Raw genomic sequence first — 57,671 nt, 5'->3', positions numbered from 1 at the left:
AAACAGAGACAGAATTAACAATAAACCTGATGTAGTGCCAATATCAGTTTTAGGCGGGAAACCGATTCCATATAAAGCGATGGCTAATAAACCACATCCTATTAACCTACATAAGAAGGGAAATACGTCAAAAAATAGGATTTTCTTCAAGGTGTCCACAATACTTCCCTAGTAGTTCTAACAGTTTATTAATAGGAAAATTTCCTTGTTTAAACACGGAATTTTTCCTCTTATCATACATTTGATAAAACCAAGGCTATCACCTTTCCTACGCTACATCAGCCACCTAGCTCGAAAAATAACAAAAACATCAGCATGAAAGTATGCAATCACATGTAGAAAGTAGGAATCAAAGGTTCCTGTATATCATTACAGTGTTTTTTGCCCAGCCAAAGATAGAAAAATCATGGGCAGATAGGTGGGTTAGTTCAGCTTTTTAATACGTAAAGGGTTAGAAACGTGGAAGTGAGTCTATTGTCTGCCATGTGTTAGACGATAAACAAAAGCCGCAGTATGTGGCTGCGGCTTGTTAGTTTTAGCGTCGAGCTTTAAAGCGCTAAGCGGAGCCTTTGGCAATTAGCATGTCGCCATGCAAGGCAACAAACTTATCATATAGCTGCTCTTCGCTTTCTTTATATGCTGGGTCTACGGCAATGCAGTCAATTGGGCAAACATCTATGCAAGTTGGGCGGTCGTAATGGCCTTTGCATTCGGTGCAACGCTCTGGGTCAATTACCGTGATAATGCCGTCGTAAGAGATAGCCTGATTAGGGCACTCTGGCTCGCACATATCACAGTTGATGCATTTTTTGCTAATGAGCAAGGCCATGTTTAAGCCTTAACTTCTGCAGCTTGATGCGGGTTGCGGGTATCTTGGCCAGATTGAAGATTGCGCATTATAAGTGCGTGCTCTAAATCTACGTTTTCTGGCACTGGCAAAAATACAGTGTGGCCGCTGCCTTTAGCATCGTCAATGAGCTCACCTTTTTTGTTCTCTAGATGCTCTAATTTGAAGTTAAGGTTACCTTGAGGTGTCATAAGCTCCAGCGTATCACCCAGTACAAATTTGTTTTTAACGGTGATTTCGGCAAGGCCTGCTTGGTTGCGGCCTGCCACTTCACCTACAAATTGTTGAGTATCGCTTACCGAATAACCATAGTCGTAGTTTTGGTACTCATCGTGAGTATGGCGGCGTAAGAAGCCTTCGGTATACCCGCGGTGCGCTAGGTTTTCCAGCGTGCCCATTAGGCTTGGGTCGAAGGGTTTTCCAGCTACAGCATCGTTAATCGCTTGGCGATACACTTGGGCTGTACGCGCACAGTAGTAGAAAGACTTAGTACGGCCTTCAATTTTAAGTGAGTGCACACCCATTTTAGTTAAGCGCTCTACGTGCTGAATAGCACGTAAGTCTTTTGAGTTCATGATGTAAGTGCCGTGCTCATCTTCAAAGGCTGGCATATACTCGTTAGGGCGGCCTTGCTCTTGCAATAAGAATACTTGGTCGCTCGGCGCGCCTGCACCCAGGGTAGGTTCAACTACTTGCGGTTGGGCAGCAATAATATCGCCTACTTCGTTTTCTTTGGCTTCGTGCGCGTTGTACTTCCAGCGGCACGAGTTCGTGCAAGTTCCTTGGTTTGGATCGCGCTTATTAATGTAGCCCGACAGCAAACAGCGGCCAGAGTAGGCCATGCATAATGCGCCGTGCACAAATACTTCAAGCTCCATTTCTGGCACTTGCATACGAATTTCTTCGATTTCGTCTAGCGATAGTTCGCGTGACAAAATCACTCGCTCTACACCTTGTTGCTGCCAAAATTTAACCGTGGCCCAGTTAATTGCGTTGGCTTGAACCGATAAATGAATAGTTTGATCGGGGAAGGCTTCGCGCACCATCATAATCATGCCTGGATCAGACATAATCAAGGCGTCTGGCTTCATGGCGATCACTGGCTCAATATCGCGCAGGTAAGTTTTTAACTTAGCGTTATGCGGGGCAATATTGCTTACCACGTAGAGTTTTTTGTCTTGCGCATGCGCTTCGTTAATCGCTAGGGCAAGATTCTCGTGGTTAAACTCGTTATTACGTACACGTAACGAGTAACGAGGTTGGCCCGCGTATACCGCATCGGCGCCATAAGCAAAGGCATAACGCATGTTTTTAAGGGTGCCAGCAGGTGACAGTAGTTCAGGTGTAAACATCAAAGCTCCGGGTCTTAGTCGAATCATTGAGGAAGGCTGCGAGCAGCACAATAAGGGCGCGCATTTTACGCGTAGCGAGCGGGGCTTGCAATGGTTTTGCTTAAAAAATCACCAACCTTTAGCAAGTATCTGAAACTATGTTAATGGTTGGTGAAATAGGTAAGTAACTGTGAGGACTTAGCTGGTTAATTCGCCGCCTAAGGCTGCGATTAAATCGGGGATCATCTTAGTGAGCTCGCCACTGGCTAGGGCAAAGTCAGCATCAAAGCGTGCAGCTACATCACTTTTATCGATGTCTTCATTTTGTTCGGTGATGGTATCGGTGAACTTAACCCCTTTAATGCTCATGTCTTCGCTAATTAAAAAGCGAATTGAGTCAGCCCAGGTAAGCTCTAGCTTGGTCACAAACTTATCGGCATCTAAGTGCACCTTGATTTCGTCGCTGAATAAGTCTTGTTCTTTACAACGAATAATACCGCCACCTTCTAAGGCGCTGCGTAGCTCGGCTTCTTCACCTAACTCAAAGTTGGCTGGAATGGCTTTTTCGTTTAACCAGTCGGTCATGGTTACGTCAGCCTGATTAGCCAATTTAATGGGTGTAACAGGCAGGCTGCCTAAGGATTTACGTAATAAGGAAATCACTTCTTCGGCTTTTTTAGCGCTGCCAGCATCAACTGCAATTAAGTTGTTGTCTGGGCTTACCCAAGCGTAGGTTAGGCTGGTGCGTGAGAATGCGCGAGGTAGAAGAGTCATCACGATTTCTTCTTTAAGAGCGTCTTTCTCGGCTTTCTTTAACGGGCGTTGTTGCTCTTGTTCGATAAGCTCAATTTTGTCGGCTAAGGTGTCGCGAATAACCGATGCAGGTAGCATCTTCTCTTCTTTTTTAGCGCAGACTAGATATTCGTTACCGATAACGTGAGTTAAGCTTTGGCCAAATTTTCCCATGGGGGTCACCCAGCCAAATTTGCTTAAGTCTTGGCTTCCGCAAGGGGTAAAGCTTAGCTCGCCTAAAGTAGCGTCTAGCTTCTCTGGCTCGAGCTCTAGCTCTTTGGTAATGCGAAACAACATTAGATTTTTAAACCACATAACGGAATAGCTCTTTAATAAATTTGGGGCGCTATTCTACCAAAACTGCTTATCTTGTCAGTGGGGATTTCGGTTTTTTTTGAGGGCTTTGATGCTAACCACATAGTTAAAGAATGATTGAGTGTGTTTGTGTTGAATGAAGTTCGCGAACAAATTTGTTATTTAATGAGCTTGCTGTGAAGCCATTAGCAAAATCGCAGTTAATGCTTAGCTTTTATGGGCTGACGAGGCGTAAACTAAGGTTCAACAAGATTATTCAAGCCCCTTACTGTGAGAGAGTGAAATGATAAAAAAGATTATGGTGGTTGCCTCACTATTATGGGCATCGCTAGCGCAGGCTGAGCTGGCTAATTTGCCCTCTCAAATGCGAATAGCTGGTGTAGAAGAAGTAAAGCAAGGTTTGCTGGTGGCGGTATTACCGGCCCCAAGCATTAATAGTTGCCCTGCAAGTCAAGGTGGTCTTTATCTATTGAGTGAACACCCTAAATATAATGAGTATGCTGCGTTGCTAGAACAGTTAGCGGGTAGTGATGATAAGGTGAAAATAAAAGCACAAACTCGCCAATATGAAAGCTTTTGCGATATCACTTCAATAACCGTCTTACCTTAAGTTTTAATCGCAAACTTATTAGCTGGTTGCTTCTTTAAAGCAAGTTTTCCATGTCGATACCTCGTGATTAGGCGAGGTATCGACTGTATCCAATCCATTTGAGGCTTTGGTTCTACACCAACAAACAAGCTGTTACTTTGGATTGTATTAGTTACTTACAGATTAAGTTGTTTCTCTATTCATATTCTACCTTTAGTTTTTATCCCTTTGTGTAGTAATCATTTCGCGGCTAAGCTTATGAACACAATGCACTACCGTGGCAGGAAACATGAACAATAGAGCTCGACGAGATACAAGGTTTTCATCAGCAACTCTACTCACTACGCTGCTTTTAATATCATCCTTCGCCTTTGCTAAAGACACTAGCAACTACAAAGGTTCGGGTAGCATTACTCAAGGCTTTGCAAAAACAGTAGAAGCTAATATTTTTGAGTGCAAAAACGGTCGCAGTCGAGTTGCCGGTATAGGTGAAGTGACTGACTCGACGGGCAAATCTTGGACGGTCCCGGCGGATGTTAACTATGCTACTGCCGCTAAGGCTGTCGACCTTTATGAAGAGTGTGCCAACATTACTCCTAAAAGCATCGCTGAAGTAGCTCAAGACTCTGTTCCAGTGGTAGTGGTTGATCCCGAAGGAGAAGAAGTAACCGGTTATATCTTTGCTGACAACTACTTTGAACTCTACATTAATGGCACGCTGATCGCCGTTGATACAGTGCCTTTCACACCATTTAACTCCAGTATCGTGAAATTTAAGGTCAGTAAACCCTACACCATTGCCGTTAAAGTAATTGATTGGGAAGAGAACCTAGGGCTAGGCTCCGAGAATAATCGAGGTAAAGCGTTCCACCCTGGCGATGGTGGCTTTATTGCTAGCTTTAGCGATGGAACTGTCACCAATGCAGATTGGCAAGCTCAAACCTATTACACATCGCCAATATATGATCTTAGCTGCTTAAATGAAGTTGCAGGCAAACGCTTGTCGGATAGCTGCACAACGCAAGGCACTGATGATGGGCAAGATGCTTTTGCCGTGCATTGGGAAACGCCAAGCAATTGGATGGCTAAAGAGTTTGACGCTAGTGCGTGGCCACAGGCGAGCTTGTATTCAGAAGATGAAATTGGAGTAAACAACAAAAAAGCGTATATGAACTTTATCGACAAGTTCAGTGGCGCGGGAGCGAGCTTTATTTGGTCAACAAACGTGGTTCTCGATAATCAAGTGTTATTGAGATACCAAGTTAACTAGCCCTTATTCATTAATAGAGTTTAAACTTGCCAGCGTGCTTAGCGCTGGCCGGTTTAGCTGTTAATAGTGGTTTGAAACACTATCGGTTTTCATCATATTCTTTTCTGGCGCGATTAATCTCGTCTTGATGCTCGTCAGCCCAAGATACCAACTTGTATAAGGGCTTAACCAGATCCTTACCCATTGTTGTCAGCGCATATTCAACTTTTACTGGTACTTCAGGGTATACCGTTCTATTCACGTAACCTTCTCGCTCTAGATCTCGCAGAGTTTGGGTTAACATTCGTTGAGAAATACCTTCTACTCTTGATTTAAGCGCATTGAATCGATCAGCTCCATCTACTAAGGCAAAGAGAATAAGCAAAGACCATTTATCACCGATTTGTGCCACAACATTACGCACCGGGCAGCTCGCATCATTGTAAAAAATGCGTCTTGTTGATTTTGCTTTTTCTACCACTTTAATCACTCCTTCCATTTACACAACCTAAGTACTGGTTACCAAAAGCTGCCTAACTAAGCATTTAGTGCCTTCTTGTTTTGTAGGTTACTAATAATTACCATGGTTATCAATGTATACTTATTTAGCGCAACAACTATTGGAGTCAACCATGTTTAAAGTACTTAGTTCGTTTATTCTTTTGTTCGTGAGCACAATGGCACTTGCCCAGTCAAAAGACACTTTGATCATTGATTTACCCTCACTTAAGAAAGCCAGTTGGACAGAGCAAGAGTTAGCCAATGCAGAGTTAATAAGCGATTTTGTGCAAAACCTTATGAATAACCATAATTTTGACTACGTTATGCAAAACTACAATGACAGCGCCTACGTGCAGCACAACAGAAACTTACCTGACAAAGTAACCGGTCTGGTTGGTTTCCTTGAAGAGTTTGTCGAAGATTACCCAGACTATACATACGATGTTAAACATATCTACGTTGATGGTGATTATGTGATTTTTCACTCTCATGCCACCTTAGAGAAGGAAGACAGGGGAAACGACCAAAAAGGGATGAATATCATCGATACTTGGCGTATTGAAGAAGGGCGAATAGTTGAACATTGGGATTCAATACAAGCACTCGATTTTTCCATGCGAGTATATTCCCTTATTAGCGGCGGTGATATCGCTAACTCAAATGGTGTTTTTTAATTAGATATTAGAGGCATTGAGACCTTTATTCTTTGTTGTTAGCGGCCAACTGTATTTGGCCGCTATATCCCCGCAAAAACTGAATATTTGGTTCTATAGTAGAGTCATCACGAACTTCTTCCTGGCGCGTATTTTAAGTATTTTAGCTACCATGGAAGATTGTAAGTGTTTGATTTTTTTTGTTGGTTGAATTAGTGCTTATCAGATTTACTTTGCTAGATTTATAGTCTGCAGTAATTGTCTTGCTAAGAATTTTTGATTAGTTAATGCATCATTTTTGTTAGTAGGCTGTGATCTTCATCGTTTTAAAGCGTACAAAATTCGATCTAATTCACACCGAGATCTTTTGTTAGTTACCATACTGTTGGTCTGGATGAACAGTAATGGTTTTACTCATTGAACTCTTTTACTAATGCTGCAGGTTTAACCCTGCGAACAGCAGAGCAGAACGATTACGAAGATATAGGCGAGATTTGGCTGTCTGCCAGTTTACGTGCCCACGATTTTCTACCTAGCAAGTATTGGTGGGAGCGCCAAGATGCTTTGCAGCGCTTGTATCAATATAAAGCGGAAGTGTGGGTGGCTGAAGTAGAAGGCCAAGTATGTGGATTTTTAGCCTTGGTAGAAAGCAAACTTATTGCTCTGTTTGTTGCGCCGTGCTGGCAGCGCAGGGGAATTGGCTCGCAGTTATTAGAGTTGGCCAAGAGCTTACGTTCGCGATTAGAGCTACATTTATTTGCCGATAATGCCGAAGCCTTTAGCTTTTATTTAAGGCATCGTTTTGAAGTATTGTGGAAGCGACCTGAGCGTTACACAGGTTACCCCTTAGTACATATGGGTTTTAACCCACAGCCGATGTTTGTAGAAAATACTGCGCCAGTCGCTTAACTGACGCAGTGAGTTACTTACTTGCCGTAAAGGTTCTCGAAGCAGTAGTTGGTAGCTTCAACAAAACCTTCAACACTACCGCAGTCAAATCGTTTACCTTTAAATTTGTAGGCCATTACGCAGCCGTTTTGGGCCTGAGTAAGGAGTGCGTCGGTAAGTTGAATTTCGCCATTTTTCCCCGGCTTGGTATCGCGAATAAGGCTGAAAATATCTGGCGTTAAGATGTAACGGCCAATTACTGCAAGGTTTGATGGTTCTTCACCTTTGGCTGGTTTTTCTACCATTGAGGTGACTCGGAATAAGTCATCACGCAGCGCTTCGCCTTCAATAACCCCGTATTTGTGCGCTTCTTCTCGCGGTACTTCCATTACTGCAATAATCGAGCAGCGGAATTGCTCGTAAAGTTTGGTCATTTGCGCCAGTACGCCGCCATCATCACCAAAACACAAGTCATCGGCTAGCACAACGCCAAAGGGTTCTTGACCAATTAAAGTTTCACCACACAATACTGCGTGGCCTAGGCCCATCATTTTCTTTTGGCGAGTAAAGGTACAATCTACGTGGTCGACCAAGTGACGAATTTCTTTTAAGTATTCTTCTTTGCTGGTGCCAGCAATTTCGTTTTCCAGTTCATAACTAATATCAAAGTGGTCGGCAATTGCGCGCTTACCCCGGCCAGTAATAAAGGCCATGTCGCTCATGTCTGCAGCTACCGCTTCTTCTACACCGTATTGAACCAAAGGCTTGTTTACTATGGGCAACATTTCTTTAGGCATAGACTTGGTAGCGGGTAAAAAGCGGGTGCCATAGCCTGCAACGGGAAATAAACATTTCTTAATCATGGTCATTGGAACTCCTTGTAACCGTACAATCTTGTTGAATGTTGGTTGGTTAGTATCTGTAATTACTAGAGCAAGAGCGATGCCGTGAATAGATACAAAGTAGCTAAATTATTGTTTTGTTTATAAATAATCGGTTTATTTTTGATTTAACTGGGTTTGAGTATGATTGGCTATGCACCTTTATGGTGCAAATCAAGAGGGCCAAGCTAAATGCTGCGTTAAAATGGCACATTGCTATTGCGCTATTTAGGCTGTCTATTCCTAGCTATAAAAAGTAGGTGGTATTTATTTCACAATTTATTCATATAAAACAATTGCTTAATTTTAAATGTGCTCGAGCGACCCAGTTAGCTAGCCTTGGCATAGTTATTGGAAATACTTTATTAATAGAACGCTAAGCAAGCCATGGTGGGAGCCTTTATGGAAGAACTCGAGTTATTACTTAAGCAAGTATATGGAACATCCTTAGACCCCAATTTAAGCCAAGACATCATCCAAAAGATTGAACAAAGCAAAGCCGGCTTTCCTCGCTATCAAGCTTGGTCTGAACAAGACGTGATATTAATAACCTATGGTGACAGTGTATTAAGCAATGAGTTAATGCCTATACAAAGTTTGCATCAGTTTTTACGCGAGTACTTATCGGGCTTAGTGAGTTCGGTGCATATTCTACCTTTTTTCCCCTTTAGCTCCGATGATGGCTTTTCGGTGATCGACTACTATCAAGTTAACTACAGCCTTGGTGATTGGACCGATGTAGCCAAGTTAAATCAAGATTTTGAGTTGATGTTTGATTTGGTAATGAACCACTGCTCCCGCCAAAGCTTATGGTTTAATGATTTTGTAAATGGCTCAGGTGAAGGGCAGGACTACTTTGTTGAATCGGATCCTACGCTTGATTACAGTGCTGTAACCCGCCCACGAACTAGCCCGCTAATTGTTGATGTTTATACCCGCCAAGGCTTAAAACATGTTTGGGCCACCTTTAGTGATGATCAAATAGATTTAAATTTTGCTAACCCTAAAGTGCTGTTAGCCTTTGTGGATATTTTCTTGTTCTATCTAAAGCATGGTGCCCGTTTTATTCGTTTAGATGCTGTGGCCTTTGTATGGAAGATTCTCGGCACTAACTGTATTCACCTGCCACAAACCCACGCCATTGTTAAATTGCTGCGCTGGGTGATGGAGCAGCTGGACCCTAATATGGTGTTAATCACCGAAACGAACGTGCCTCACCAAGAAAATATTAGCTATTTTGGTGAAGGTGACGAAGCCCACATGGTCTACCAGTTTGCGCTACCGCCTTTATTATTACACGCTCTAAACCGAGGCAACGGCCATTACCTAACTGCGTGGGCGAGGGATTTAGTGGCTTTGCCAAAAGGCTGTAACTACTTCAACTTTGTTGCGTCACACGATGGTATAGGGGTGAGGGCGGTTGAACAGATTATTCCCAAACACGAAATTGCAGACTTAGCTGAGTCGGTACACAATTTTGGTGGCTTTGTAAGCATGAAGTCTAACGGAGATGGTACTCAAAACCCTTACGAGCTAAACATCTCCTTATTTGACGCTTTACAAGGAACACGTACCGGATCAGACCAATGGCAAGTCGAGCGCTTTTTATGTAGCCAAAAATTGCTATTGAGCTTGCAAGGCATTCCCGGCATTTACATTCATAGCTTAACCGCCACTGAAAATGACCAATCGTTGGTTGAGCAAACAGGCCGCACTCGTTCAATTAACCGTCATCGCTGGGATCGTCAAGATTTTGAGAAGCTATTGGCACAAGAGCATAGCTCGCAAGCGCTGGTTTTTCAGCGCTATCGCGATTTACTGGCCTTACGCAAAACCATCGCAGCTTTTCATCCTGAAGCTGCCCAGCGGGTTTATGACTGTGGTGACGCTCTGTTTGTATTACAGCGAGGCGATGCCCCAAGAACTGCAGACGACGGCGCCAAGCGCAATGGCTTGTTGGCCGTGTTTAACTTGACCAAATACCCACAACAAGTAGAGCACTACGCCCAGCTGCCGCAGGCTTATCAAGCTGAATGTGAAGACTTACTGAGTGATGAAAAAGTGATACTGGCTGAGTATAAGCTCAAGCCTTATCAGGTGCTGTGGTTAGTGCCAGATTAGTAAATTGGTATACCAATAGTTGTTTCTTTACTATTGTGTTGCTTAACTTTTCTATTCCTTTTATTTGTTTTGTATGGTTTTTATACTTTATTGAATCTTTTGTCAAAGATGAGATATTTGTCTACAAAAAGATAAATATCACTCTTGATTGGTTCACCAATTTGCTGTTTAATCCGCGGTTGTTCTTTTGCCTTATTTTACTTTTAAAGTATTAAAGGCCTAAGACTTCGCAAAACGATTTCTGCAATTTATGTATAAGGATATGCAATGAAAAAAGCAGCATTAATTGGCCTAAGTTTGTTGGCATTTGGCGCCAATGCATCTGATGCTCCTCGAGATTTTTACGTAGGTCTAAACTTACTTCCTACCGGTACAATTGACATTGACGCTCTGAGTCAAGATCTTGATTTAGGGGCGTCGTTCGCTTTTGGTAAGCGCTTCGATTTGGATGGCGGTTGGCTTATCGACGGCGAAATCGAATACCTATATATGGGAAGCAACACGATGAGTAATAATGGTCTTAGCATGGAAACAACTGGTTCAGGCTTGTCGTTAAATGTAAAACCTACTTACAAGTTTTCAGATAGTGGCTTGTACCTAGCTGGATTGGTCGGTGTAGGCTCATATAGCGTAGAACTTGAAGTTAGAGACGACCAAGGCTCTATTAAAGCTGAAGATGATGGATTAGGTTTTACCTACGGTCTTGAAGCGGGTTACGATGCAAACAGATTCGGTTTAGCGCTAGGCTATAAAAATGTTGCTGCAGATATAGATAGTCTATCAGTTGATTACTCTAGCTTTTATTTTGGCGCTAAATACAAGTTCTAGGCTTGGGCTTAGTTTAAAATATTTAGCTAAATAAAAAAAACCAGCGCCAAGCGCTGGTTTTTTAGTTTAGGGATGATGGTTGCTTATGCGGCTTTTGTCACTTCAAAGCGTTCGACTAGTTGATGCAGGCGAATAATTGAGTTTTTCACTAGCGTGGTTCGGCGAGTTAGTTGCTGAGATGATAGCTCTAAGGAAGAGGTCGTCACTTGAGCCTGCTCGGCAGTTTCGCTATGACGTTCACTGTTGCCGGCAATCATATTAATGGTAGTGAACATACTTTCGACCGCTTGTTGTAGTTCGTCGCTACGGCTGCCAGAGTCCAGCAGGGCAGAGCTTTGGTCAACATTTTTAACGCCTTGCTCCATGTAATCGACAGCCGTTTCGGTTTTAACACGCAGTTTACCCATGGTGTTGCCAATGTGCTTGGCTGCGTCTGAAGTTCGCGTGGCAAGATTTCTCACTTCGTCGGCCACGACCGAAAAGCCACGACCATGTTCACCGGCGCGTGCTGCTTCAATGGCGGCATTTAGCGCCAGTAAGTTGGTTTGCTCGGTGATCTCGGTAATTAGCTTCACAATGTCTTCGATTTGCTTCATTTCATCGTTAACTTGGTTAACGCTTTTGGCTGAAGCTTCTACAATGCGTTTGATTTCTTGAGTATTTTCTACGGCGTGCTGGTATTCGGTTTCGGCATTTTCAACCATGTCGGTCATTACTTGCTGTAGGTTCTCGGCAGACCGAGTGGCTTTAACAATGTCGGTTTGTTGGTGTTGCGCTAAGTTAAGCAGTGAGTCGATGGAATTGGAGGTTTGTTGAGTACAGTTATCAACCACTCCACAGCGACGCAACATAGAGCTGCTCACCTGTTTAACCTCGTTAGAGGCATAAATAATACCGCCGACAACGCCTTCAAGGTTATCAATAAAGCTGTTAATCCAACGGCCTAAATCACCGGTTTCGTCGGGCTTAAACTTATTAGCATCTAAGCGACGTTTTAAGTCGCCATCACCTTCGGCAATGGTTTGAATCACCCCACTCATGTTTTCTAAACGTTTAGCCAATGGCTTAGCGACGATTTGCTTAAAACCAAAGAAGCTAAGGGCTGAAAATAACACCAGTAGCCCAGCTAGTTGATTAATGCTAAGGGCGAATTGTTGAGCAATTAATAGAGGAGGTACAAGGCTAAACAGTGAGCTTATTAAGTATTTGTTGCTTAACTTATGGCTTAGTGAACGGTGGCGATATACTTCTTCAAGGTCGGCTTCACACATCATTCCCCAGCGATCAAGTGAACCGCGTAGCTGAAAGGTAATGCCTTTACCAATCACCGGAATGTGTCGGTAATCCGAATAACCGGGGTAATCGATAAACAGGTTACTGCCATTTTTGATGGTTTCTCTCACGCCTGGGTGTAGCTCATTAGTGGCTGGATCAGTAAATCTGATTTCAAACTCGGTATGTTTGGCTACTTTTACTGTGCCCCAATCGGTGCTCACTCCAGATTTTAAGTTTTCCCCATGAGAAAAGGTGTTGTCTTCAAAGCGTGAACGAGACAATGCGGTACCTGGCTTAATGCTCGGGTCAAAATTGGCATCCACCATGAAAATGTAATTGTCACCCGACTCACTATATATGTGACCAGCTTCGCGCTGAATTAAATCACCCAATACATCGTTAGGCACTCGGCCACATAAGCAGCCCACCACGTCACCGTTAACCTCCAAAGGCTGGTAGAACATTAAGGTAACTTGGTCATGAAATTTTGAGCTAGACGGACCAGGGGCTAGGGTGCGTGGATCTTGATAAGGGCCGTGCAAAAATTGCTGGCTAAGGCCTTGCTCTAGGGCTTGTTTGCTAGCAGCTATTTGTCCTGTATGTGGCTTATAGCTACTGGCGCTAACCTTGCCTTGAGAATCAACAATAAATAGTTCAGAGAAGTCACTATTGCGGCTTAGCAACTGAGACAGAACTTCCGGTTGTTGTTCTAAGGGTTTGGTGGCGAGATAAAACATAGCATCTTGAAGAAAATCCCATTGGGTATTGGCCCAGCCTTGTAATAGTTTTACTCGTGTACTCGAGATGCTTTCAAAGGTTTGTTTTAGTTGTGGCTTTCGTTTTCGGTTTAACCAGCTCGCTTTACGCATAGCTAGCTTTCCGCTGTTACCAAAAATAGGTAACCAGTGTTTTTCTTGTTGTGTTAATTGCATAGAGTCTAAGTCCATTTATATTATTTTTTGCCTTTTTTAAGCAAAATTAATGCCTTGCATTAAAATGGGGCTTATTTTTGATGCTTTTGTTTATTTGTTGTTCGCTTTGGTTGTTTTGTGTACTTGCTTTGTGGTCTTTAGTGGTGCTCATGTCTCAATGTGGTGCGCCTTTGCCTTGTTAAAGCGCGTTTTTATGGCTTGGCCTTATGAAGAAATGAGCGACTAATAGCTATAAATACCTGATTCGAAACCTGTATCTTGGCAATTTGGGCTACTCAGCAAAATAAGTGCTAGATGATCTATTAAGAACTCTTGAACACAATGGTTATTGGGATCAGGGAGGCTTAGGAAACCATTGGCTGATAATTCGGCTTTTTCACCTTCTATATTGCTAACAAATGTTTGGCTTAACTCTAGGCTTTCACCGGAAATGTGAAACAGCATTTGTGGCGAGTCAGAGAACATTTGAGTGCTAGTTTTAGGGCTCGGTGACAGTGCTTTTCGGTAGAACCTTGCATCTCCGCAAGAACTTGAAAATAGTAAGTTGTTGTCTTCTTGGCTAAAACTATAGTGATGATCTGATAAGCTGCCGTTATAAGCTAGCATGCAGGATTTGTTTTCTAGGTAAGCTGTTTCAAGACTCACCACTCGTTGTACTAACGCTCGTTGTTCAAGTTCACGGTCTTGGGAGTAGTCATCCCAAAACAACACTCTGCCATTTTGGTCGATGGTGGCTACATGGTCATTCGCGTGGTCACGATAGATTCCAGCAGTGGTTAACGTGGCTCCCTTTGGTGGAGTGGGAATGTGGCCGTTATTGCCGTTTCTATCGCAATTGCTGCTGCATTTACTGCGCAAATCTACGGCTCCTTTAGGTTCACAGGCGCTAAGCAATAGTAATGCACTTACTGCAAATAGTAGTTTAATGATTAGTGAAGCTTTTAGTTCTGGATGAAAAGCGAATAAATAACCTTGTTTGAATCCACACTTTGTTGGTCCACTCATTTTGTTATCCTCATATTTGATAGCATTACTGCACTTTGGTTTTGTAGCTTGGTGTTAGCTTAACAAAGGGACTTTCTATATATTGGAAGGCTGAGAGAACTAAATTACGGATTTTGGAATGCCAGATTTAGACAGCGAAGGGTATGAGTTTTTTGGGCTTAAGGATGCGCAAATACGTGGGATGCAAATAGAGCGTTTAGAGTTTTTAATGGCCAACTTGGCTTGGTCTAAAAAAACCTTAGCAAATAAAGCGAATTTACCTACCAGCTCGGTTTACGCAAAATTAGATCGCGAAGGCACCAGCCAACTAACCATGTTAGACATGTGTGCTATTGCAAAAGCCATGGATATTAGTGTGGTGCAACTATTGCCGCTTACTGCGGCAGAGAGAGAGGCTGGCGTTAAGCCTCCGGCAAAAGCTTCTATGTTAAAAATGTGGGATGCTCTATTGTCGAGAAATGCAGAACAATTAGAAGTTATCTATCAAATAGATAAATTGCTTCACGACAAAAAAGGCTAAGTTAGCAGCGCTGTTCATTGCTGCTTTTTAGGCCGCCAAGCTAGGGTGGTTAAACATATTAAGCTTGTTGAATACTGCTTTGAGCTGTTTGTTGGCATCAAATTGAATGCCCACTCTCAATTTGTCGCTGGTTTGCTGCTGGCTTTTAATGGTGCCGTTTAACACTATTGGCTTTTCTGGGTTGAGTGGGAAACGTAAGATTATTTGTACAAACACCATACTTAAGCTTTGAGATGGCGCTGCTAATTCTATTCGGCAGCCACCCTCCGACAAATCTAGTACTACGCCTTCCAACATATTGCTGGATGCTTGCTCAGCCGAAACGCTGGCTGCTTGCTGCTCACTAATTACTACTGGTAGGTGAGTATTAATGCGGCTTTTATGGCGAAGCTGAATAAACTCGATCTGCTCTGGGTATTCAACAAATAGCATAATTTGTGGCTTTTTGTTTATGGTGATGAGCTTGGTTTTAAAGGCGACACACAGGCCTGCATCACCCTCAACGATCATTCTTATCACACAACTTTTACCTTCAAACATATGGTCTTGCTGCTGGGCATAAATGTGTTGAGGCAAAGAAAAGGCAAAGTAAGCACCTTCTTGATAACCCACCAGTTTGGCTTTAATACGTTGTAGCTTGTTTGCCGACAATTGAATGTCGACCATTGCGCCAGGGCTTAATTTAGTTAGGGTATTTACAATGGTTGTTCTATCAGTGGTGATTTGATGTTTGCTCAAGTTGCTAACCCTCTTGTTATTGCCCTGCGGCGTTATACTTTACTGATCAAATTGCGAGCTTTGGCTACTGCGCGAGTCTAATAATTCTTCAGCCATAATCTCAAAATCTAGCGCTAATACGGTGGCTAAAAAAACGATCATTGCTGCCATTCGTTTACGATTCATATTCATTACTTCCGTTGTGCTTATCTGTAGCGATTGTAAGAAGGGATAGGATGTTAAATTGACTTTTTACGAATGCGGGGCAATAAAAAAGCTTGTTCAAAGAACAAGCTTTTTAGTGAGAGTTAATCTGAAAATCTAGCAGTTATCAGCTTCAACAGCTTCGTACAAACGCTCTAAAAAGTCTGGCGCTGCACTTTGTACTCGGTTCCAACTTGGTATGAATGGTGTGGCAGAAGGATTTTCTAAGAAGGTTTCACCTGCTTGCATTACCGCTTTAGAAAACAGTTCTACTGCATCTTCTTCAGAGTGGCGATCTAGGGTTAAACCATTGATTAATGCGTCTGCATGGTAGTTTTCAATGAAATCTAAGGCCATACGGTAGTAAGTAGCTTTTAGTGTACGTAGTTTGCCGGGGCTGAATGTATGTCCTTGGGTTGCTAACTTACGAATGACCGCCTTACTAATATCGGTGGCCATTTTAGCTAAGCCAGCGTCTAAGTTGTCTAGGCTTAAGTCTTGGTGTTTATGGTCGTAAACATCTGCAATGTCTACCTGACAAATTCGGTTGGTGGAGTGATTGCGGTAAATTTCAGATAATACGCCTATCTCTAAACCCCAGTCTGATGGAATGCGCAAGTCATTTAATACGTCTGACTGCATTGAAAACTCACCCGCTAAAGAGTAACGGAAGCTATCTAGGTATTCTAAGTAATCGTCATAACCTTCAATTTTCTTCAAGGCTTTTAATAGTGGCGTTACTAGTAAGCGAGCCACACGGCCATTTAGTTTGCCATCGGCATGGCGGGCGTAAAAACCTTTACAGAACTCGTAGTTAAATAGAGGGTTGGCTACCGGGTACATTAGGCGAGCTAACATGCTTCGGTCGTAGGTGATAATGTCACAGTCGTGCAGACCCACTGCTTTGCTTTTTCCAGACGCAAGCGCGTAACCAAAACAATACCAAACGTTTCTGCCTTTACCGGGTTCTTTAGGGGCTAAGTTGTGCTCGGCGAGTTGGGCGTCTAAGGCGCGCAGGCGAGGACCGTCGTTCCACAATATGCGCACGTGCTGCGGTAAGCCCGAGAAGTATTCTTTTGCGTAAGCAAATTGCTCTTCGGTGGCACAGTCTAAACCAATGATGATTTCGCTTAGGTAAGGCACCTTAGCTAACTCTTCAACAATGGTTGCCAATGCCGGGCGCTCTAGCTCCGAAAATAGCGAAGGTAGAACCAAACTCATAGGTCTAACTTTTGAAAACGCTATGAGCTCCTGTTCTAACTCTTCGAGTGGACGATCAGTTAAGTTATGTAAGGTAGTCACAATACCGTTTTGATAAAAATCAGCCATGGTTATGCTCCATTAAGTAAGGAATGTAAAATTTGTTGCATCGATTGATGCCAGCCATGCGGCCCGGGGTGGGGTGCTTGGCAAGAATTTGGGTGGTTAATTACCAGTGCTTGAGAGTGTTTGCGAGGAATCACTACTGGAATGTCAGCTTGTTCCAGCATACTTAGGTCGTTATCGCTATCACCTAGGGCTATGTTGGTAAAGTTGCGCTGAAAATGGTCTTTATATATTTTGTTAAACCAGTGCATGGCGTCGGCTTTATCAAACTTGGCTTTTACATGATAAAAGCGACCCCCTTTTATTACCGCTAAATTGTGTTCGGCAAGCTTCTCGGTAAACACCTTTAGTTGCGCATCGCTGTCATTCCAAAGTAGTGGCTCTGAGGCCATTCTTTGCTTGGCCAATTGCGCATCGTATTTTGCTAAACCGGTATTAAGCTGTACTTCGCTTAGGTTCATGTCGTTAAACCCTTGGAAGCGAAAATGGTGCTGTTGGCGCAAAACACTAAGGTATTGGCAAATGTCGGGGTAGCTAGGGCCAAAGGTCTTTATTTTCCAATGCTGTTTGCCAACATTAATAGGGCTGAGCTGCTCATGTTGAATAGGGCTGTCGGCTGGAATACAAACGGCTGAGCCGTTTTCGATGGCAAAAGGCTGTTGTAAGGCCATCTTTTTCTGCAGCTCTAATACTTCCATAAAGGTTTTACTGGTATTAAAGATAACCGGCACTTTTAGAAGCTTTAACTGGTTTAAACTGGGTACGGCAGCCTCAAAACTATAACTATCATGATCTAACAAGGTGCCATCTAAATCCGTAAATACCAGTAAGCTACTGGCGGTGGTGTATAGCTCTGTTGATGATAGTTGCTTAGCGAAATACTGCATGCTGCCCCTAAATTTAACTGAATGAGTTTCTACAAGACGAAGCACGAGCAATGCCACAAAGGCAAAAAACTTTTATAAAGACTTAGTAAATCTCATATTTATCAATAGTTTGTTAAGGGTTTAATATTCATTGGTTTAGCTTCTAGAGATGGAAGCTTTGAACCTAAGTGGTGCAGGCTGAACAATATACTCTTGCTTTGCACCAAAATGGCAAGTGCTATATTTACTTAAGCCTTTGATTTACACTGAGGCTTGTCATAAATCTGTCATTAATACGTCGCATAATTGCCACAGTTTCTTAGATTGAGATGAATGAGATGCCCAGGAAGATACTTGTTGTAGAAGATGAAGCTCCAATCCGCGAAATGCTATGTTTTGTATTAGAGCAGCATGGTTATGAGCCGATTGAAGCCGCCGACTATGACCAAGCTTTAGCTAAACTAACAGAACCTTACCCAGAGTTAGCTCTGTTAGATTGGATGTTGCCTGGTGGCAGTGGGATTTCAATTATTAAGCACATGCGTCGCCACGATCTTACTCGTCAAATTCCGGTTATTATGTTGACCGCAAAAGGCGAAGAAGAAGACAAGGTTCAAGGTTTAGAAGCCGGTGCAGATGATTACTTAACTAAGCCTTTCTCGCCTAAAGAGTTAATGGCACGTGTTAAAGCGGTAATTCGCCGTATATCACCTACTTCTTTAGAAGAAACCATTGAAGTACAAGGCTTACGCCTTGATCCGGTTTCTCACCGCGTTAGCGTTGAAAATGAACCCTTGGATATGGGGCCAACAGAGTTTAAGCTACTGCACTTCTTTATGACTCACCCTGAGCGTGTTTATAGTCGTGAGCAGTTGCTCAACAACGTTTGGGGTACTAACGTGTATGTGGAAGACCGAACAGTGGATGTGCATATTCGTCGCTTACGTAAAGCGATTGGCCTTCAAGGATATGACCGTTTAATTCAAACTGTACGAGGTTCCGGTTACCGTTTTTCAACTAGGGTGAAGTAAATACGGATGTTTGTGCCTTTCTCTTGGCAACGAGTATTGTGGCGAGTGGCCTTGGTGTACTCGCCTTTATTTGTTCTGGGTATGTTTACCGGTTATACCCTAGAAATGTGTTTGTTGGCAGCGGTTATACATATTGTATGGATGTACACCCAACAACATAAATTGCTTGATTGGTTATATAACCAACGAAAGTTGTCCCCTCCGCATGGTTCTGGCAGCTGGGAGCCGGTGTTCCACGGCATTTATAACATGCTTAAACGCCGTTTAGGCCGTGAGCGAGAGCTAGCCCAATTGATGAAGTACTTTCGTTTGGGCGCCGAAGCTTTACCCGATGCCATTGTAGTGATTAACCAAGATGGCGCCATTTTGTGGTGTAATCAGTTAGCCCAAGGCATGCTTGGTTTAAAGTGGCCAGCCGATGCTGGGCAGCACCTAACCAACCTTGTTCGTACCCCCAAGTTTGTAAATTACCTGCGTAAAGCCCGTTTCGATCAACCTCTTGAAATAGTTAGCCCTGTGCAAAGTAACGTGTGGTTAGAATTTCGTGCCATGCCTTATAGCCAACAACAGTTGCTATTAGTGATTCGTGATGTGAGCCAGCTACGTAAACTGGAAAAGATGCGCAAACGCTTTGTATCTAACGTTAGCCATGAACTGCGCACACCTTTAACGGTAATGCGCGGTTATTTAGAAATGCTCGACCAAGATGAAGTTGACCCAATGATTTGGGGCAAAGCGCGCAATACCATGTTGGATCAAAGTAGCCGCATGGAGAACTTGGTTAATCAGCTGCTTACTCTGGCCAAAATTGAATCAGCCTCAGTGGAAGATAATCAAGAGACTATTAACTTCTCGAGCATGGTGGGTAATCTAGAGGCCGAAGTAGCCGGTTTAGCAAAAGGTAAACAGTTAAGTTTTAGTTTTGACATCGCCCCAGATATAGAAATTAAAGGTGATCGTGAACAGCTACGTAGTGCTTGTGGCAACCTAGTGAGTAATGCCATTAAGTATTGCGGGCAACCCGGCGAGATCCATGTGAGTTTATCGCTGATTCCGCAGGGCGCGTTGTTTTTGGTTAAAGACTCAGGCCCGGGTATTGAACGTAAACACCTACAACGTCTTACCGAGCGTTTCTATCGCGTAGATAAAGCGCGTTCTCGCGATACTGGTGGTGCTGGCCTTGGCTTATCTATTGTTAAACATGCGCTGCAACATCATGATAGCCAGCTTAAAATTAAGAGCAGCGTGAGCAAGGGAAGTACCTTTAGTTTTATCATTCCTCGTAAGCTGTTTATCCAGCAATAATCCTCTTGGTGAAGCCAGCAAAGCGTCTGGCTTCACAGCTTTCAATTCTACTGATACTTTTTGAACAATTGAGCTTATACTGAAGTATAAGTTTGATTTGTAATGGTATTCCTTTGAAATTACAGGGTCTTTTACGCAATTTTATCTTAATGCTGAGCATGGCTTGGCTCGTCTTATTCGCCTTGCCTAGTGCAGCGGTGGAAGATGAGGTGGAGCTTCCAGAGAGTAGCGATTTACTGCAATTTCCCTTTTATATCCGCGAACCTTTTGTTGGTGACCTACCCGAAATTAAAGAGCGCAAAATTATTCGTGCCTTGGTGACTTACGGTAAGTCAGATTTTCATTTGGCAGATGGGCGGCCGCTTGGCATTCAAATCGAGTTGCTGCATTTGTACGAGAAGTTTCTCAATCAAGGTATTAGGCGTGATGTAGAAAAAACCAAAGTGAAAATCGTGCCAGTGCATTTTGATCAGCTTATTCCTGCTTTAGAGGCGGGTCGGGGAGATGTGGTAGCCGCCTTTTTAACCGCAACCCCGGAGCGTAAGAAACAACTGCGTTTCGCCTTAGGTAATGCAGAAGGGGTGAATGAAGTATTAGTGAGTAATAAAGATGCGCCAAAGGTAAACAGCTGGGAAGAGCTGTCGGGTAAAAAGGTCTACGTGATGGATGGCAGCAGTTATGCCGAGCACTTAAAAGCCCTCAATTTCACCTTAAAAATGCGCGGCGTTAAACCGATTAAAGTAATAGAAGCCGATGGTAACTTGTTGTCTGAAGATATTTTGGAGCTGGTGAACGCGGGAGTGATGCCTTATACCATTATTGATGATTACAAAGCACACTTGTGGGAAAAGGTGTTTAAAGATATTCGGATCAATGAACAACTTACTACCAGTCGCAATCAAAGCTTAGGCTGGGCTGTACGTAAAACTAATCCTAAGCTACAAGAAAACTTACAAGAGTTTGTAAATAAGCAAGTTAAACAAGGAAGTCTACTAGGCAATACTTTGCTTAATCGCTATTTCGACCATACTGCGTGGATTAATCGCTTAGCCAATTCTGAAGATCGAATGCGTTTTAACCGTTATGTGCCTTTCTTTAAAAAGTATGCCAATGAATACGACTTTGATTACCTAGCGATTGTTGCCCAGGGTTATCAGGAGTCGGGCTTAGACAATACCAAAGTTAGCCATCGCGGGGCGCGCGGTATTATGCAGTTATTGCCTTCAACTGCTAAACAAATGGGCTACAGCGATTTAAGCGATCCTGAACAAAATATCGCGGCTGGAATTAAATACTTGGCCTGGTTGCGTACACATTATATTAATGAAGAAGGCATTGAAGACAGTGAGCGGATGGCCCTCATTTGGGCGGCCTACAATGCTGGGCCCACTAAAATGAACAAAATGCGCCGACTCACTAAAGAAATGAATTTAGATCCCAATCTATGGTTTGGTAATGTGGAAATAGCAGCAGGGCGTATTATTGGCAGAGAAACAGTGCGTTATGTCTCCAACGTTTACAAGTATTACATCGCCTATACCTTAGCCTTAGATTTAGAGGGCGACAGAGAAGAGGAGTAGCGCCTGCTTTTACCTGTTATTGGGTGAGTGAGTTAATCGAAAAGCGAGCAGAAATGCTCGCTTTTTTTAGCTGGTTCACAAGCTGGATAATTGCTTTGGCGAGTAGATTGCCAATCTTATTTTATAAATATAGTATTGTAATACATTTAAAGTTGTTATGGACAATACTTAATATGAAGTTGATTGGAAAGCCCCTTGGCTTGGTGTTGCTGTTATCTTTGGCGGGGTGTGGCGGTTCTTCTGAAACCGCTGGAGTGGCTGATCCTGGCAATGAGCCAAGTACGCCCGAAGAGCCAACAACTCCTGAGCCACCCACAGACCCAATAGATCCAAGTTGCCTTAGCCCTAAAGTGTTAAGCATTAGCCAAGCCAGTGATGATGGAAACCATAAAGTGGGCTATGGGCCAGAGAATTCTATTGACGGTAACTATGACAGCGAGTCGCGTTGGTCGTCGGAAGGGATTGGCAAGCAAATAACCTACAGCCTAAGTAGTCCTTCAATTGTTACGAGTATTAACCTTTATTGGCTGAACAATACTAGTCGTTTTGCCTATTATGACTTAGCAATTTCTACCGATAATCTGCAGTGGCAGGATGTAGTGACAGGCGGAATGTCTGACAAAGCTACCGGCAATGCAGAAGTGATTACGCTAACAGATGAGTTAATTGAAAATGTTCAATACTTGCGCTTAACCGGCAACGGCAACTCAGAGAGTAATTGGAACAGTGTCATTGAAGTGACTGCAGAAGGCTGCAACGACGAAGTTATTACCGAGCCGGTTGAAGATCTTAACCCATCTTTACCGCCATCAGGCAACTTTGACTTACAAGATTGGTATTTGAGCATACCTACTGATACCGATAACTCTGGCACTGCAGACTCGATTAAAGAGTCTGAGCTAAACAACGGTTATGAGAACAGCGAGTATTTTTATACCGGAGCCGATGGTGGCATGGTATTCAAAACCCCTATCTATGGTTATAAAACCTCCGCAAATACTACTTATGTTCGTACCGAGTTACGAGAAATGCTACGACGTGGTGATACCAGCATAAGTACCCAAGGTGTAAATAAAAACAACTGGGTATTTTCTAGTGCGCCTAGCAGCGCGCAAAATAATGCGGGTGGAGTGAACGGTGAACTGTTTGCCACATTGGCGGTAAACCATGTCACAACTACCGGGGAAGATTATCAAATTGGTCGAGTAATCATTGGTCAAATTCATGCTAATGATGATGAGCCGATCCGCCTTTATTACCGTAAGTTGCCTAACAATGATAAAGGGGCTATCTATTTTGCTCACGAGTCGCGAAATCAATCTGATGATGATTGGGTGGAGATGATAGGTAGCAGAAGTAATACTGCTAGCAATCCTTCCGATGGTATCGCGCTAGACGAGAAATTTAGCTATCGGATTAAGGTTGTCGCTAATACCCTAAGCGTTACCATTATTCGTGAGGGTAAAGCTGACGTTTCTGCAAGCTACGATATGAGCGACAGCGCTTACGACGACCCAGACCAATATATGTACTTTAAAGCTGGGGTATACAATCAAAATAAATCTGGCGATGTTGACGACTACGTGCAAGCCACTTTTTATGCTTTGAGTAATACTCACCAAGGTTATAACCCTTAAAATTAAAAGCTCGGTAGACTATCTACCGAGCTTTTCCCGCTGCTTTATCAAAAAACACTATTATTTTCTGTGGTTAATTGTCTGCTAATTCAATTAGTTATTTTCATTGCTTGGCAAAAAAGACAGTTTTTTTACGAAAATAATAGACTGACATATAACTGTCACACTGCAGAAATATAATTGTCATCGAATTCACCAATACTACATGACGAAAATAACTCAACGCGTCATTTATGGAGATAAAGATGACATTTAAAAAATTGCTTAGTGCAGTAGCTATTTCTGCCTCATTGGTAACAACTACCGTACTTGCAGCTGGCCTGGATGCCACTCTTCCTGAATACAAGAAAACAACTGGTGTTTCAGGTAACCTTTCATCTGTAGGTTCTGATACTTTAGCCAACATGATGACTTTGTGGGCTGAAGAGTTTAAGCGTGAATACCCTAACGTAAACGTACAAATTCAAGCTGCTGGTTCTTCTACTGCTCCTCCAGCTCTAACTGAAGGTACTTCTCAGTTCGGCCCAATGAGCCGTCAAATGAAGAGCAAAGAAGTAGAAGCTTTCGAAAAGCGCTTCGGTTACAAGCCAACTCCAGTTCGCGTAGCTATCGACGCATTGGCTGTATTTGTTCATAAAGACAACCCAATCGAAGGTTTAAACCTTGCTCAAGTTGACGCTATCTTCTCTTCTACTCTTAAGTGTGGTGAGAACGCAGTTGCTGACCGTTGGAGCCAAGTTGGTCTAGAAGGTTCTTGGGCTGATAAAGACATTCAATTGTTCGGCCGTAACTCAGTATCTGGTACTTACGGTTACTTCAAGAAGAAAGCACTTTGTAAGGGTGACTTCAAGAACACTGTAAACGAACAGCCTGGTTCTGCTTCAGTTGTTCAGTCTGTATCTTCTTCTTTGAACGCTATCGGTTACTCAGGTATCGGTTACAAAACGTCTGGTGTTAAAGCTGTTGCTCTTGCCAAGAAAGGTAATGACTACATTGAAGCTACTTTAGACAACGCCGCTACTGGTAAGTACCCACTATCTCGCTTCTTATACGTTTACGTTAACAAGCACCCTAACAAGCCATTAGCACCAATGGAGCGTGAGTTCCTAAAAATGATTCTGTCTAAAACAGGTCAAACAATTGTTGCTAAAGACGGTTACGTACCACTACCTTCAAAAGTAGTTATGGCTGACCTAGAAAAATTAGGTATCTCTCTATAATCTGAGAGTAGCTAATAATAAAACCTCGCTGCGGCGGGGTTTTTTGCTATTAAGTCTCCACCAAAACTCGCCATCAGCGCTAACTTCAAGCAACTCTACTGAACTTCTCAAGCATTGCCGCCGTACTCTAGATACATCTCTAATACCAATCACACTAAGTAAGCGATCAGCAATAGCGCAGGAAAAATACTCGAGATTAAGACAGAGATTTTCGATAAGTAGTTATTCTACAATCAAAAATTCTAACGCAGTTATCGAGTTTTCTAAGCAGATTGAATGATCAGTTAATTAGTACGATTGGTACAAATAAGGAAATAACCATGAAACTTGTTACCTTGCTGCTTGGTCTGTTTTTGGCTTCACAAGTGAACGCTGCAGGAAGTGGTCGATATGAATCTCAAAAGAGCAGTAAGCCGCTTAGTGCTGCTGAAGCCATGCTTAGTGAACAAAACTATCTTCAAGCTAGCGAATGGCTCAGTGACTACCTGCAAAGTAAAAAGGGTCGCCGCTCAGCCGACGCTTGGAACCTACTCGGCTTTAGCTTGCGTAAGCAAGGCCACTACCAGCAAGCTTTGTATGCTTATCAGCAAGCCTTGTCTATCAAACCTTCTCATCTTGGCGCTTTAGAGTATTCGGGAGAGCTGTACTTGAGTCTGCAAGAGTTAGCGCGAGCAGAGCAAAACTTAGCACGATTGGAACAATATTGTGGTAATTGCCAAGAACAACAACAGCTAGAATTGGCGATTTCTCGCTATCTTGCTGAATAATATAGATTTTGTCGCTAATCGGCGACGTTTTGGCTTTGGTGGTAAATTTTGAAAATAGAGTTTATTTAGTGATTTATAGTGATTGAGCAGCGGTGAAAATCCTTTCAGCAACATATCTAGGTGAACTTCGGTTTTAATGAAATTGTCACTTGAAATGTGATTCGTGTCACACTAAATTATAGGTGTGACTTGGATCACGTTTGATTTGAGACACTAATGATATTAAATACTTAGGAGAAAGATTATGTTTGATTACTTTGGCGCACTTTACTCGTCGTATTATTTTACTAAAGCTGATGATTACAACTTTTATTGCGAAACTCGCAAAGATATTCACCGTTAAGACTAGTTAAAGGTGGATATATGGTTCTTCATCCGATCATTGGTTCAGCATTATCAACTTATGTTCGTTTCGGGTGCTTAGAGCAAGATAAACGACAGCAGAGATAATTGTAATGAATCAAGTTAACCCCAGTGCCTGAAACGAGCTCGCTCCTTCAGGCATTTTTTATTCTTTTCCCCGCGCTTCCCATCTTGTTCGTTTCCTGAGCAAATTATTTTAGCAAAAACTCTAAAACAAGCTTGCAATGTGATGTGTGTCACATTATTATTCTTTCCGTGAGCTGGTTCACACTTTTTAGTTTCTAGGAGAAACACTATGTTTGATTACTTTGGTTCTTTATATACAACTTACTATTTCACTAAAGCTGCGGATTACAAAGCAACAGATTCTAACAACCTACACCGTTAATCCTCACATTTGAACATGTGGGCTTAGCACTTAGCCTTTCGCAATGCCGAGAGAGTGACAGTCAACTGAGCGAGAATACACTATGAGTCAAATGTTCTAAAATGCCTGATAGCTTAAAAGCATCAGGCATTTTTCGTTTTAAAAATTTTTTTACCCCGTATCAAATTACTTCCCGACAAAATTACTTATACTGCTAGGCAGTGATTGTTAAATGAGAAATTTTTATGTCGTTAGTTCAACCTCTTATTCTTAAGTCTCAACAGCATCATGCTAGTTTTTTGCGCTTTAGCCTCGTTAACCGTGAGGCCCTAGCTGATTGTTTAAGTCAAATTCAAGCGCTTTACCGAGCAGAAGATACGGTGATTGGTTTTGGCCAGCCATTGCTCGCTATGAATAACACTGTAGTAGAAGGTGTAAAGAGTGCCGAGAGTATTCAAGGGCCAAAACGCACCAGTCCAGCTAACCAAGATGATTTATGGCTGCGAGCAAGTGGCAGCGATCCTGGTGAAGTGATGCTGCGTGTGCAAGAGTGGTTAGATGTTTTAGTGCCAAGCTTTAGTTTAAACGAACAAGTAGATGGCTTTTGTCACCGAGAGGGACGAGATCTATCGGGTTACGTAGATGGCACCGAAAATCCAGAAGACAACGCTGAGCAAGTGGTAGCCTTAACTGGCGAGAAGGGCATTGCTGGTTCAACCATGCTAGCGGTGCAAAAGTGGCAACATCAACTTAAACATTTCAATAGCCTGCCAAGCAAACATCAAGATGATATTATCGGTCGCCGCAAAAGTGACAATGTGGAATTTCCAGAGTCGCCACCTTCAGCTCACGTGCGTCGCACAGCTCAAGAGAGCTTTACTCCAGAAGCCTTTATGTTACGCCGCAGCTTACCTTGGATAGAGCAGCAAGATTGTGGTTTAAACTTTGTGTGTTTTGCTAACAGCTTTTACCCTTTTGAGGCGCAGCTAAAACGTATGCTGGGTTGTGAAGATGGTATTGAAGATGGCTTGTTTGAATTTAGCCGCCCACTAAGCACCGCTTATTACTGGTGCCCACCAGTAGATGGTGAACAGCTAGATTTATGCTACCTACAGCTTTAGTTTAACCAAGCTTATTAGGGTCTGTTGATCTTTGCTGATGGTTTTTGCAGTAATTTATTAGCCATTTAGGAAAGGCAGTGAGTGTGCAGTTAAGTGGGCTTAATTATCACTCGCTAACGCTGAATAAATGGCTAAGAAATGCTGCCCGAAGGGTTCGGATAAGCGAACTTTACTCTTTGTTAAGCACTTCTTGCTTAGCCCACTAGGCTTCTAAGTGCTCGCCGCGATTAAAGCCCGCTTATCTCGAACAAAATTTTAACATCAAAGATCAACAGACCCTAGTTGGCGTTCATCGAAATAGGATGAACGCCAATTTTATTCTTCAAGCTCGGTTTTATAAAGCGCCATACCTCGAGCTTTATAGTTAGCAAGTGCTGCCGGGTGGTCTAAATCACAGGTGTGTACCCATACACGTGTTGCTTGCCATTGCCATGCCGTTTTAATGCACTGGCTGAGTAAACCGCCGCCTAAGCCTTGGCCAAAGAATGCTTTATCTAGACCAAAGTAGATGATTTCTACACTGTTATCTTGATGTTTATTTAGTTCAAAGTAACCGACAAATTGCTCACCTGAATAAGCGCCAAAGGTTCGTAAGTTTGCTGGCTGGGTATAGTCGGCCCACTGTTGCTCTGTCCACACAAGCTTATCGTTCCATTGCCAGTGTTTTCCTACTTCGCTATAAAACTGGCGACTTAGCTCAGCCTGATTGGTTTTTACTTCTTCAATTCTTACATGTTCTGGAAGGGGCTTAGCGTTGAGTTGCTCAAGCTGAGTTTGTTGTAGGTAGTATACGGTGGTCATTGTTTTTCCTATTGCAATTCTTTGCCGCAGTGTAGCAATTGAAGTGCGTTCGCTCTATCTAAATCTTATTAGTAAGTAACTGATTATTAGATAAAATTATCAGTGTAAAATAGTTGTTACAACTGTCCAAGTTTTTTACATGCTGATAATTTGATTTTTTATTAGAAAATTCAAGTTATTGAAATGAGGTTACTTATAACTGGTGGCTTAGTTTATGCTTTTACTTAGATATCACTAATAATGGGACTTTATTGGTATCGTTATCAGCATCGGCTATACCAAAAAGAGCGTTAGTTTTATGAAAACTTTGCCTATTGTGGTCGGCTTCTTTGCCATTCTATCTTCCTTCAGCCTTTGGGCTACACCAGTAACAAGCTTCGTGGTGGGCGGAGTGTGTGACCCCTCTCGTGCTACCTTAAATTCTATTATGGAATCAGGAGAGGCAAGTGAATTGTTGGGAGGCGTCAATCCATCTTATTCTGCCAGTGCTTGTTTGGTGTTTGATGGAAATGATGACGGCAACGCGAACGATCCTCAGGTGAATATTGGTCAAAAAGACGATGGTTTGCTCAATACTAAGTATGGGCCTGATAACTCTTTATTTTTTATTGAGCCAGAAGAGCTGCAAAATTTGGATGACTTTCCTGCAGGCATTGCCGATGACCCAGGCTGGATTCACTTGGCTAGTGTAGGTGGCGCGATAGGGCAGAATGACCAATTAGCGGTGAACTATGATCAGGCAGGGCCAATTGCTAGTGGTGGATTATTCCTTGATATCGACGCTCTGCTAAACATGACGTTTACTTGTGTGGATGATGATAACGGCGAGTGCAAGGCAGTAGATTGGGTTATAGAAACCGATCCAAGTATTATCGACCAAGTATCTCAGTTGTTAGGTGAGGCGACTTTCGACCATCTTGTGTTCTCTATAAAAGCGGGTAATGGTTTTATACTTTACGACTTCGACTTTATCGATATTTTTGCTCAGGAATTAAGTGATTATCCCGCTTCAAGTTTAAACTTTAATACCCCGTATAAGCTATCTGGTAGTTTAAATACTGGGGATTTTCTTAATCCGAATGGGAATAGTGCCCAGGCTATATCGCACTTAAACGTTTGGGCGCGAGACCCTTCCGATCCTTCTATTACGCGTATCAATGAACCAAGTACCTTTGGCATATTCATACTTGCTGTTCTTGGGGTGATTAGTGCGCGACTAGCACGCAAAAATCCCCAAATTTCCTAAGCGCTTTACGCTTTGTTTTTCTACTAAACCAAATGTAACTACTCGCTAGTAGTTACATTTCATTTACTTTTGTGTAAACGTTTTCCTGCTTTCGTGAGTACGCTCTCATTTTTGCGGAGATAGGCCAACTAAAATCAGCCAATAAACTTGTTATCACTGCAATTGGTATATCCGCCCGTTAGGGCTTAGCAGTTAGATAACAAGCGCCTACATTGTACTACTTGGTTTATGGAGATAAGAATGACGCGAGTAAGCGCCACACTGTTAGCCCAAAAAGATTGGGAAAATCCCTCTGTTACTGAGCGTAATCGCTTACCCTCACATGTACCTTTAGCTTCATATAGTGGCTTAGATGCAGCCTTAAATCTGCAACAGGCAGAGCATCAGCTCAGTTTAAATGGGCAGTGGAATTTTTGTTTGCTCAAACAGCCTGAGCAATTGAGTGATGCGCTAATTGCTGGCAGCAAGGGTAGTTGGAAAAGCATAGCAGTGCCTGGTAATTGGCAGTTACAGGGCTTTGATAAAGCCATTTATACCAATGTCATTTACCCCTTTGAAGTAAATCCTCCCTACGTGCCTAGTGATAACCCTACGGGGGTTTATCGTACAGAGTTTAACTACCAAGCTGCTTGGGCTAATAAACAAGTGCGTTTGCGTTTTGAAGGGGTTAACTCTGCCTTTCACGTAGTTATAAATGGCCAACAAGTGGGTTACGGACAAGATAGCCGTTTAGCCAGCGAATTTGATATTGGGCCTTTTTTACAAGAGGGGACCAACCAACTGTGTGTGATTGTTTATCGCTGGAGTGATGGGAGTTACCTAGAAGATCAAGATATGTGGTGGTTAAGCGGCATTTTTCGTGACGTGAGCATTTACGCTAAGCCGCAAGTCCATATTGCAGACTTTAGCATCCATACCCAACTAGACGCTTGTTATCGAGATGCGCAGTTGCAAGTAGAGGTTCAACTGGCTGGGGCTAGTTTAGCGCAGTTAGACGGCTACCAAATTGAGTTGCAGCTTTATGACGGTGATGGCGCGGTATTCGCTAACCCAGTGCGAGAATCCACCAACAATTTGTCGGTGGATGAAAAAGGCGGCTTTGCCGATCGTATCTTTTTAAGCAGCACTGTTGTTGAACCTAAGCTCTGGAGTGACGAACAGCCTAATTTGTACAGAGCGGTCTTAAGTTTATTGGATGCTAAAGGAAACGTACTGGAAGTGGAACAAAGCTCGGTGGGCTTTCGCTGCGTAGAAATTAGCGATGGTTTATTGAAACTCAACGGCAAACCGGTGTTAATTCGTGGGGTAAACCGCCACGAACATGACCCAGAGCTTGGACACGTGATGACCGAAGCCACTATGTTGCAAGACATAAAGTTGCTTAAGCAGAACAACTTTAATGCTGTACGCACCGCGCATTATCCTAATCACCCACGTTGGTATGAGCTCTGTGATGAATACGGATTATTGTTAGTTGATGAAACCAACCTAGAAACCCATGGTATGTTTCCGATGAAACGTTTGTCGGACGATCCGCAGTGGATGCATGCTTACATGCAGCGAGTAACCCGCATGGTAGCACGTGACAAAAACCATCCGTCGATCATTATTTGGTCTTTGGGTAATGAGTCTGGTTACGGCAGCAATCACGATGCAATGTATGGCTGGTTGAAACAAGCAGATCAAAGTCGTCCCATTCAATACGAAGGGGGTGGGGCCGATACTCCCGCTACTGATATTTTGTGCCCAATGTATGCTCGAGTCGATTGGGATACCGCAGGAGAAGGGATCCCTAAGCGAGCGATTACCGCGCATATTGCCGACCCTAACGAACAGCGTCCGCTTATTTTGTGTGAGTATGCCCATGCGATGGGCAACAGCTTGGGAAGTATTGAAGAGTACTGGCGAGCATTTCGTTTGCATCCTCGCTTGCAGGGCGGTTTTATTTGGGACTGGGTCGACCAAGGTATTACCAAGCAAAGTGATTCTGGAGAAACATACTGGGCTTATGGGGGCGATTTTGGCGACCAACCTAATGATCGCCAGTTTTGTATTAACGGGTTGATTTTCCCAGATCGCAGCCCCCACCCTAGTTTGCATGAAATTAAGTATTTACAGCAATACTGGCAGATAAGTGCAGAAAACCTAGCCAAGGGTGAGGTGTTAATCAGCAATGAGCACTTAGTAAATGATAGTAGTAACACCGCAGGGGAGTGGCGAATAGAGCGCAATGGCGAGCTATTTAGCCAAGGCGAGTTTAGCTTAAGCTTGCAAGCTGGTGAGCAGCAAATAATGTGTTTGCCAAAGGCAGCCATGCAAGATTTAGCGACTCAAACTAGTGGTGAGTTTTGGCTAACTATAAACATTAAACTGAAACAGGCTACTGCTTGGGCACTGGCTGGCCATAGTTTGGCAAAACAACAATTTAAGTTAGCCTTTGGCGGTTTAAATAGCCCTAAACCATTAAATAAAGCTGAAGTTAAATGCACTCAGCAAGATCGCAGAATACGCTTTGAGAGCTCAAAGCAGCTGCTTGAATTTGATTGTGTTAGCGCGCAATGGCTAGCTTGGACAGTAAATGAAAAGCAGTTGTTTACCGCCGCACCGGTTGATAATTTTTACCGTGCTCCGCTCGATAATGATATTGGAGTAAGTGAAGCTAGCCAAATGGATCCCAACTCGTGGATTGCCCGTTGGCAAAGTGCTGGTCTTCATCAATTAAAACGTGAAGCTTTAGATTTTAATTTCTCTCAACTTAGCAACGGATGCTGGCTTGTGGAATGCAGTAGCGAGTATCGCCATCAGCAGAAAACCGCTTTTAAGGTGTTACACCGTTATGTGATTAGCGCCGACAAGGTGGCTTTTGATTGTGAGGTGAACGCCGCTGCTTACTTGCCGCCTCTGCCAAGGGTTGGGCTGAGCTTAAGCCTAGACAAACAATTTAGTGAGCTGTCGTGGTTTGGTTTGGGTCCACATGAAAATTACCGAGACCGTTTAGCCGCTGCTACCGTCAGCCGCTATAGTGAAACTGTCGATAACTTGCATACCCCCTATATTTTCCCTAGTGAAAATGGCGGGAGGGGAGAGGTCAGGCAGTTGTCTCTTAAGCATGAACAGCAGTTGAATGTAGAGCTGCACTGCCAACCGAGTTTGCAAATGACAGCGAGTCGTTTTAGCCAGCAAGACTTAAGCGACGCAACACATAATTATCAGCTTAAAGACAGTGGCAGTGTGTTTGTACATTTAGATGTTGCCCACCAAGGAGTAGGGGGAGATGACTCTTGGAGTCCTTCGGTACACCCTAAACATCAGGTACTAGAGAACTACTTTAGCTACCACATTGATTTTACCGCACAAGGATAGTTGCTATGAGCTTGTTTCATTTATTCGGGCGAAGCAGTAGCTTGCTGTTAAAGCAAACCAACAGCCTACCAGAAATCATTTATTGGGGCGCAAAGCTTAATGGCCCAATCGATGAAGCCTTGCTGGATGCCATTAGCCGGCCGGTGCCTGAAGCAAGCTTAGATGAAGACGTGCCGTTAACCCTTTGCCCCGAGGCCAGTGAAGGGTGGTTCTCGAGCCCAGGCTTAGAGGGAAACCGCGCCGGTAAAGATTGGTGCCCAAGCTTTACCGCTAACGCCACCCTTGAAGGTCATAGCAAGTTAATTGTAGAAGCCGTAGATAGCCGTGCAGAATTAGCGCTTAGCTTAAGTGTAAGCCTTGATGAGGCGAGTGATGTGCTTACCTTGCAAAGTAAGGTAACTAACCTTGGCGAACAAGCTTATAATTTGCAGCGCTTGGCGCTGGCCCTGCCTTTGCCAGCCTATTGCGATGAACTGTTATCATTACATGGCCGCTGGACTAAAGAGTTTCAGCAGCACCGTCAGCCCTTGGAGCGGGGGATAATAAGCCAAGAGAACCGTCGTGGGCGTACTTCACACCAGTATTTTCCGGGAGCGATTATCGGCAGCAAAGGTTTTTCTCACCAAGTGGGAGAAGTGTTTGGTTTTCATTTCGCTTGGAGTGGTAATCACCGTATTCAAAGCGGTGTAAAAACCGATGGGCGACGTTGGTTACAAGCCGAAGAGTTATTGCTTAGTGGTGAAGTTCGCTTGACTAAAGGCGAAAGTTACCAAACTCCAGAGTTGATGGCGACTTACGCCAGCACTGGCTTAAACGCAATGAGCGCTAACTTTCACCATTATGTGCGTAGTCACATTCTTCGCTTTCCTGAAGCAGATAAAGCAAGACCGGTGCACCTTAACACCTGGGAAGGGATCTATTTTGACCACGATCCTGCTTACATTAAGCAAATGGCCAGCTTAGCAGCATATATTGGTGTAGAGCGCTTTATTATTGATGATGGCTGGTTTATTGGTCGAGAGCACGATAAAGCAGGTTTGGGAGATTGGTTTTTAGATAACCAAAAGTATCCGCAAGGCTTAGAAGAAGTGATAAACCATGTGCATGCATTAGGCATGGAGTTTGGTTTATGGTTTGAACCAGAGATGGTTAACCCCGACTCAAATTTGTATCGTAAACACCCTGAATGGGTATTGGGGCAGGCCGGTTATCAACAAAAAACGGGTCGTTACCAATATGTACTCGATTTACAAAATCCTCAGGTGTTTGCCTATTTGCTTGAGCGCTTAGATAGCCTGTTAAGTGAATATGCTATTGCCTATATTAAGTGGGACATGAACCGCGAGCTAGTTCAACCAAGCCACCTAGGTGAAGCGGCGGTGCATGGTCAAACTCAAGCCTTTTATGCCTTGGTGGACGAATTGGCTAAACGCCACCCCGAGCTGGAAATCGAAAGCTGTTCCTCGGGCGGCGGTCGCATTGACTACGAAGTTTTAAAGCGCAGCCATCGATTTTGGCTCTCAGATAGCAATGACGCGCTAGAGCGACAAATTATGCAGCCAGCGATGTTGTACTTTTTCCCACCAGAAGTGATGGGCTCACACATTGGCCTTGCCCATAGCCACACCACCTATCGACAACATAGCATTGGGTTTAGGGGGTTAACCGCATTGGTTGGCCATATGGGCGTAGAGTTAGATCCAGTAGCAGTTGATGCCAAAGAGCGAGAGCAGTTTGCGCACTATATTGCCTTACATAAATCACTGAGGCCCTTGCTGCATTCCGGCACTTTTCATCAGTTAAATGCTAGTGATAATAGCTGGCAAGCTTATGGCGTGTTAGACCAAGATAAAGGCGAAGGCGTATACTGGGCGGTGCAGTTGTCTATGCCAGCTTACACTTTGCCGGGCAGACTAAAGCTAATCAACTTACAGCCTCAAGCCCTTTATAAAGTTGAAGTATTGGATAAACCAGACTTTAAACACATTATGAAAAAGTTTCCTAACTGGCTTGAGAAAACATGTCTGCTTAGCGGTGAGAGTTTAATGAACTTAGGCTTACAGTTACCCATTATGGATCCAGAAACCGCGATGTTGATTAACGTAACGCGCCAAGCTTAAGCTAAGTTAGTTAGCGCTAAGACGTGCGTATTCTTGTTGGCTTAAATCAAAAGAGGTGAGTAGGGTTTGCTGTGCTTCAAACCACAAGGAATCTTGTTGATCGCTGGCCATATCTAATAGCTTGGTTTTCAAGTCATCCGCTGCAGGAATGCTGCCGCTATTAATGTTGTTTAGTACTGCAAGTTGGATTGCTTGTGAACTGTTATAAAGCATATCGCTAGCAATGCCTGAGCGCTGTTGATTGTGGCTAAAGCGCATCAGCTGAGATAGCAACATTTCTGCTTCATCACCATTGGCTGTTAGTACTTGCTGTTCCAATTCACTCGTAATTACTTGTCGCTCTGGATCTGTGATTTGATAAGGCTTTAACAAACTTAAGGCTTCTACTCGTGTATTGGTATCGGTTTGCTCTAGTGTTGCTAGGTCTACCAAGCCTTGTACCAGCAGCGGAGACTTAATTTCCGAAGCGCTGCTTAGCAGCGAAAGAAACTTCTGCTGAGACTGGGCATCACTTAGCATGGCGTACTGCTCTGCTAAGCCCAGCAAGGCTTGCTCACTGTTTGGGATAGCGCTGCTTTGAATAGCAGAGAGTAGTAAATCAAAATCAGGGTTATCTACGTTAAGCACGGCTAGTTGCTCAATTGAGTTCGCTAAGCTTGCAGGATTATTTTGTATAGCGTGCTTTAGTGCATCGAACTGGGCTGCTTTATTTGGTTTAGCTTCATTCTGTGCTTTGTTGCTTAGCTCTATGTTATCTGGAGTGTGTTTAACGAGAACCTGTGCTGGTTTGCTAACAGGCTGATTGGCGAAATTATCTTCTAAGTTACTATTTCTAAATAATAAATCTGTATTTTTAGCACTGCTATTTACAGGGTTTTCCAGTGTTGCTAAATCTGTTTGTGAGTTTTCATGATAGAAAACCTCAGTGCTAGACTTTGGATGGTAGATAACAGCAACGAGGTAGCCCGCGATAAAGGAGCCAGCTAAAGAGAGTACCCATCCATAAGTCTTCATAATTGCTTCTTGCCATGCGTTTCGAAGCTAAGCGTTACACAACACTTAGCTTCGTATTAGGTTTAGTTAGGCACTATCGTAACCAAAGCGATAGGTCTACAGCACCTTTGTGATTGATGTTTGCATCGCCAAACACCTCAATGGCTAAGATTTGGTAACCATTGGCTAATCCATCTGTTTTAAAACCTAGATCGGAATTATCCCAGCGGTTGGCATGTGGGCCAAAATTTAGCTCTTGGTTGTTTCCGTGGGCAGTGGGTGAACGGCGTACGCTCCAAAATTGTTTGAAGCTTCGGTTTTCTCCACTGCCACAATATTGTGCGCCGTTGCGGTCTACAAGGTATACATCGTAAGTGGCGTTATTGGCGTAAACGGTGCCTTTACTTTTTGCCGGCGCGCCAGCATTTTCATCCCAAGGTACAAATTGCCCAGGCCCCTTCCAAGTATCTACAACATAGTATTCTTGCGAGGTACTGCCACTACATGACCAACCATATAGGGCTACTAAGGCTTTTTGAATATTGGAGTTACTGGTTAGCTCGCCAACGTTGTAACCAATCTTGCGATATCTCGCCCCTTTATCCCAGCCAAGTCCGCCAATGGCATCTTCACCCCAAGATTTTGCCATATTCCATTCAGCGCGATAGTGGCGGCCGGCATCGTTATAAAAACCAATTTTTACATCACAGGTTTTAATGTTGTTTTGGCTTAATTCAAACCATGAATAAAAGTGGCCGCCGTAGTAACCAGAGCCATACCCGTTGCCGGAATCCGCTGCTGGATCGCAGATGGTTTTGCCTATGCTTGCCGCACTTACCGTGCTTGGAGCGGTTAAGAGTAAAGAGCTAAGGGTTAATGTTAGCGCTAACATTGGAGTTTTCATTTAGGTGTCCCTATTCCGTTAAAGTTACCAACGAACTAGTCACACATGATTTCCTGTAGCGTGACCATACCACTCGTTAAAGAGCACGTTTATCAACGTGATTCTAATGTGTATTTTTTGTTACTCCTTAGTATTGGATTGATATAATTTTTAGGTCAAATCGAATAGTGAAAACTCAAGAATTGGTCAAACTAAGCAAAGAAATTCAACGTCTTGTGAGATAACGAAATTGACATGTGAGAAAGTGTAAAGGCTTTATAAAAAGAGGGCGCGGACAATGATATGCAGCTTTATAAGCGATTGCTTGGGTATCTTAGCAATCGCTATATTTCACGCTGGCTAGAGGCTAATAGAAGATGTTTAATCGAACATTCGTTCAATTGCAATATAATAGTTTAACTAATCAATAGAAGCTAAAATTGCGTCTAGCTTCGCGTATTTTTTGTACAATTCTTGTTCTTCGGTTTCACTATAATTGTGACTTAGCAGATCTATCTCTTTAAGTTGGATATCTCGCCATAGCTCCAAAGCTTGTAATTGTTCTTCGTTACTTAAGTTTGCTAGTACATTTACCTTTATCAAATCAGTTTGGTTGTCAGCGAATAGCTGATCTAACTGCTGATAAAGTGTATTGAAGGTGACGTTTACTTTGAGCTTATCGTTGTTTTCAGCGTTTTCTAATTGCTGTTCTAACGCGAGCATTTGCTTTCGCCAGTCTCTTGCAAGAGCTTGTTTATCGCTCGGTAAGTTAGCGATAGAGGCATCATAATCTACTACTACAAACGGGTCGCTTAAGTTTTCTAGATTGCGAACTTCTTCTGCGTGCAAACCCGAAAAATAGAATGCAAAAGCAAGAACAGGTGCGAACAGTCTTAGGTTTTGTTTAAGTCGGTAGTTCATGTTTAGTTCCTTGTAACTTTATTGAATTCTGCTGTTTGGTCTTATCGAATTAGCGAGCATCTTGCTCCGGCTGATACTCGAGTAAATCGCCAGGTTGGCATTCTAAAACCTGACAAATTGCGCTTAGTGTTGAAAACCTAATGGCTTTGGCGCGGCCTGTTTTCAAAATCGATAAGTTTTGAACGGATATGCCCACAGCGTCTGACAGATCGTTCAAACGCATTTTTCTTTTGGCTAGCATTACGTCTAGATTAATTACTATCGTCATTGCTCGCTCCTGCTAAATGGTTGCGTCAACATCGGCTTGAATTTGCATGCCCAACTTCATCACGTGGGCGACCATAATCATAAACAAGCCTGCTAGAAGTAATGGGAAGTCTAACTGTATATACTCCAAGCTTACCCATTCATGAGGCGGTGGAATAAGGCCAAATAGGTGTTCTGGAGGCGGCGGTGGCATAAAGCCAAATACATCTTCTGGAGGTGGTGGGAAAGGCAAGCCAATCGGCATTTCCATAGGAAACACTAATTGCTCGATGAGATAGCTCGCAATACTGTTTACTGTAAATAGCGCAACTAATGCCCAGCCAATATATTGAAAACTGCGAGTGGTTTCTTGAGTGAAAACCTTGCCTTTACTGTAGGCTAAGAACAAACGGTCAATTTGCCAAATCAAACAAGCCATAATGAGGCTAGTGGTGAAAAATATAGCCACTGCAACAAGGCGCATAGTGAGTGACAGTGGTTCAGCGGGAGCAAAATGCAGGTCATTGTCGATGATTTGACCGTTCTCTAAGATAAGTTCGGGATAACCAAACAGCATTTCCATAACCGTGTGAAAACTAAATACCCAAGGGCTGTGTTTCATTGGTTCAATATCTAAGCCCAGTTCGCTAGGGAAACCCACCAAACAAATTAAAATTAAGGCAACTAAGCCCCATAGCATTAGTCGCATCCGTTTACCAACGATACTAATTGCTTCTAGTGATTGCATACCCTTGCTTCTCCATATAGGCAGTTTTCCTGATAAAAGATATTTATTTATCGATTATCATTAAATAATGAATGATAAAATCATTTGTGTAAACACTTTTTCTAGCTTTAATCACGTAAAGTTGAGCGGGCTTTTACTTGCTTTAGTGATGATGAAACCGAGAAGAATTGATCTAGTAGCTTTGACTCGAAATGGGCTTTTGGGTAGTTTACGCCCATTAACTAACCTCTTATTCTGAGCTTTATGATTAAGCAATTAGAGACTCGTTGCAGACAGTTTTTACAGGGGCTGCAGACCAGTGATACTGCCCACGATATCGACCATATTGAGCGAGTCGTTAAATTGGCTACCTACCTGTGTAAACAAGAAGAGGGCAAACTTGAAGTAGTGGCTCCAGCCGCTTGGTTACACGATTGTGTATCACTGCCTAAAAATCACCCTCGGCGCAGGCAGGCTTCTAGTTTAGCGGCAGAAAAGGCAATTGATTTTCTTAAGTCAATTGCTTACCCAACTCATTACTTAAGTGAAATTCATCATGCAATAGAAGCCCATAGTTACAGCGCAGGTATTAAGCCAACAAGCCTTGAAGCAAAGATTGTCCAAGATGCAGATCGTATAGACGCGCTAGGCGCCATAGGTATTAGTCGCTGTATTCAAGTGGGTGCTAGCCTGCAACGTACACTTTATTGTGATGTAGACCCAATGTGTGAGGCACGGCAGCCGGATGACAGTCGATATACCATTGATCATTTTTTTACTAAGTTGCTAAATATTGCAGATACTGTGCATACCGACGCGGCTAAACGTGAAGCGGAGCAACGCAGCCAGTATATGAAGGCATATTTAGCACAATTGAGCCACGAATTAGAGCCATCTCGCTAAGTTTGCATGACCCATCCTAAACAAAAGGCCGCTAATTAGCGGCCTTTTGTTTAGTGAGAAGCTTAGGGATTGTCTTCTTCCACAACTTTACGGCGAGGTTTAGATTCAATCGCCTTTAAGTAATCGTGAGTCCAAACTTGGGAGCGGATCTTACGGCGGTTACCACGTTGTACATACTGATTTTGCTGCTTGGCATCGATAATGCGTGCTTTGGTGGTGTCAGCAAACTGTAGGTCTAACAGGTCAATCACCCGCTGTTTTAGCTCATCGTTGTAGATTGGCACGCCAACTTCAACACGCTCTTCAATGTTACGGGTCATCCAGTCAAAAGAAGCAATATAAACCTGATCTTCGCCACTGTGATGGAAGTGGAATACTCGCGGATGTTCAAGGAAGCGGTCAACAATACTGATGATTTTTATGTTGTCATTGTTGCCTTCAAGCCCTGGCACTAATGAACACATGCCCCGAATAATCATACGGATTTTAACCCCAGCTTTACTGGCCGCATACAAACGAGTGACTACGCCTTTGTCGACTAAGTTGTTCACTTTAATCGTGATTGCCGCAGGGTTTCCGGCGTTAGCTTGATTGATTTCGTAATCTATTAAGCTAAACAACCGTCGGCGTGTATCGTTAGGCGATACAATAAGGTGCTGGAATTTAAAACGACGATAGGGCTGTTGGATAAAGCGAAATACGTTTTCCACCTCTTGGCCAATTTCTTGGTTTTTGGTGAACAGTGCAAAGTCGGTGTAAATTTTGGCCGTTTTTTCGTGGAAGTTTCCGGTACCAATATGGCTGTAATACACCCGTTGGTCGTCTTCTTTGCGGGTGACCAATAATAACTTTGAATGTACTTTTAGCGAAGGAACACCAAAAACAACTTTTACACCAGCATCGGTGAGCATTTGTGCCCAGCCAATGTTGGCTCCCTCGTCAAAGCGAGCGCGTAGTTCAATAACCACGGTAACTCGCTTGCCGTTGTTAGCGGCATCAATTAGTGAGTTCATTAAGTGAGACTTTTTCGCCACACGGTAGATATTGATTTTGATGCTGGTGACTTTGGGGTCAAAAGACGCTTGGCGCACAAACTCTGAAATATAACGGAATTTATGATACGGGTAGTAGAGTAGAATATCTCGCGCGCTAATGGCATTAAATACCGTATCAAAGCTGTCGAAGTCACGGCAGTTCAGAGCAGGCAGCTTAGGGTTTTCTAAGTACTTTCTGCCAACATTTGGAAAACCAATAAAGTCTTTAAAGTTATGGTAGCGGCTACCACTTACGCTGTGGTCAAGTTTAGAAATGTGCAGCATTTTACTTAAACGCTTCACCATGCTGTTGGGCATTTCTCTATCGTAAACAAAGCGCACTGGTTCGGCGGTTAAACGCTGCTTAATACCCTCAGACATTTTTTCTAGCAGGCCTTGGTCTACTTCGTCTGTAAGATCGTATTCGGCATCTCGAGTCATTTTGATTGAATAGGCCGCAACTGAATCGTATTCGTAAAACCCTCGTAACAAATCATCTAAACAGAAGCGGATGATGTTATCCAAAATGATTAAGGTTTTACGGGTTTTTGAGCCATCGGGCGGCAGTACCACAAAACGCGGTAAGCTGTCGGTTGGGATCTCAATCAATAGGTGGCTTTCTTTATCTGCCTTTTTTACTTCTACCGCGAGGTAGGTGTATTCGTCTTTTAAAAAGCGAACCAAGTCGGTACGTTTGGTCAATACGATCGGCGTAATATGACGCAGCACCTTGTCTTTAAAGTATTTTCTTACCCAGTTTTGGTGGTTGTCGCTAAGCTGGTCTTCATTAATTAAGAAGATGTTTCGACGAGCAAGAGTGAGAATGATTTCGCGATAGGTATCGTCAAAATCTTGCTGTAATTCTGCCAGCTTGGCCTGCACGTCATTGAGCAGTTGGATTGATCCATCATCTTTAGATTTAAGTTCGTTAAGGATGATACGGCGCTTTAAGGCGGCAACCCTTACTTTATAAAACTCATCTTGGTTGTTGGAAAAAATACCTAAAAATCGAACACGTTCGATAATTGGTACTGAATGGTCTTGGGCTTCTTGCAAGACCCGTTGGTTAAACGAAAGCCAACTTAACTCTTTTTCTATATATAGACTGTCGCTCATTATTCACCTTTAGTACTTACTTCTTAAAAAGGGATTAGTCTTGTTCAATATCTACCATCAGGTCATCGGCTAGTGACTCTAAAGACTCTTGAATCGCTCCCAGTTGTTCATCGTCGGCGCATGGCACTGTGAGATTAGCAGTAAATATTAGGCCTCCCCAGTTGGGAGCACTGGCAACGTGAGTATTAATCTCGCTTAAGCTTACGCCCAGTGTATTTAGCGCTTGAGTCACCTCTTGCACAATGCCCACACGGTCATTCGCGGTAACGGTTATTGCTACTTGCTGTTGTTCTTCACTATTACTGCTATCGCCCTCAGCAATATTTACCAAAAGATTTTCTTGGTTAAGTAGATCATGGCTAAGTGCGTTGAGGTGCTGTTCATCAACTTCTAAGTGCAATATTCCGGCAAATTGACCAGCAAGTTCGGTTAGGCTGCTGGCTAGCCAGTTACCTTGGTGTTGAACGACTAATGAGGATAATTGATCAACGATACCAGGTCGGTCTTTGCCAATTACACTTACCACGAGTTGTTTCATCTTGTTGCTCCATAGCCTAGCGCACAATAGTTTTATGACAGCAAACTATTAGCGATGTTTCTGAGGGTTTAAAGTATGCATAGCTTTTAAGTAATTAGGAAGCTACTAAAAGCTGCGCTTGGGTAAAAAGCCAGCCAAGCATGCAATATAATTTCTTTGTAATATTAGGTACATACAAATGTAACATACACTTGTTAATCATAGTTGGTGAACGTTTTTTATCCCACCCAATTGTGACTTTTTTTTTAGTATTTCACCCTGTAACAATACTGTCATAAAACTGCCATATACTTTCGCCAGACCTATTAAATTGTGAGGGATATATGACGCAGTCAGTGTCATTTAATAGTAGTGCTCAGCGGCTAATTAAGGACCGACTAACCCGCTACAGCGTAAGTGCTGGCGGGATTGTTGTTCTATTAGCACTGATCTTAATTTTCTTCTATTTATTATATGTAGTTGCACCTATCTTCTACGGCGCGAGTTTAGAAAAATCTAAAACGATTCCGTTACAAGATAGCAGTGCCACAGTGGCTATTGGTGTTGAAGAGCAAAACGAAATTGCCTACCGCTTTAATGAAGACGGGCAGTTAAGCTTTTTTAACCTAATCGATAGCCAGCGCGAGTTTCAAGACTATCAAGTTGAAGCAGACATTACTGCGTCAGACCGCACAGTGCCAAACCAAGGTTTGGTGGCTTACGGTACCAGTGATGGCTTGGCTTACATAGTTTCACCTAAATTTGGTATTAGTTACCCTAACGACAAGCGTTTGATTACGCCAAGCATTGCTTACCCGATGGGTGAGCAAGCGCTAGTTATTGACCCACAAGGCCAAGCCATTGAGCAGTTGGCTTTTGAGCGTCAAGAAGAGTCGGCTGTGGTGGCAGCAGTTACCGCTGATGGCCGAGGCTTGTTGGTTCGTTACGAAGCCGAAGAAGACATGTTTAGTGAGTCTTTGGAATGGCTGCCCGAAACGGCCGATATTCCTAGCTTGCCAAGCAACATCGATCAAATTTTGGTAACGCCAGACTTACGCCGTTTATACATTCGTAACGGCAATCAGCTGGCTAACTACAATATCTCCGATATTGATAATGTGCGCTTAAATTCAGTGGACTTTATTAATAGCACCGACAGCAATGTCACTGATATTGCCTTACTAACCGGTGCAAGTTCATTAATTGTTGCAAACGACAATGGCAAAGTAAGCCAGTGGTTTGATGTTGCAAAAGATGGGGTACGTAAGCTTACGCAAATTCGTGAATTTGATGCAGGCGCTAAAGTAAACGAAATTGGCGTTGAGTACTTCCGTAAGGGCTTTGCTGTAAGTGGGGAAGATGGCTCTATTACCTTATTCCACACAACCGGCGGTGGCCGTTTAGTTCGTGAAATGACCGATGCTAAAGCCTTTAGTTTAGCTTTCTCACCGCGAGCCAGTGGTCTACTCACTGAGACTGAAAACGGTCTTGAGTTTTATCACGTAGATAACGAGCACCCAGAAGTAACGTGGCGCGCCTTGTGGAGCAAAATTTGGTACGAAGGTTACCCTGAGCCGCAATATGTATGGCAATCAACCTCAGCCAGTGATGACTTTGAGCCTAAGCTCAGCTTAGTGCCAATTTCTTTTGGTACCATTAAAGCCGCTTTTTACGCGATGTTGTTTGCAGCGCCTATTGCTTTAGCTGGGGCTATCTACACTGCTTACTTTATGTCAGCGCCTCTGCGCAAAGTGGTTAAGCCTACCGTAGAAATTATGGAAGCTTTACCCACGGTAATTTTGGGCTTTTTGGCGGGTTTATGGTTAGCGCCATTAATTGAAGACAACTTACCTGGCGTAATTGCCATTATGTTGTTGCTACCGGTAGGCTTTTTGCTCACTGCTTTTGCTTGGTCAAAAATGCCGAAGAAAGTACGCCAGTTGCTGCCAGAAGGTTGGGATGCAATCGTACTTATTCCAGTTGTTTTGTTTATTGGCTGGGGCTGTATCCAAATTAGTCCAGCGCTTGAGCAATGGATGTTCGACGGCGATGCACGTTTATACCTAACCAACGAGCTAGGCATTAACTTCGACCAACGTAACTCTATGGTGGTGGGTTTAGCCATGGGCTTTGCGGTTATTCCGACGATTTTCTCTATTGCAGAAGACGCAATTTTCTCGGTGCCAAAGCATTTGAGTAATGGCTCTTTAGCATTGGGTGCCACGCCTTGGCAAACCCTCACTAAAGTGGTGATTTTAACCGCTAGCCCGGGTATTTTCTCGGCGGTAATGATGGGCCTTGGCCGCGCAGTGGGTGAAACCATGATTGTACTTATGGCCACCGGTAATACGCCAGTAATGGATTGGAGTATCTTCCAAGGCATGCGTACTTTGTCGGCAAATATTGCGGTAGAGATGCCAGAGTCTGAAGTGGGAAGCTCTCACTACCGAGTGCTGTTCTTAGCAGCCTTTGTATTGTTTGTATTTACCTTTGCATTTAACACCATTGCTGAATTTGTGCGCCAACGTCTGCGCGACAAATACAGCTCGCTGTAAATAGGGATATGGGAACTAACCGATGAATAAGTGGTTTAAATCAGGTAACCCGTGGATTTGGATGACAGCGGGTGCGGTAAGCATAAGCTTAGTAGCAGTGATTGGATTGCTGCTGTTAATTGCCGCACGCGGTCTGGTCTATTTCTGGCCAAGTCCTGTACTTGAAATGGAAGTCAAACAGTTTGGTGAAACTCAAACTGTGATTGGCGAGTTGTATGACACCGAGCTTGTGCCTATTGAGCGCTTAAAAGCCTCTGGTGCAAATTTAGAAGGCTTAGATGGCGATTTTGTAGAGCGCTTTTTGATTAAGACTGGTAACCGTGAATACGTAAACTTAGATTTTCGTTGGTTAACCGAGAATGAAATCTTATCGAAAAAGCAGCCCGAAGGCATTGCAGTAGTTGAGCGTCGCACCAACGGTAACTTTTACGGTTACGTTGAAGGTATTGTTAAAGGTGACACCACCATTAATGCTGCTGATGATGCTGACCACGAAAAGCTGTTTGAGTTGTTAGAGCGCTCTAATGGCATTATTGATCAAGCCGACTCGCTGCAGCGTCATGATATTGGTGGCATTAACTACAGCCTAGAGCGTTTACGTTTAAAGCAGCGCAAGTATGAGCTGGCTGATGAACTAACGCCTGAACGCTTAGCCGGTATTGAAGCCGACGCCGAGCAATTGCATCAAGACTACTTGGTACTCGAGAAGCAACTATTTGCTTACCGTGATGAAGCACGCCGTGACCAATTAATTATCCGTGATATGCGCGGTGAGTTGGTGACAATTCCAATGGATAATGTATTGGATGTGTTCTTCCCAAATGAGATGAACTGGTTCCAAAAACTAGCACATTGGGGGCATCAGGCGGTTAAATTTATTGTGTCTGAGCCACGTGAAGCTAATACCGAAGGCGGGGTATTCCCAGCTATCTTTGGTACGGTATTCATGGTGATGTTGATGGCCGTTATTGTTACGCCTCTAGGGGTTGTAGCAGCCATTTACTTGCACGAATATGCCGGCAATAACAGCTTTACCCGTTTGATTCGCATTGCGGTAATCAACCTCGCAGGTGTTCCATCCATTGTTTACGGTGTATTTGGCTTAGGTTTCTTTGTTTATATGCTAGGTGGCAGTATTGATTCCTTGTTCTATCAAGAGTCACTACCTACACCGACCTTTGGCTCACCTGGTGTAATTTGGGCAGCCCTAACCTTGGCTATTCTTACCTTACCAGTGGTGATTGTATCTACCGAAGAAGGTTTGTCGCGTATTCCTAGTGCGGTGCGTCAAGGCTCACTAGCTTTAGGTGCTACCAAAGCAGAAACGCTGTGGCGTATTGTTATTCCTATGGCGAGCCCGGCGATTATGACTGGCCTTATTTTGGCGGTAGCCCGTGCAGCCGGTGAAGTAGCACCATTGATGTTAGTAGGTGTAGTGAAACTAGCACCAACATTACCGCTTGATGGCAACTTCCCGTTCATTCACCTAGAGCGCAAGTTCATGCACTTAGGCTTCCACATTTATGATGTGGGTTTCCAAAGCCCGAACGTAGAAGCAGCTCGACCTTTGGTGTACGCCACGGCATTTTTATTGGTAACGGTTATTATTGGCTTAAACTTAGCAGCCATCCAAATCCGTAACCGTTTACGCGAAAAGTTTAAAACGTTAGACCAATAAGCTAACGGCAATTTGTAGGAAAAAAAATGATTTCTTTGAATACAGAAAATAGTCGAGATACTAAATTAGATTTGGCTAACTTAACTGCAGAGCAAACTGCATTGGAAGTAAAGAACCTGGATCTTTACTACGGCAACAAACAAGCTTTGTTCGATGTGTCGATGAAGATCCCGAAAGGGCAAGTTACCGCCTTTATTGGCCCGTCGGGCTGCGGTAAATCAACCTTACTGCGCTGTATTAACCGTATGAATGACTTGGTTGATATTTGTAAGATTAGCGGAGAGATCTTGCTACACGGACAAAACATTTACGATAAAAGCGTAGACGTAGCCGCGCTACGTCGTAACGTTGGTATGGTGTTTCAGCGTCCAAACCCATTCCCAAAGTCTATTTACGAGAATGTAGTATATGGTTTACGCCTTCAAGGTATTAAAGATCGCCGCGTATTAGATGAAGCCGTAGAACGCTCACTACGTGGTGCAGCCTTGTGGGAAGAGGTAAAAGACCGCTTACACGAGAATGCTTTTGGCTTATCTGGTGGTCAGCAACAGCGTTTGGTGATTGCCCGCGCCATTGCGATAGAACCTGAAGTGCTATTATTGGATGAACCTACATCAGCACTTGACCCAATTTCTACATTGACGATTGAAGAGTTGATTAACGACCTCAAGAGTCGTTACACCGTGGTGATTGTAACTCACAACATGCAACAAGCTGCGCGAGTATCAGACCAAACCGCCTTTATGTATATGGGCGACATGGTGGAATATGCTGATACCAATACCTTGTTTACAACACCAGCGAAGAAGCAAACCGAAGATTACATTACAGGCCGTTACGGTTAACCCAACCGTCGCTGAGGAAAAGATATGGATAAGTTAAACATGAACAAACACATATCTGGTCAGTTTAATGCTGAACTGGATCATGTGCGCAACCAAATTATGGCAATGGGTGGCTTAGTTGAACAGCAACTGATTGACGCCCTTAGCCTGTTAAGCCGACCTGACGCAGAGTTAGTGAGCAAGGTGATTAGCACCGACAGCAAAGTAAACTCTTTTGAAGTTGCTATTGATGAAGAGTGCACTCGCATTATTGCTAAGCGCCAACCTGCAGCTAGTGACTTACGTATTGTAATGGCGATTATTAAAACCATTGCTGATTTAGAGCGTATTGGTGATGCAGCAGAAAGCATTGCCCGCATGGTTGAGCGTAACATGGATAAACCGCTTAAGGCGTCTCTAAGTAGCTTAGAGCACTTGGGCCAGCACACCGCCAAAATGCTGCATGACGTGTTAGATGGTTTCGCACGTATGGATGTAGAAATGGCGTGGAGTGTTCACCAAGAAGATAAAAAGGTGGATAAAGAATACGAGCGCCTTATTCGTGAGTTGATGACTTATATGATGGAAGACCCTCGTTCTATTCCTCAAGTGCTAGATGCCTTAAATGCTGCACGTGCTATTGAGCGAGTAGGCGACCGTTGTCAAAACATTGCTGAGTACATTATCTACTTCGTAAGAGGTAAAGATATTCGCCATTTAGCCGGAGATGAAGTGGAAAAGCTGCTTTAAGGCTAAGGTTTAGGTGATAAAAAAGCTGGCGATTGGCCAGCTTTTTTAGTTTTTAGAGAAAAATATTTAATTTTTTTTCATTTCCCTGGTCTGATCTCTTCAAAAATCCATTTCTGTTTAATAACAACTTTTCCAGCTTATGTATCATTAGTTGCTTAGTTGGCGAAAACAACACCGTTAATATAATTTTAAACTGTTGTTTAAAACAGCTTGTAAGTGCTTATTAAATATAATGTAACTTTCGTCTAATTGTCCTTCTATGAGACCTAGCCAACCGATTTACCTTTACGTAAGCGTCAATTGGCTTGGGTGTTTTGGGTTACTTGTTCGTCAACTTGTATTTATATTACGTAATTAAATTTCTTTTTTCGACAAAGGTAGTAAACGGAAGGTTGACTATTTGTTAATAAAATAGAGTTAATACTTTAAATAAAGCTTTGCTTTTGTTTTTCTCGGTGTTATAAAAAACAGGGTCTTGGGGAGGTTTTTAAACGGTTGTTTAATTTATATCTCGATTTAAGACAAGGTTAGGTGTTTATCATTGAGGCTGTTTTATTTTTGTAACTGTAATTACAACTACGTAAAAGCTACATGTTTGGGTCGCAATTTACGTTAGATACAGTGGCAATTTACAAACAGGTGAACACTTAGCTAAATAAAGCCGACCAGGTTAATAAGCAGTGGCCAACGAGCTTAATAACAAGGCTAGACAAGGAGCAAAAGCCACAGTCAAAAGCAACAATAATGCTGATACGGCGCTCCAAACTTAGCTCGGTACTTTTAGACAAAAAAAGCAAAAGTTAAAAGTATCGAGTTGTATTTTCCAAGCCTGTGTTGCTTGGCATTAATTAAAGAGTAACCGCACAAATAGCGGTACCAAAAAAAACTACGTGAATGAGTGATACAAGCTACTTGTATCGAGGAATAGAGTCTAAGAGGGATTGAACATGACATTAACAAGAGAACAGCAAATTCAAGCATTAGAAAAAGACTGGGCAGAGAACCCTCGCTGGAAAGGCGTTAAGCGTCCTTATACTGCTGAAGAAGTAGTGAAACTGCGTGGTTCTATTATCCCTGAAAACACCATTGCTCGACGTGGCGCCGAGAAGCTATGGACCTTAGTAAACGGCCAAGCTAAAAAAGGTTATGTTAACTGTTTAGGCGCTTTAACCGGTGGCCAAGCCGTTCAGCAAGCTAAAGCGGGCATCGAAGCTATCTATTTGTCGGGTTGGCAGGTTGCCGCCGATAATAACTCTGCCTCTAGTATGTACCCTGACCAATCGCTATACCCAGTAGATTCAGTGCCTAAAGTGGTTGAGCGCATTAACAACTCTTTCCAACGTGCCGACCAAATTCAATGGGCCAATGGTCTGTCTCCTGCTAATGGTGGCTTAGACTACTTCTTGCCAATTGTTGCCGACGCAGAAGCGGGTTTTGGTGGGGTGTTAAACGCCTTCGAGCTAATGAAGAACATGATTAAAGCGGGTGCTGCTGGTGTTCACTTTGAAGATCAACTTGCTTCAGTTAAAAAATGTGGCCACATGGGCGGAAAAGTATTGGTTCCAACCCAAGAGGCGGTGCAAAAACTGGTTGCAGCACGCTTTGCAGCTGACGTTGCCGGTGTTCCTACTTTGGTGATTGCTCGTACAGATGCTAACGCTGCGGACTTGCTAACCTCAGATGTAGACCCTTACGATGCCGAATTCGTAGAAGGCGAACGCACAGCTGAAGGCTTCTACAAAGTACGTGCGGGTATCGACCAAGCGATTAGCCGAGGCCTAGCTTATGCTGAGTACGCCGATTTAATCTGGTGTGAAACTGCAACACCTTGCTTGGAAGAAGCTCGCAAATTTGCCGAAGCTATTCATGCTAAGCACCCAGGTCAGCTGTTAGCTTACAACTGTTCACCATCGTTTAACTGGCGTAAGAATCTCGATGATGAAACCATTGCCAAGTTCCAGCAAGAGCTTAGCGACATGGGTTATAAGTACCAGTTCATCACCTTAGCCGGTATTCATAACATGTGGTACAACATGTTTGATCTTGCCCACAACTATGCGCAGGGCGAGGGCATGAAGCACTACGTGAACATGGTTCAAGAGAAAGAGTTCCAAGCTGCTGACCGAGGCTACACTTTCGTAGCTCACCAACAAGAAGTGGGTACGGGCTACTTTGACCAAGTAACCAACGTGATTCAAGGTGGTCAATCTTCAGTAACCGCGTTAACCGGTTCTACCGAAGAAGAGCAATTTAGCTAAGGTTTACTATTTAGACACTAATAATAAAAACGCTATGTAACACCTATTTGAGCAGCCTAAGGGCTGCTCTTTTTCTATTTAGTTAGGCTGATAGTTACTCACAAATTCTTGAGCGTGTAGAAGTACCTTGGGGTAAAGCGCTAAAAATGCTGCATCAAGTTCTGCAGTGTGACAAAGAATATCCTCGTACAGCAGCTCTAGCTTTACTGGGCGGCGCAGTCGCCGGCTAATCGCGCGTAAGGTGCCGGCAACACTGTCTTGATGCTGGTATTGTTCCAACCAATCATATTCACGCATATGGCTAGCGGTATGTTTAGCTTTGTCTGTTAGTGGGAAATGCTGGAGTTCTTCATAACACTGGCTTATAAACTCAGAACGCGAGTTGGTAGAAAATTGTTTCCAGTGCAAACTCAGCAAATAGTCGAAATACACGTCTAGGGCTATACCAGAGTAGCGCCTTAAACTGGCTTGAAAACAGTGAGCTAAACCCAGTTGATTGACTTGCTGATCGGTAAAACTATCTATTTTTCGGTGTAGCTTTACGCCAAGTTGTACCTCGCTGTGGTAACTTTGCCAGTTTTGTCCTTTTACAAAGTCGCCCAGAAAAGCGCCCACAATAGACGTGTTAGTATGCTGTGCAATCTGAAAGTGGGCTAAATAGTTCATTCACTAAGCATATATTAGGTAGCGGCACTTAGGCAGCTTTTGCAACATTAAACCCAATTTCTGCATATGTTGCTTAAAGCCTTCAATCCTCCCTATAAGTAATCATTCAAAGGATGTTATAAGTGAACAGCAAAGTAATAACTCTCAGTATATTGTAGACAACTCGTATAATGATAAGGAGCATGCTTATATGTCGGATGAGAAGCGAATGACTGATAAAACTCCATCAGAAAAGCCTGTTTTTTTAGATTTATTCTTAAGAGGAGATAAGTTCTCTTGGGGGGCGTACGCTCTGAACCAAGTGTTAGTTTTTGTTCCGACGGTTTGGTATGAACCAAGGCCGATAATTGCGTATTTTGCGGAGGCTTTTATTCTTACTTTTTTGCTTGTGAATATTTACTTATTTAAAACCAAGGGCGTTTTTTTTGTTCATGGTGTACTTGGTGATTATGCGGAAAAACGTTTTGATAAAGTAGGTTTACTGGCAAGAGCTTACATTTTTTTTAACGTCTTTTTTTATCTGCTTTTTCTGTACATCATTTTTGTGAGAGATTAGTTTAGAACGAAATAGAGAAAAAAGGACACCTAGGTATTTTACATTAAATCTAGTTGTTGCATGTATTGCTTAAAACCTTCAATCCAGAAATCACTATGCTCATAAAAAAGCGCGTGGCCGTTTGCTGATGAGCCTAGATAATAAAACTGAAAATCTATCTGTCCACCGGCTTCCTTAAAAGCTTGAGCGTAGCTTTCAATTTCACTATCTGAGTAATAAGGATCGTTTCGGCCATACATAAATAGGTGTGGCAAGGGGTTGTTGTTCGCAGCCTTGCTAAATAGGCCTTGGTTGCTGGCAATTGGGGTTTTGATTTGGCATTGGCCACCCATCCAACCGCCGGAAAAATTAACTACGCCTTTAAACTTCTGAGGGTGTTTCGCAGCGTAAACTACCGATAACAATCCTCCTCGAGAATGACCACTAATGACAATCTTTTCTTGGTCTAGCCAAGTTTGTTGCTGCAGGTATTGCATGGTGGCATCTAGGCTTTGCGAAGCGTAGTTAATGCCCGACTCAACGCTGTTTACACTGCAATTGTAAGATTCATTATAACTGCCTTGTGATGCACCTCTGCCTCGTCGCATTGGTATTAGCAAAGCAATGTTGTGTTTGTTTAAGTAAGCGCCAAATCCCCATGGCTTAATGGTTAGTGTGTCGGGTATTACGCGGGGCCCAGTAGAACCATGGTTAAAGATGACCAGTGGAAAAGGGCCTTCGCCTGCGGGTTTATATAAGGTTGCTTCTAACTGTATTTGCTTATTCCACAGCAGACCTTGCTCGGTCATTGGTATGTTTATGGTTTCTCCCTGATCGAAAGCTTGGGCGATAGTTGCTAACAAGGTGAGTAACAGCGGTGCGAGGCGAATCATCATAGCTTTAAAATCCTTAACAAGCTTGATTAGTGAGACTAAAAACAAGCGTTAGCTTACCACTGCTGCTGTCGGCTTAGTTTGGCTTTAGTTAAAAAAGTGAAGTGAAATTGACCGTGGGAAGAATTGCAGACAAAAAAAATCCAGCTCAAGGCTGGACAAAAAAACATAAGGAATGACTAATACGTGCTATCGCTAAGAGCGCAATAGCAGGGGCGATTAGTGGCCCCATAAATCGACAAATTCAGTATCGGCTGAATGCGACGCCATAGGATGAGAGCGCCAAGCAATTTATGGATTAATCTTAGCGTGACAAAGCTCACAAAACAACCTGTTTTTGTAATTTTTTTACTAAAATATACAGGTTTTTTCTAATTTACTTAGTTGTGTGTCACGCTAATACTGAAATACTGTTGTAATATTACCTTATGCGTCAGGGCTTAAAGGCTCTTGTTCTGCGAGCATTTCTAGCAATGATATTGCTACACCTACAAAGTCTGTATCGGTAATTATTCCGATCAGCTTTTTACCTTCTACTACTGGCAGGCAGCCAATGCGATGCCGCTCGATGTGCTTAGCAGCTTGCCCAACCCCTGCCGCTGCATCTACGGTATGCAACTTGGTCAACATAATGTGTTTGAGCATTATTTGCTGTTCATGTGCGCGGCGCTGGGCTTCGGAAGTTTTGCTAAGGTTTGATTCTTGCGCGGCTAGTAAGGTTCGTTCGCTCACTAAACCAATAAGGTGTTGCTGACTATCCACTATAGGGAGATGGCGAATTTTGTGTTCGTTACACAGGCTAATAGCTTCTTCAAGCGTGGTCTGCTCAAAAGCAGTATGCGGGTTAGTGGTCATGATGTCGGCTACTTTAATCATAACGATACCTCTTGTTGTTTTCTCTCCTTTAAATTTAGTGTGTTAGCCAGAAAAGAGCTTGATGGAAATCAAGCTAATTAACGGCTTTGTAAACGGTTTATTAAAGTTGTTGTCTAGCTAGAAAAACTAACAAAAAATCGCTGTATTTTTTGCAAAGTAAGCGATCTTCTGCTGCAAGTGTTACTAGTTACATGCTAGATATACTGGACGTGATGGCGCTATTTCAAATTGTCTAGGTTATTGCTAAAAAAGTGTTTGAAATAAACGGTTTGCATAGTCGTCTGTCATACCCGCGATGTAGTCTGCAATCACTCTGGCTTGGCTTTCGTTGTCTTCACCTGCTTGCAACCAACGGCTGCGAGTATTGATGGGCAGTAAACGCTCTGGATCGCTGGCAAAAGCTTGAAATAACTCCATAACCACTTGCTGGCCTTTAAAGCGAACCATTTCTATCTCAGGTGTTTGAATCACATAGTGCAATACAAAACGTTTTAATACATCTAGCGCTTGCGCCATGGGAGGGTCCATTTTAGCCTGATAGTCCAGCTGAGGTTCCTCAAATTTTGTTTGCGCTTGTAAGCTTATAGCGGTGATAAAGCCGTTCACAAGGCTGCCAATAGCATCTTTTTGATCGTAGTGATGTCGGCTAAATAACTTAACCGACAGCCCACCTATTTCATCTGCTAGCCAGCAATCTTTTATGTCGGCAATGGCCGAAGCTACCTGTTCTTGCCAGTCGTGTCGGCTAACTATGCCCATCACTATAGCGTCTTCTAAATCATGCACCCCATAAGCAATGTCATCAGCCAGCTCCATTATCGAGCAATCTAGGGATTTGTAGTTACTTTTACGGTGATGTGCGTCGCCTAGGCTGCGACTGCCAACAAAGGTAGTTCTATCAGCTTCGCTTAGGCTCTCAAGCACCCAGTTGTAAAGGTGCTTGTCGTCGTCATAAATACCTTTAGCTGGCGCCCAGTCCGCTACTTTTAACTGACGAAAGCTCTTAGCTACTGGTGGTAGTGGGTTTCTTTGCAATTGGCTGAGCAGGCAGGGGTACTTCATTATGCCTAACAGGGTTCGCCGGGTAAGGTTCATACCATTTGCGCGAGTATACGGCTCAAGCTTGGTGAGAATACGAAAAGTTTGTGCGTTGCCCTCAAAACCGCCGTCGTCACGCATCATGTAGTTGAGCGCTACTTCACCGCCGTGGCCAAAGGGCGGATGACCAATGTCGTGAGCTAAGCAAAGGCTCTCGATAAGATTAAGCTCGGGCAATACGCAATTTTGTGGCTGATTGTTAGCGCTAATATGGCCAACAATACCAGTACCAATTTGCGCCACTTCTAAGGAGTGGGTGAGGCGAGTACGGTAGAAATCGTTGTTGCCTATGCTGAGGACTTGGGTTTTGTTTTGCAGGCGACGAAAGGCTGCGGAATGCAAAATTCGCGCTCTGTCTCGCTGCCAAACGCTGCGATGATCGTTACGTCTTTGATTTTGCTCTTCGGCGTATCTTGCTGTTCCAGCTTGTTGGCTTAGTTCACTCATTGCACGCTCCCAAGTTGCTTAATACCAATCGTACTAAGTAACTGTTCATTCTATCTGGTTAAAATGCTCGATAACTGCGTTAGAATTTTTGATCGTAGAATAGCTACTTATCGAAAAGCTCTGCCTTATTCTCGAGTATTTTCCTGCGTTATTTCTGATCACTTACTTAATGTGATTGGTACAAGCTCTACACTACAACAGATTTTCTAAAAATAACATGACCTTAAGCTAATGCATCTGGCTGAATTAAACACAATAAAAAAGGGTGCTTAACGCACCCTTGTTGAGTTTTTGCAAGTGAGCTGCGATTAGTCGGCTTGGCGATAACCATCTAAGAAAGTGGCGATGCGGCCAATCGCTTCACGTAATTCTTCTTCGCGAGGCAAAAATACAATGCGGAAGTGATCAGGTTTGGTCCAGTTGAAGCCAGTACCTTGCACCACCAAAATTTTCTCTTGTTGCAGTAAGTCTAAGGCGAATTGTTGGTCGTCTTTAATGTTGAATTTTTTCACATCAAGCTTAGGGAACAAGTACATTGCTCCCTGCGGTTTTACACAACTTACACCGGGAATATCATTGAGTAATTGCCAGGCTAGGTTGCGCTGCTCATACAAGCGACCGCCTGGTACGATTAACTCATTAATACTTTGGTAACCACCTAAGGCGGTTTGAATGGCATGTTGAACTGGCACATTGGCGCACAAGCGCATCGAGGCCAACATGTCTAAACCATCTATGTAATCTTTAGCGCGATGTTTAGGACCACTTACTAACATCCAACCCGAGCGGAAACCACAGACTCGATAAGCCTTAGATAAACCGTTAAAGGTGAGGGTTAATACGTCGTCTGACAAAGTAGATAAAGGTACGTGCAGGGCTTCATCATAAATGACTTTTGAATAGATCTCGTCGGCAAATAAAATCAGATTATGCTGACGCGCTAATTCCACTAACTCTAGAAGCAACTCTTTACTATAAACTGCGCCAGTAGGGTTGTTGGGGTTAATTACCACTAAGCCTTTGGTGCGAGGAGTAATTTTGCTGCGAATATCTTCAATGTCTGGGAACCAGCCTGCTTGTTCATCACATTCGTAATGTACTGGGTTACCGCCAGATAGTGTTACAGCGGCTGTCCATAATGGGTAGTCGGGAGCTGGCACTAACATTTCATCGCCATTATTAAGCAGCGCTTGCATGGCCATTACGATTAGCTCACTCACACCGTTACCTAAATAGATATCTTCTAGGGTAGTAGTGCGTAAGCCTTGCAATTGATAATGATGCATCACCGCTTTGCGGGCAGAGAATAAACCTTTTGAGTCACAGTAGCCTTGGGCGGTAGGTAGGTTGTGAATAACATCTACCAGAATTTCTTCAGGGGCTTCAAAATTAAATTCGGCAGTATTGCCAATATTTAATTTGATAACACGGTGGCCGTCTTCTTCGAGGCGTTTTGCTTGTTTCAGCACTGGACCACGAATGTCGTAACATACGTTGTCTAGCTTATGTGACTTCTCTATTTGATACATGATGATTATGGGTCCCTTTACAATAAACGTATTAACTTATTTTTTGCGGTAGCATGCAAGTGTTTAGGCAAGCTAATTGCGCTTTTTCAGGATTTTTTATTATGAAAGCGCAGAACCGCGTTAGATGGTGATAAACTGACGGCGCAACATAATTGACTACTGCGAGACTATGTTAGAACTCAAACACTTAAAAACCTTACAAGCCTTAAGAGAAACCGGCTCTTTGGTGGTAGCTGCGCAGCGTTTATGCTTAACCCAATCGGCTCTTTCGCATCAGCTCAAAGAGTTAGAATCGCGTATTGGGGCGAAGCTGTTTGTGCGTAAAACCAAGCCTTTGCGTTTTACTATGGCAGGCTTACGGGTGTTAGAGTTAGCAGATAGTGTGCTAGAGCAAGTTCAACATACCGAGCGCGAACTGGCCCGTTTAGTTGGTGGTCAAGCGGGGCGTTTGCACCTAGCCATTGAGTGTCATAGTTGCTTTAACTGGTTGATGCCTGCTATCGATAATTACCGAGGCTTATGGCCAGATGTTGAGTTAGATTTTAGCAGCGGATTTAGTTTTGAACCTTTACCAGAACTTGCCCAAGGTCAGTTAGATTTAGTTATTACTTCAGACCCTCAACCTAGTGAAGGCATTGTATTTTCGCCACTGTTCTCTTATCAGCCGACCCTTGCTTTAAGCCCTAATCATCCTTTGGTAGACAAGCCGGTAATAGAGGCAGAAGATTTTGCCAATCAAGTGCTCATTTCTTACCCAGTAGATACTCATCGTTTAGATCTGTTTAATCTGTTTTTAGACCCAGCCGGCGTTGAACCCTTAGCGGTACGTAAAGTGGATATGACGATTATGATGATGCAGTTGGTAGCCAGTGGCCGCGGGGTAGCTGTATTGCCAAATTGGGCATTAACTGAATATGTAAACAAAGGCTACATTGTGACGCGTGAGCTAGGGGATGGGAAACTGTGGCAAAACCTGTATGCGGCGCGCCATGAAAGCCATCAGGACAGCGCCTATATCGAAGCGTTTTTAGATATTGCCCGCGAGCATTGCTTTAGTCATCTCGATGGTATTAAAGCTATCGGTGATAAATAACCGACGACTAAATAGGGTCTACAGCGATTAGTTGGTTATCAAACATGTTTTTGATTAAGCCAACAAACTCATCAATGAATTGCTGTTGCTGTTGGGTAGGACTAGACATCCACACTCCAGAGAGAACTTGTTCTAAGTCGTTAACGATTGCGTCTATCTCGCGAATCACGGTAAAGCGGTGTTCACTGTCTAAATGCTCATGTTGACGACAAACCAACATCACGCTTTCTGATAGTTGCTCAGAGACATAGTCGCAAATAGTTAAGGGATTTTGCTGAGCTTGAGTATGCTCAAACAGCGCTAAGTTATCTGTTAAAAATCCAATTAACTGAATGTAACCTTCACTATCAGTTACCATCGTGCATGTA

The 57,671-nt window shown here is 43.3% G+C and carries 51 protein-coding genes (1 of these 51 running past the window's edge); 25 read left to right on the top strand and 26 right to left on the bottom strand.

What is annotated here, in order from left to right; genetic code table 11:
- The 4 genes from K5620_RS13915 to rdgC all read right to left on the bottom strand — a co-directional run.
- Positions 1-159, bottom strand: partial view of a hypothetical protein gene (locus K5620_RS13915; RefSeq protein WP_016401783.1) — the 5' end (the start) only. The gene continues 609 nt to the left of window position 1, outside the view; 159 of the gene's 768 nt are visible here — the first part of the coding sequence; its start codon is at positions 157-159; its stop codon lies off the left edge, out of view.
- Between the two features lie 397 nt (positions 160-556).
- Positions 557-829 carry a YfhL family 4Fe-4S dicluster ferredoxin gene (locus tag K5620_RS13910; RefSeq protein ID WP_016401782.1) on the bottom strand — a complete coding sequence of 91 codons (273 nt, stop codon included), beginning with the start codon at positions 827-829 and terminating at the stop codon, positions 557-559.
- A 2-nt stretch (positions 830-831) separates the two neighbouring features.
- The gene (trhP, locus tag K5620_RS13905; protein WP_016401781.1) at positions 832-2,199 is read right to left on the bottom strand and encodes a prephenate-dependent tRNA uridine(34) hydroxylase TrhP; all 1,368 of its coding nucleotides are present in this window, start codon (positions 2,197-2,199) and stop codon (positions 832-834) included.
- 177 nt (positions 2,200-2,376) lie between these two features.
- Positions 2,377-3,285: a recombination-associated protein RdgC gene (rdgC, locus tag K5620_RS13900; RefSeq protein WP_016401780.1), complete on the bottom strand. Its 909-nt coding sequence runs from the start codon at positions 3,283-3,285 to the stop codon at positions 2,377-2,379.
- Positions 3,286-3,568: 283 nt separating this feature from the next.
- On the opposite strand from rdgC, the gene K5620_RS13895 reads away from it, so the two are divergent.
- The gene (locus K5620_RS13895) at positions 3,569-3,895 is read left to right on the top strand and encodes a hypothetical protein (protein WP_016401779.1); all 327 of its coding nucleotides are present in this window, start codon (positions 3,569-3,571) and stop codon (positions 3,893-3,895) included.
- Between the two features lie 268 nt (positions 3,896-4,163).
- The gene (locus K5620_RS13890; protein ID WP_016401778.1) at positions 4,164-5,144 is read left to right on the top strand and encodes a hypothetical protein; all 981 of its coding nucleotides are present in this window, start codon (positions 4,164-4,166) and stop codon (positions 5,142-5,144) included.
- A gap of 79 nt (positions 5,145-5,223) precedes the next feature.
- Here K5620_RS13890 and K5620_RS13885 read toward each other — a convergent pair whose 3' ends face one another.
- Positions 5,224-5,622: a winged helix-turn-helix transcriptional regulator gene (locus K5620_RS13885; RefSeq protein WP_221077385.1), complete on the bottom strand. Its 399-nt coding sequence runs from the start codon at positions 5,620-5,622 to the stop codon at positions 5,224-5,226.
- 133 nt (positions 5,623-5,755) lie between these two features.
- Here K5620_RS13885 and K5620_RS13880 point away from each other — a divergent pair, with 133 nt between their 5' ends.
- Both K5620_RS13880 and K5620_RS13875 read left to right on the top strand, forming a co-directional pair.
- On the top strand, positions 5,756-6,298 hold the full coding sequence (locus K5620_RS13880; protein WP_016401776.1) for a nuclear transport factor 2 family protein: 543 nt from the start codon (positions 5,756-5,758) through the stop codon (positions 6,296-6,298).
- A gap of 396 nt (positions 6,299-6,694) precedes the next feature.
- Positions 6,695-7,186 carry a GNAT family N-acetyltransferase gene (locus tag K5620_RS13875; RefSeq protein ID WP_016401775.1) on the top strand — a complete coding sequence of 164 codons (492 nt, stop codon included), beginning with the start codon at positions 6,695-6,697 and terminating at the stop codon, positions 7,184-7,186.
- 17 nt (positions 7,187-7,203) lie between these two features.
- Here K5620_RS13875 and galU read toward each other — a convergent pair whose 3' ends face one another.
- Positions 7,204-8,028 (bottom strand): UTP--glucose-1-phosphate uridylyltransferase GalU, encoded by an 825-nt coding sequence (gene galU / locus K5620_RS13870; RefSeq protein ID WP_040307170.1) that lies wholly within the window; start codon positions 8,026-8,028, stop codon positions 7,204-7,206.
- A gap of 420 nt (positions 8,029-8,448) precedes the next feature.
- Between galU and K5620_RS13865 the strand changes: the two genes are divergently transcribed.
- The gene (locus K5620_RS13865; protein ID WP_215426394.1) at positions 8,449-10,167 is read left to right on the top strand and encodes a sugar phosphorylase; all 1,719 of its coding nucleotides are present in this window, start codon (positions 8,449-8,451) and stop codon (positions 10,165-10,167) included.
- 267 nt (positions 10,168-10,434) lie between these two features.
- Entirely contained in the window at positions 10,435-10,995 is a 561-nt protein-coding gene (locus K5620_RS13860; RefSeq protein WP_016401771.1) for an outer membrane beta-barrel protein, read from the top strand.
- 83 nt (positions 10,996-11,078) lie between these two features.
- Here the strand turns inward: K5620_RS13860 and K5620_RS13855 are convergent, their stop codons facing one another.
- Together K5620_RS13855 and K5620_RS13850 are read right to left on the bottom strand one after the other, a co-directional pair.
- The gene (locus tag K5620_RS13855; protein WP_016401770.1) at positions 11,079-13,202 is read right to left on the bottom strand and encodes a methyl-accepting chemotaxis protein; all 2,124 of its coding nucleotides are present in this window, start codon (positions 13,200-13,202) and stop codon (positions 11,079-11,081) included.
- A gap of 222 nt (positions 13,203-13,424) precedes the next feature.
- Positions 13,425-14,207 (bottom strand): hypothetical protein, encoded by a 783-nt coding sequence (locus K5620_RS13850; protein ID WP_016401768.1) that lies wholly within the window; start codon positions 14,205-14,207, stop codon positions 13,425-13,427.
- Positions 14,208-14,325: 118 nt separating this feature from the next.
- Here K5620_RS13850 and K5620_RS13845 point away from each other — a divergent pair, with 118 nt between their 5' ends.
- Positions 14,326-14,727 (top strand): hypothetical protein, encoded by a 402-nt coding sequence (locus tag K5620_RS13845; RefSeq protein WP_016401767.1) that lies wholly within the window; start codon positions 14,326-14,328, stop codon positions 14,725-14,727.
- 27 nt (positions 14,728-14,754) lie between these two features.
- Here K5620_RS13845 and K5620_RS13840 read toward each other — a convergent pair whose 3' ends face one another.
- The 4 genes from K5620_RS13840 to K5620_RS13830 all read right to left on the bottom strand — a co-directional run bounded on the left by K5620_RS13840 (position 14,755) and on the right by K5620_RS13830 (position 17,861).
- Positions 14,755-15,465 (bottom strand): flagellar brake protein, encoded by a 711-nt coding sequence (locus K5620_RS13840; RefSeq protein WP_016401766.1) that lies wholly within the window; start codon positions 15,463-15,465, stop codon positions 14,755-14,757.
- 39 nt (positions 15,466-15,504) lie between these two features.
- Complete coding sequence (locus K5620_RS21825) at positions 15,505-15,630, bottom strand: hypothetical protein (protein WP_016401765.1); 126 nt, start codon at positions 15,628-15,630, stop codon at positions 15,505-15,507.
- A 135-nt stretch (positions 15,631-15,765) separates the two neighbouring features.
- A complete protein-coding gene (locus tag K5620_RS13835) occupies positions 15,766-16,977 on the bottom strand; it encodes a glycosyltransferase family protein (RefSeq protein WP_016401764.1) in 1,212 nt (403 codons plus the stop codon).
- Between the two features lie 2 nt (positions 16,978-16,979).
- Positions 16,980-17,861, bottom strand: coding sequence for an HAD-IIB family hydrolase (locus K5620_RS13830; RefSeq protein WP_016401763.1), 882 nt, complete (start codon positions 17,859-17,861; stop codon positions 16,980-16,982).
- A 317-nt stretch (positions 17,862-18,178) separates the two neighbouring features.
- On the opposite strand from K5620_RS13830, the gene phoB reads away from it, so the two are divergent.
- From phoB to K5620_RS13795, 7 genes are all read left to right on the top strand, one after another.
- On the top strand, positions 18,179-18,871 hold the full coding sequence (phoB, locus tag K5620_RS13825) for a phosphate regulon transcriptional regulator PhoB (RefSeq protein WP_040307168.1): 693 nt from the start codon (positions 18,179-18,181) through the stop codon (positions 18,869-18,871).
- A gap of 6 nt (positions 18,872-18,877) precedes the next feature.
- Positions 18,878-20,176 carry a phosphate regulon sensor histidine kinase PhoR gene (gene phoR / locus K5620_RS13820; RefSeq protein WP_016401761.1) on the top strand — a complete coding sequence of 433 codons (1,299 nt, stop codon included), beginning with the start codon at positions 18,878-18,880 and terminating at the stop codon, positions 20,174-20,176.
- A 158-nt stretch (positions 20,177-20,334) separates the two neighbouring features.
- Complete coding sequence (locus tag K5620_RS13815; RefSeq protein WP_016401760.1) at positions 20,335-21,756, top strand: MltF family protein; 1,422 nt, start codon at positions 20,335-20,337, stop codon at positions 21,754-21,756.
- A gap of 173 nt (positions 21,757-21,929) precedes the next feature.
- Positions 21,930-23,393 carry a polysaccharide lyase family 7 protein gene (locus K5620_RS13810; RefSeq protein WP_016401759.1) on the top strand — a complete coding sequence of 488 codons (1,464 nt, stop codon included), beginning with the start codon at positions 21,930-21,932 and terminating at the stop codon, positions 23,391-23,393.
- A gap of 245 nt (positions 23,394-23,638) precedes the next feature.
- The gene (locus K5620_RS13805; RefSeq protein ID WP_016401758.1) at positions 23,639-24,613 is read left to right on the top strand and encodes a PstS family phosphate ABC transporter substrate-binding protein; all 975 of its coding nucleotides are present in this window, start codon (positions 23,639-23,641) and stop codon (positions 24,611-24,613) included.
- A gap of 320 nt (positions 24,614-24,933) precedes the next feature.
- Positions 24,934-25,380, top strand: a complete 447-nt coding sequence (locus tag K5620_RS13800; protein ID WP_016401757.1) for a tetratricopeptide repeat protein — start codon at positions 24,934-24,936, stop codon at positions 25,378-25,380.
- 975 nt (positions 25,381-26,355) lie between these two features.
- The gene (locus K5620_RS13795) at positions 26,356-27,231 is read left to right on the top strand and encodes a Dyp-type peroxidase (protein WP_016401756.1); all 876 of its coding nucleotides are present in this window, start codon (positions 26,356-26,358) and stop codon (positions 27,229-27,231) included.
- Positions 27,232-27,546: 315 nt separating this feature from the next.
- Here the strand turns inward: K5620_RS13795 and K5620_RS13790 are convergent, their stop codons facing one another.
- Complete coding sequence (locus K5620_RS13790) at positions 27,547-28,032, bottom strand: GNAT family N-acetyltransferase (protein WP_016401755.1); 486 nt, start codon at positions 28,030-28,032, stop codon at positions 27,547-27,549.
- Positions 28,033-28,330: 298 nt separating this feature from the next.
- On the opposite strand from K5620_RS13790, the gene K5620_RS13785 reads away from it, so the two are divergent.
- The 3 genes from K5620_RS13785 to K5620_RS13775 all read left to right on the top strand — a co-directional run bounded on the left by K5620_RS13785 (position 28,331) and on the right by K5620_RS13775 (position 34,761).
- Entirely contained in the window at positions 28,331-29,278 is a 948-nt protein-coding gene (locus K5620_RS13785) for a hypothetical protein (protein WP_221077384.1), read from the top strand.
- A gap of 240 nt (positions 29,279-29,518) precedes the next feature.
- Positions 29,519-32,641: a beta-galactosidase gene (locus K5620_RS13780; RefSeq protein ID WP_016401752.1), complete on the top strand. Its 3,123-nt coding sequence runs from the start codon at positions 29,519-29,521 to the stop codon at positions 32,639-32,641.
- Positions 32,642-32,646: 5 nt separating this feature from the next.
- Positions 32,647-34,761 (top strand): alpha-galactosidase, encoded by a 2,115-nt coding sequence (locus tag K5620_RS13775; RefSeq protein ID WP_016401751.1) that lies wholly within the window; start codon positions 32,647-32,649, stop codon positions 34,759-34,761.
- A 6-nt stretch (positions 34,762-34,767) separates the two neighbouring features.
- Here K5620_RS13775 and K5620_RS13770 read toward each other — a convergent pair whose 3' ends face one another.
- The 5 genes from K5620_RS13770 to K5620_RS13750 form a co-directional block, all read right to left on the bottom strand.
- Entirely contained in the window at positions 34,768-35,775 is a 1,008-nt protein-coding gene (locus tag K5620_RS13770; protein WP_016401750.1) for a hypothetical protein, read from the bottom strand.
- A 73-nt stretch (positions 35,776-35,848) separates the two neighbouring features.
- Entirely contained in the window at positions 35,849-36,658 is an 810-nt protein-coding gene (locus K5620_RS13765; protein WP_016401749.1) for a glycoside hydrolase family 11 protein, read from the bottom strand.
- A 399-nt stretch (positions 36,659-37,057) separates the two neighbouring features.
- A complete protein-coding gene (locus K5620_RS13760) occupies positions 37,058-37,558 on the bottom strand; it encodes a hypothetical protein (RefSeq protein WP_016401748.1) in 501 nt (166 codons plus the stop codon).
- Between the two features lie 49 nt (positions 37,559-37,607).
- The gene (locus tag K5620_RS13755; RefSeq protein WP_016401747.1) at positions 37,608-37,826 is read right to left on the bottom strand and encodes a helix-turn-helix domain-containing protein; all 219 of its coding nucleotides are present in this window, start codon (positions 37,824-37,826) and stop codon (positions 37,608-37,610) included.
- Between the two features lie 12 nt (positions 37,827-37,838).
- Complete coding sequence (locus K5620_RS13750) at positions 37,839-38,552, bottom strand: DUF2975 domain-containing protein (protein WP_016401746.1); 714 nt, start codon at positions 38,550-38,552, stop codon at positions 37,839-37,841.
- 243 nt (positions 38,553-38,795) lie between these two features.
- On the opposite strand from K5620_RS13750, the gene K5620_RS13745 reads away from it, so the two are divergent.
- Positions 38,796-39,434, top strand: coding sequence for an HD domain-containing protein (locus tag K5620_RS13745; RefSeq protein WP_016401745.1), 639 nt, complete (start codon positions 38,796-38,798; stop codon positions 39,432-39,434).
- A 62-nt stretch (positions 39,435-39,496) separates the two neighbouring features.
- On the opposite strand, the gene ppk1 is transcribed toward K5620_RS13745, so the two are convergent.
- Both ppk1 and K5620_RS13735 read right to left on the bottom strand, forming a co-directional pair.
- Positions 39,497-41,584, bottom strand: a complete 2,088-nt coding sequence (gene ppk1, locus K5620_RS13740) for a polyphosphate kinase 1 (RefSeq protein ID WP_016401744.1) — start codon at positions 41,582-41,584, stop codon at positions 39,497-39,499.
- A gap of 34 nt (positions 41,585-41,618) precedes the next feature.
- Entirely contained in the window at positions 41,619-42,122 is a 504-nt protein-coding gene (locus tag K5620_RS13735) for a glycine cleavage system transcriptional repressor (protein ID WP_016401743.1), read from the bottom strand.
- Positions 42,123-42,445: 323 nt separating this feature from the next.
- Here K5620_RS13735 and K5620_RS13730 point away from each other — a divergent pair, with 323 nt between their 5' ends.
- The 5 genes from K5620_RS13730 (at position 42,446) to aceA (ending at position 50,166) form a co-directional block, all read left to right on the top strand.
- The gene (locus K5620_RS13730) at positions 42,446-44,656 is read left to right on the top strand and encodes an ABC transporter permease subunit (RefSeq protein WP_040307150.1); all 2,211 of its coding nucleotides are present in this window, start codon (positions 42,446-42,448) and stop codon (positions 44,654-44,656) included.
- Positions 44,657-44,678: 22 nt separating this feature from the next.
- Entirely contained in the window at positions 44,679-46,334 is a 1,656-nt protein-coding gene (gene pstA / locus K5620_RS13725; protein WP_016401741.1) for a phosphate ABC transporter permease PstA, read from the top strand.
- A gap of 26 nt (positions 46,335-46,360) precedes the next feature.
- A complete protein-coding gene (gene pstB, locus K5620_RS13720; RefSeq protein WP_016401740.1) occupies positions 46,361-47,179 on the top strand; it encodes a phosphate ABC transporter ATP-binding protein PstB in 819 nt (272 codons plus the stop codon).
- Positions 47,180-47,203: 24 nt separating this feature from the next.
- Complete coding sequence (gene phoU / locus K5620_RS13715; protein WP_016401739.1) at positions 47,204-47,908, top strand: phosphate signaling complex protein PhoU; 705 nt, start codon at positions 47,204-47,206, stop codon at positions 47,906-47,908.
- Positions 47,909-48,855: 947 nt separating this feature from the next.
- On the top strand, positions 48,856-50,166 hold the full coding sequence (aceA, locus tag K5620_RS13710; RefSeq protein WP_016401737.1) for an isocitrate lyase: 1,311 nt from the start codon (positions 48,856-48,858) through the stop codon (positions 50,164-50,166).
- A gap of 78 nt (positions 50,167-50,244) precedes the next feature.
- Here the strand turns inward: aceA and K5620_RS13705 are convergent, their stop codons facing one another.
- A complete protein-coding gene (locus tag K5620_RS13705; protein ID WP_016401736.1) occupies positions 50,245-50,832 on the bottom strand; it encodes an acyl carrier protein phosphodiesterase in 588 nt (195 codons plus the stop codon).
- A gap of 190 nt (positions 50,833-51,022) precedes the next feature.
- Between K5620_RS13705 and K5620_RS13700 the strand changes: the two genes are divergently transcribed.
- Positions 51,023-51,388 carry a hypothetical protein gene (locus tag K5620_RS13700; RefSeq protein ID WP_040307149.1) on the top strand — a complete coding sequence of 122 codons (366 nt, stop codon included), beginning with the start codon at positions 51,023-51,025 and terminating at the stop codon, positions 51,386-51,388.
- A 38-nt stretch (positions 51,389-51,426) separates the two neighbouring features.
- Here K5620_RS13700 and K5620_RS13695 read toward each other — a convergent pair whose 3' ends face one another.
- The 4 genes from K5620_RS13695 to K5620_RS13680 all read right to left on the bottom strand — a co-directional run bounded on the left by K5620_RS13695 (position 51,427) and on the right by K5620_RS13680 (position 56,210).
- Positions 51,427-52,263, bottom strand: a complete 837-nt coding sequence (locus K5620_RS13695; protein WP_016401735.1) for a dienelactone hydrolase family protein — start codon at positions 52,261-52,263, stop codon at positions 51,427-51,429.
- Between the two features lie 423 nt (positions 52,264-52,686).
- Positions 52,687-53,136 carry a CBS domain-containing protein gene (locus K5620_RS13690; protein WP_016401734.1) on the bottom strand — a complete coding sequence of 150 codons (450 nt, stop codon included), beginning with the start codon at positions 53,134-53,136 and terminating at the stop codon, positions 52,687-52,689.
- A gap of 243 nt (positions 53,137-53,379) precedes the next feature.
- On the bottom strand, positions 53,380-54,681 hold the full coding sequence (locus K5620_RS13685; RefSeq protein ID WP_016401733.1) for an anti-phage deoxyguanosine triphosphatase: 1,302 nt from the start codon (positions 54,679-54,681) through the stop codon (positions 53,380-53,382).
- Positions 54,682-54,989: 308 nt separating this feature from the next.
- Positions 54,990-56,210 carry a pyridoxal phosphate-dependent aminotransferase gene (locus tag K5620_RS13680; protein ID WP_016401732.1) on the bottom strand — a complete coding sequence of 407 codons (1,221 nt, stop codon included), beginning with the start codon at positions 56,208-56,210 and terminating at the stop codon, positions 54,990-54,992.
- A gap of 169 nt (positions 56,211-56,379) precedes the next feature.
- Here K5620_RS13680 and K5620_RS13675 point away from each other — a divergent pair, with 169 nt between their 5' ends.
- Positions 56,380-57,303 carry a LysR substrate-binding domain-containing protein gene (locus K5620_RS13675; protein ID WP_016401731.1) on the top strand — a complete coding sequence of 308 codons (924 nt, stop codon included), beginning with the start codon at positions 56,380-56,382 and terminating at the stop codon, positions 57,301-57,303.
- Between the two features lie 7 nt (positions 57,304-57,310).
- On the opposite strand, the gene K5620_RS13670 is transcribed toward K5620_RS13675, so the two are convergent.
- A complete protein-coding gene (locus K5620_RS13670) occupies positions 57,311-57,661 on the bottom strand; it encodes a DUF3802 family protein (RefSeq protein WP_016401730.1) in 351 nt (116 codons plus the stop codon).
- Positions 57,662-57,671 lie beyond the last annotated feature (10 nt).

Source organism: Agarivorans albus (genome assembly GCF_019670105.1).
In the GTDB taxonomy this organism is placed as follows: domain Bacteria; phylum Pseudomonadota; class Gammaproteobacteria; order Enterobacterales; family Celerinatantimonadaceae; genus Agarivorans; species Agarivorans albus.
This window is presented reverse-complemented; position numbering and strand designations above follow the sequence as displayed.

Bases quoted from the DNA above. Each gene is read 5' to 3' on its own strand.
- galU (WP_040307170.1), bottom strand. From the start codon at position 8,028: ATGATTAAGAAATGTTTATTTCCCGTTGCAGGCTATGGCACCCGCTTT.
- K5620_RS13690 (WP_016401734.1), bottom strand. From the start codon at position 53,136: ATGATTAAAGTAGCCGACATCATGACCACTAACCCGCATACTGCTTTT.
- K5620_RS13890 (WP_016401778.1), top strand. From the start codon at position 4,164: ATGAACAATAGAGCTCGACGAGATACAAGGTTTTCATCAGCAACTCTA.
- K5620_RS13815 (WP_016401760.1), top strand. From the start codon at position 20,335: ATGGCTTGGCTCGTCTTATTCGCCTTGCCTAGTGCAGCGGTGGAAGAT.
- K5620_RS13855 (WP_016401770.1), bottom strand. From the start codon at position 13,202: ATGCAATTAACACAACAAGAAAAACACTGGTTACCTATTTTTGGTAAC.
- K5620_RS13670 (WP_016401730.1), bottom strand. From the start codon at position 57,661: ATGGTAACTGATAGTGAAGGTTACATTCAGTTAATTGGATTTTTAACA.
- K5620_RS13860 (WP_016401771.1), top strand. From the start codon at position 10,435: ATGAAAAAAGCAGCATTAATTGGCCTAAGTTTGTTGGCATTTGGCGCC.
- aceA (WP_016401737.1), top strand. From the start codon at position 48,856: ATGACATTAACAAGAGAACAGCAAATTCAAGCATTAGAAAAAGACTGG.
- K5620_RS13850 (WP_016401768.1), bottom strand. From the start codon at position 14,207: ATGAGTGGACCAACAAAGTGTGGATTCAAACAAGGTTATTTATTCGCT.
- K5620_RS13730 (WP_040307150.1), top strand. From the start codon at position 42,446: ATGACGCAGTCAGTGTCATTTAATAGTAGTGCTCAGCGGCTAATTAAG.
- K5620_RS13750 (WP_016401746.1), bottom strand. From the start codon at position 38,552: ATGCAATCACTAGAAGCAATTAGTATCGTTGGTAAACGGATGCGACTA.
- K5620_RS13910 (WP_016401782.1), bottom strand. From the start codon at position 829: ATGGCCTTGCTCATTAGCAAAAAATGCATCAACTGTGATATGTGCGAG.
- phoR (WP_016401761.1), top strand. From the start codon at position 18,878: ATGTTTGTGCCTTTCTCTTGGCAACGAGTATTGTGGCGAGTGGCCTTG.
- K5620_RS13770 (WP_016401750.1), bottom strand. From the start codon at position 35,775: ATGAAGACTTATGGATGGGTACTCTCTTTAGCTGGCTCCTTTATCGCG.
- K5620_RS21825 (WP_016401765.1), bottom strand. From the start codon at position 15,630: ATGAATCGTAAACGAATGGCAGCAATGATCGTTTTTTTAGCCACCGTA.
- pstB (WP_016401740.1), top strand. From the start codon at position 46,361: ATGATTTCTTTGAATACAGAAAATAGTCGAGATACTAAATTAGATTTG.
- K5620_RS13810 (WP_016401759.1), top strand. From the start codon at position 21,930: ATGAAGTTGATTGGAAAGCCCCTTGGCTTGGTGTTGCTGTTATCTTTG.
- phoU (WP_016401739.1), top strand. From the start codon at position 47,204: ATGGATAAGTTAAACATGAACAAACACATATCTGGTCAGTTTAATGCT.
- K5620_RS13675 (WP_016401731.1), top strand. From the start codon at position 56,380: ATGTTAGAACTCAAACACTTAAAAACCTTACAAGCCTTAAGAGAAACC.
- K5620_RS13755 (WP_016401747.1), bottom strand. From the start codon at position 37,826: ATGACGATAGTAATTAATCTAGACGTAATGCTAGCCAAAAGAAAAATG.
- ppk1 (WP_016401744.1), bottom strand. From the start codon at position 41,584: ATGAGCGACAGTCTATATATAGAAAAAGAGTTAAGTTGGCTTTCGTTT.
- K5620_RS13760 (WP_016401748.1), bottom strand. From the start codon at position 37,558: ATGAACTACCGACTTAAACAAAACCTAAGACTGTTCGCACCTGTTCTT.
- K5620_RS13685 (WP_016401733.1), bottom strand. From the start codon at position 54,681: ATGAGTGAACTAAGCCAACAAGCTGGAACAGCAAGATACGCCGAAGAG.
- pstA (WP_016401741.1), top strand. From the start codon at position 44,679: ATGAATAAGTGGTTTAAATCAGGTAACCCGTGGATTTGGATGACAGCG.
- K5620_RS13785 (WP_221077384.1), top strand. From the start codon at position 28,331: ATGAAAACTTTGCCTATTGTGGTCGGCTTCTTTGCCATTCTATCTTCC.
- K5620_RS13680 (WP_016401732.1), bottom strand. From the start codon at position 56,210: ATGTATCAAATAGAGAAGTCACATAAGCTAGACAACGTATGTTACGAC.
- K5620_RS13800 (WP_016401757.1), top strand. From the start codon at position 24,934: ATGAAACTTGTTACCTTGCTGCTTGGTCTGTTTTTGGCTTCACAAGTG.
- K5620_RS13735 (WP_016401743.1), bottom strand. From the start codon at position 42,122: ATGAAACAACTCGTGGTAAGTGTAATTGGCAAAGACCGACCTGGTATC.
- K5620_RS13830 (WP_016401763.1), bottom strand. From the start codon at position 17,861: ATGCAGTATTTCGCTAAGCAACTATCATCAACAGAGCTATACACCACC.
- K5620_RS13805 (WP_016401758.1), top strand. From the start codon at position 23,639: ATGACATTTAAAAAATTGCTTAGTGCAGTAGCTATTTCTGCCTCATTG.
- K5620_RS13895 (WP_016401779.1), top strand. From the start codon at position 3,569: ATGATAAAAAAGATTATGGTGGTTGCCTCACTATTATGGGCATCGCTA.
- K5620_RS13835 (WP_016401764.1), bottom strand. From the start codon at position 16,977: ATGGCTGATTTTTATCAAAACGGTATTGTGACTACCTTACATAACTTA.
- trhP (WP_016401781.1), bottom strand. From the start codon at position 2,199: ATGTTTACACCTGAACTACTGTCACCTGCTGGCACCCTTAAAAACATG.
- K5620_RS13765 (WP_016401749.1), bottom strand. From the start codon at position 36,658: ATGAAAACTCCAATGTTAGCGCTAACATTAACCCTTAGCTCTTTACTC.
- K5620_RS13705 (WP_016401736.1), bottom strand. From the start codon at position 50,832: ATGAACTATTTAGCCCACTTTCAGATTGCACAGCATACTAACACGTCT.
- rdgC (WP_016401780.1), bottom strand. From the start codon at position 3,285: ATGTGGTTTAAAAATCTAATGTTGTTTCGCATTACCAAAGAGCTAGAG.
- K5620_RS13790 (WP_016401755.1), bottom strand. From the start codon at position 28,032: ATGACCACCGTATACTACCTACAACAAACTCAGCTTGAGCAACTCAAC.
- K5620_RS13700 (WP_040307149.1), top strand. From the start codon at position 51,023: ATGTCGGATGAGAAGCGAATGACTGATAAAACTCCATCAGAAAAGCCT.
- phoB (WP_040307168.1), top strand. From the start codon at position 18,179: ATGCCCAGGAAGATACTTGTTGTAGAAGATGAAGCTCCAATCCGCGAA.
- K5620_RS13775 (WP_016401751.1), top strand. From the start codon at position 32,647: ATGAGCTTGTTTCATTTATTCGGGCGAAGCAGTAGCTTGCTGTTAAAG.
- K5620_RS13880 (WP_016401776.1), top strand. From the start codon at position 5,756: ATGTTTAAAGTACTTAGTTCGTTTATTCTTTTGTTCGTGAGCACAATG.
- K5620_RS13865 (WP_215426394.1), top strand. From the start codon at position 8,449: ATGGAAGAACTCGAGTTATTACTTAAGCAAGTATATGGAACATCCTTA.
- K5620_RS13780 (WP_016401752.1), top strand. From the start codon at position 29,519: ATGACGCGAGTAAGCGCCACACTGTTAGCCCAAAAAGATTGGGAAAAT.
- K5620_RS13745 (WP_016401745.1), top strand. From the start codon at position 38,796: ATGATTAAGCAATTAGAGACTCGTTGCAGACAGTTTTTACAGGGGCTG.
- K5620_RS13885 (WP_221077385.1), bottom strand. From the start codon at position 5,622: ATGGAAGGAGTGATTAAAGTGGTAGAAAAAGCAAAATCAACAAGACGC.
- K5620_RS13695 (WP_016401735.1), bottom strand. From the start codon at position 52,263: ATGATGATTCGCCTCGCACCGCTGTTACTCACCTTGTTAGCAACTATC.
- K5620_RS13845 (WP_016401767.1), top strand. From the start codon at position 14,326: ATGCCAGATTTAGACAGCGAAGGGTATGAGTTTTTTGGGCTTAAGGAT.
- K5620_RS13795 (WP_016401756.1), top strand. From the start codon at position 26,356: ATGTCGTTAGTTCAACCTCTTATTCTTAAGTCTCAACAGCATCATGCT.